53 protein-coding genes and 1 pseudogene (2 of these 54 running past the window's edge) are annotated in these 57347 nt (G+C 73.0%); 19 read left to right on the top strand and 35 right to left on the bottom strand.

Annotated features, from left to right (window positions below; genetic code table 11):
* Positions 1 to 967 carry the 3' portion of a phytoene desaturase family protein gene (locus ACIBJE_RS00560; RefSeq protein WP_396741262.1) on the top strand. The gene continues 632 nt to the left of window position 1, outside the view, so 967 of the gene's 1599 nt are visible here — the last part of the coding sequence; its start codon lies beyond the left edge, outside the window; its stop codon occupies positions 965 to 967.
* Positions 968 to 1139: 172 nt separating this feature from the next.
* Here ACIBJE_RS00560 and ACIBJE_RS00555 read toward each other — a convergent pair whose 3' ends face one another.
* Positions 1140 to 2702, bottom strand: a complete 1563-nt coding sequence (locus ACIBJE_RS00555; RefSeq protein ID WP_396741260.1) for a Rieske 2Fe-2S domain-containing protein — start codon at positions 2700 to 2702, stop codon at positions 1140 to 1142.
* A 270-nt stretch (positions 2703 to 2972) separates the two neighbouring features.
* On the opposite strand from ACIBJE_RS00555, the gene ACIBJE_RS00550 reads away from it, so the two are divergent.
* Positions 2973 to 3194: a DUF2631 domain-containing protein gene (locus ACIBJE_RS00550; RefSeq protein ID WP_285787273.1), complete on the top strand. Its 222-nt coding sequence runs from the start codon at positions 2973 to 2975 to the stop codon at positions 3192 to 3194.
* Between the two features lie 141 nt (positions 3195 to 3335).
* On the opposite strand, the gene ACIBJE_RS00545 is transcribed toward ACIBJE_RS00550, so the two are convergent.
* The 8 genes from ACIBJE_RS00545 to ACIBJE_RS00510 form a co-directional block, all read right to left on the bottom strand.
* On the bottom strand, positions 3336 to 4766 hold the full coding sequence (locus ACIBJE_RS00545) for a DivIVA domain-containing protein (RefSeq protein WP_396741257.1): 1431 nt from the start codon (positions 4764 to 4766) through the stop codon (positions 3336 to 3338).
* A 31-nt stretch (positions 4767 to 4797) separates the two neighbouring features.
* The gene (rlmN, locus tag ACIBJE_RS00540; protein WP_396741255.1) at positions 4798 to 5937 is read right to left on the bottom strand and encodes a 23S rRNA (adenine(2503)-C(2))-methyltransferase RlmN; all 1140 of its coding nucleotides are present in this window, start codon (positions 5935 to 5937) and stop codon (positions 4798 to 4800) included.
* Positions 5938 to 6041: 104 nt separating this feature from the next.
* Entirely contained in the window at positions 6042 to 7343 is a 1302-nt protein-coding gene (locus ACIBJE_RS00535; protein ID WP_396741253.1) for a phosphatidate cytidylyltransferase, read from the bottom strand.
* A 432-nt stretch (positions 7344 to 7775) separates the two neighbouring features.
* Entirely contained in the window at positions 7776 to 8333 is a 558-nt protein-coding gene (gene frr, locus ACIBJE_RS00530; protein WP_088980176.1) for a ribosome recycling factor, read from the bottom strand.
* Between the two features lie 55 nt (positions 8334 to 8388).
* Positions 8389 to 9156: a UMP kinase gene (pyrH, locus tag ACIBJE_RS00525; RefSeq protein WP_285787269.1), complete on the bottom strand. Its 768-nt coding sequence runs from the start codon at positions 9154 to 9156 to the stop codon at positions 8389 to 8391.
* A gap of 162 nt (positions 9157 to 9318) precedes the next feature.
* Positions 9319 to 10146, bottom strand: coding sequence for a translation elongation factor Ts (tsf, locus tag ACIBJE_RS00520; RefSeq protein WP_396741251.1), 828 nt, complete (start codon positions 10144 to 10146; stop codon positions 9319 to 9321).
* 145 nt (positions 10147 to 10291) lie between these two features.
* The gene (gene rpsB, locus ACIBJE_RS00515) at positions 10292 to 11197 is read right to left on the bottom strand and encodes a 30S ribosomal protein S2 (RefSeq protein ID WP_396741249.1); all 906 of its coding nucleotides are present in this window, start codon (positions 11195 to 11197) and stop codon (positions 10292 to 10294) included.
* Between the two features lie 393 nt (positions 11198 to 11590).
* The gene (locus tag ACIBJE_RS00510) at positions 11591 to 12913 is read right to left on the bottom strand and encodes a hypothetical protein (RefSeq protein ID WP_396741247.1); all 1323 of its coding nucleotides are present in this window, start codon (positions 12911 to 12913) and stop codon (positions 11591 to 11593) included.
* 236 nt (positions 12914 to 13149) lie between these two features.
* Here ACIBJE_RS00510 and ACIBJE_RS00505 point away from each other — a divergent pair, with 236 nt between their 5' ends.
* From ACIBJE_RS00505 to ACIBJE_RS00495, 3 genes are read left to right on the top strand one after another with little or no spacing between them, the layout of a single operon-like run.
* Positions 13150 to 13509 (top strand): YraN family protein, encoded by a 360-nt coding sequence (locus tag ACIBJE_RS00505; protein WP_396741245.1) that lies wholly within the window; start codon positions 13150 to 13152, stop codon positions 13507 to 13509.
* Positions 13510 to 13524: 15 nt separating this feature from the next.
* A complete protein-coding gene (locus tag ACIBJE_RS00500) occupies positions 13525 to 15045 on the top strand; it encodes a YifB family Mg chelatase-like AAA ATPase (RefSeq protein ID WP_396741243.1) in 1521 nt (506 codons plus the stop codon).
* Positions 15042 to 16265, top strand: coding sequence for a DNA-processing protein DprA (locus ACIBJE_RS00495; protein WP_396741241.1), 1224 nt, complete (start codon positions 15042 to 15044; stop codon positions 16263 to 16265). Before ACIBJE_RS00500 ends, ACIBJE_RS00495 begins: the two co-directional genes overlap by 4 nt.
* Here ACIBJE_RS00495 and ACIBJE_RS00490 read toward each other — a convergent pair.
* A complete protein-coding gene (locus tag ACIBJE_RS00490) occupies positions 16210 to 16551 on the bottom strand; it encodes a hypothetical protein (protein WP_396741239.1) in 342 nt (113 codons plus the stop codon). The two genes, ACIBJE_RS00495 and ACIBJE_RS00490, sit on opposite strands and share 56 nt — an antisense overlap.
* A gap of 205 nt (positions 16552 to 16756) precedes the next feature.
* Here ACIBJE_RS00490 and ACIBJE_RS00485 point away from each other — a divergent pair, with 205 nt between their 5' ends.
* The 3 genes from ACIBJE_RS00485 (at position 16757) to ACIBJE_RS00475 (ending at position 19390) form a co-directional block, all read left to right on the top strand.
* Positions 16757 to 16906, top strand: a complete 150-nt coding sequence (locus ACIBJE_RS00485; protein ID WP_396741237.1) for a hypothetical protein — start codon at positions 16757 to 16759, stop codon at positions 16904 to 16906.
* Positions 16903 to 18078: a tyrosine recombinase XerC gene (locus ACIBJE_RS00480; RefSeq protein ID WP_396741235.1), complete on the top strand. Its 1176-nt coding sequence runs from the start codon at positions 16903 to 16905 to the stop codon at positions 18076 to 18078. Before ACIBJE_RS00485 ends, ACIBJE_RS00480 begins: the two co-directional genes overlap by 4 nt.
* 130 nt (positions 18079 to 18208) lie before the next feature.
* Positions 18209 to 19390 (top strand): aminotransferase class V-fold PLP-dependent enzyme, encoded by a 1182-nt coding sequence (locus ACIBJE_RS00475; protein ID WP_396741233.1) that lies wholly within the window; start codon positions 18209 to 18211, stop codon positions 19388 to 19390.
* 102 nt (positions 19391 to 19492) lie between these two features.
* Here ACIBJE_RS00475 and ACIBJE_RS00470 read toward each other — a convergent pair.
* Positions 19493 to 20065: pseudogene (locus ACIBJE_RS00470) on the bottom strand (M23 family metallopeptidase); the annotation flags it as partial.
* 165 nt (positions 20066 to 20230) lie between these two features.
* On the opposite strand from ACIBJE_RS00470, the gene ACIBJE_RS00465 reads away from it, so the two are divergent.
* Positions 20231 to 20860 (top strand): class I SAM-dependent methyltransferase family protein, encoded by a 630-nt coding sequence (locus ACIBJE_RS00465; RefSeq protein WP_396741231.1) that lies wholly within the window; start codon positions 20231 to 20233, stop codon positions 20858 to 20860.
* 202 nt (positions 20861 to 21062) lie between these two features.
* Here ACIBJE_RS00465 and ACIBJE_RS00460 read toward each other — a convergent pair whose 3' ends face one another.
* The 12 genes from ACIBJE_RS00460 to proS all read right to left on the bottom strand — a co-directional run bounded on the left by ACIBJE_RS00460 (position 21063) and on the right by proS (position 29330).
* A complete protein-coding gene (locus ACIBJE_RS00460) occupies positions 21063 to 21386 on the bottom strand; it encodes a DUF2469 domain-containing protein (protein WP_007075222.1) in 324 nt (107 codons plus the stop codon).
* Complete coding sequence (locus tag ACIBJE_RS00455; protein ID WP_396741229.1) at positions 21383 to 22195, bottom strand: ribonuclease HII; 813 nt, start codon at positions 22193 to 22195, stop codon at positions 21383 to 21385. Before ACIBJE_RS00455 ends, ACIBJE_RS00460 begins: the two co-directional genes overlap by 4 nt.
* Positions 22189 to 22656, bottom strand: a complete 468-nt coding sequence (locus ACIBJE_RS00450; protein ID WP_396741227.1) for an NUDIX hydrolase — start codon at positions 22654 to 22656, stop codon at positions 22189 to 22191. Before ACIBJE_RS00450 ends, ACIBJE_RS00455 begins: the two co-directional genes overlap by 7 nt.
* A 73-nt stretch (positions 22657 to 22729) precedes the next feature.
* The gene (gene lepB, locus ACIBJE_RS00445) at positions 22730 to 23362 is read right to left on the bottom strand and encodes a signal peptidase I (RefSeq protein ID WP_396741225.1); all 633 of its coding nucleotides are present in this window, start codon (positions 23360 to 23362) and stop codon (positions 22730 to 22732) included.
* The gene (gene lepB, locus ACIBJE_RS00440; RefSeq protein ID WP_396741223.1) at positions 23359 to 24231 is read right to left on the bottom strand and encodes a signal peptidase I; all 873 of its coding nucleotides are present in this window, start codon (positions 24229 to 24231) and stop codon (positions 23359 to 23361) included. Before lepB (ACIBJE_RS00440) ends, lepB (ACIBJE_RS00445) begins: the two co-directional genes overlap by 4 nt.
* A gap of 157 nt (positions 24232 to 24388) precedes the next feature.
* Positions 24389 to 24745 (bottom strand): 50S ribosomal protein L19, encoded by a 357-nt coding sequence (rplS, locus tag ACIBJE_RS00435; protein ID WP_091458359.1) that lies wholly within the window; start codon positions 24743 to 24745, stop codon positions 24389 to 24391.
* 143 nt (positions 24746 to 24888) lie between these two features.
* The gene (gene trmD, locus ACIBJE_RS00430) at positions 24889 to 25659 is read right to left on the bottom strand and encodes a tRNA (guanosine(37)-N1)-methyltransferase TrmD (protein ID WP_396741221.1); all 771 of its coding nucleotides are present in this window, start codon (positions 25657 to 25659) and stop codon (positions 24889 to 24891) included.
* A gap of 41 nt (positions 25660 to 25700) precedes the next feature.
* Entirely contained in the window at positions 25701 to 26255 is a 555-nt protein-coding gene (rimM, locus tag ACIBJE_RS00425; protein WP_396741219.1) for a ribosome maturation factor RimM, read from the bottom strand.
* Positions 26255 to 26488: an RNA-binding protein gene (locus ACIBJE_RS00420; protein ID WP_088980193.1), complete on the bottom strand. Its 234-nt coding sequence runs from the start codon at positions 26486 to 26488 to the stop codon at positions 26255 to 26257. Before ACIBJE_RS00420 ends, rimM begins: the two co-directional genes overlap by 1 nt.
* Position 26489: 1 nt before the next feature.
* Positions 26490 to 26930 (bottom strand): 30S ribosomal protein S16, encoded by a 441-nt coding sequence (rpsP, locus tag ACIBJE_RS00415; RefSeq protein WP_396741216.1) that lies wholly within the window; start codon positions 26928 to 26930, stop codon positions 26490 to 26492.
* Between the two features lie 223 nt (positions 26931 to 27153).
* Complete coding sequence (locus ACIBJE_RS00410; protein ID WP_396741214.1) at positions 27154 to 27804, bottom strand: DUF402 domain-containing protein; 651 nt, start codon at positions 27802 to 27804, stop codon at positions 27154 to 27156.
* 119 nt (positions 27805 to 27923) lie between these two features.
* A complete protein-coding gene (proS, locus tag ACIBJE_RS00405; RefSeq protein WP_396741212.1) occupies positions 27924 to 29330 on the bottom strand; it encodes a proline--tRNA ligase in 1407 nt (468 codons plus the stop codon).
* Positions 29331 to 29530: 200 nt separating this feature from the next.
* On the opposite strand from proS, the gene ACIBJE_RS00400 reads away from it, so the two are divergent.
* The gene (locus ACIBJE_RS00400; RefSeq protein ID WP_396741211.1) at positions 29531 to 30706 is read left to right on the top strand and encodes a PP2C family protein-serine/threonine phosphatase; all 1176 of its coding nucleotides are present in this window, start codon (positions 29531 to 29533) and stop codon (positions 30704 to 30706) included.
* A gap of 89 nt (positions 30707 to 30795) precedes the next feature.
* Complete coding sequence (locus ACIBJE_RS00395; protein ID WP_396741209.1) at positions 30796 to 31476, top strand: TetR family transcriptional regulator; 681 nt, start codon at positions 30796 to 30798, stop codon at positions 31474 to 31476.
* A gap of 34 nt (positions 31477 to 31510) precedes the next feature.
* On the opposite strand, the gene ACIBJE_RS00390 is transcribed toward ACIBJE_RS00395, so the two are convergent.
* Positions 31511 to 32590, bottom strand: a complete 1080-nt coding sequence (locus ACIBJE_RS00390) for an amidohydrolase family protein (protein ID WP_396741207.1) — start codon at positions 32588 to 32590, stop codon at positions 31511 to 31513.
* Positions 32591 to 32862: 272 nt separating this feature from the next.
* Here ACIBJE_RS00390 and ACIBJE_RS00385 point away from each other — a divergent pair, with 272 nt between their 5' ends.
* Positions 32863 to 36408, top strand: a complete 3546-nt coding sequence (locus ACIBJE_RS00385; RefSeq protein ID WP_396741205.1) for a S8 family serine peptidase — start codon at positions 32863 to 32865, stop codon at positions 36406 to 36408.
* A gap of 60 nt (positions 36409 to 36468) precedes the next feature.
* Here ACIBJE_RS00385 and ACIBJE_RS00380 read toward each other — a convergent pair whose 3' ends face one another.
* From ACIBJE_RS00380 to ACIBJE_RS00360, 5 genes are all read right to left on the bottom strand, one after another.
* Positions 36469 to 36591 carry a hypothetical protein gene (locus tag ACIBJE_RS00380; RefSeq protein ID WP_396741203.1) on the bottom strand — a complete coding sequence of 41 codons (123 nt, stop codon included), beginning with the start codon at positions 36589 to 36591 and terminating at the stop codon, positions 36469 to 36471.
* A gap of 122 nt (positions 36592 to 36713) precedes the next feature.
* A complete protein-coding gene (gene ffh / locus ACIBJE_RS00375) occupies positions 36714 to 38270 on the bottom strand; it encodes a signal recognition particle protein (RefSeq protein ID WP_396741201.1) in 1557 nt (518 codons plus the stop codon).
* A 263-nt stretch (positions 38271 to 38533) separates the two neighbouring features.
* Positions 38534 to 40858: a [protein-PII] uridylyltransferase gene (locus ACIBJE_RS00370; RefSeq protein WP_396741199.1), complete on the bottom strand. Its 2325-nt coding sequence runs from the start codon at positions 40856 to 40858 to the stop codon at positions 38534 to 38536.
* A gap of 13 nt (positions 40859 to 40871) precedes the next feature.
* Entirely contained in the window at positions 40872 to 41210 is a 339-nt protein-coding gene (locus tag ACIBJE_RS00365) for a P-II family nitrogen regulator (protein WP_176738715.1), read from the bottom strand.
* A gap of 25 nt (positions 41211 to 41235) precedes the next feature.
* Positions 41236 to 42609, bottom strand: coding sequence for an ammonium transporter (locus ACIBJE_RS00360; protein ID WP_396741197.1), 1374 nt, complete (start codon positions 42607 to 42609; stop codon positions 41236 to 41238).
* A gap of 305 nt (positions 42610 to 42914) precedes the next feature.
* Here ACIBJE_RS00360 and ACIBJE_RS00355 point away from each other — a divergent pair, with 305 nt between their 5' ends.
* Positions 42915 to 43664 carry a hypothetical protein gene (locus ACIBJE_RS00355; RefSeq protein ID WP_396741195.1) on the top strand — a complete coding sequence of 250 codons (750 nt, stop codon included), beginning with the start codon at positions 42915 to 42917 and terminating at the stop codon, positions 43662 to 43664.
* On the opposite strand, the gene ACIBJE_RS00350 is transcribed toward ACIBJE_RS00355, so the two are convergent.
* Both ACIBJE_RS00350 and ftsY read right to left on the bottom strand, forming a co-directional pair.
* Positions 43661 to 44449 (bottom strand): aminoglycoside phosphotransferase family protein, encoded by a 789-nt coding sequence (locus tag ACIBJE_RS00350; protein WP_088980205.1) that lies wholly within the window; start codon positions 44447 to 44449, stop codon positions 43661 to 43663. The genes ACIBJE_RS00355 and ACIBJE_RS00350 overlap by 4 nt on opposite strands.
* An 81-nt stretch (positions 44450 to 44530) precedes the next feature.
* Positions 44531 to 45715 (bottom strand): signal recognition particle-docking protein FtsY, encoded by a 1185-nt coding sequence (gene ftsY, locus ACIBJE_RS00345; protein ID WP_396741193.1) that lies wholly within the window; start codon positions 45713 to 45715, stop codon positions 44531 to 44533.
* A 148-nt stretch (positions 45716 to 45863) separates the two neighbouring features.
* Between ftsY and ACIBJE_RS00340 the strand changes: the two genes are divergently transcribed.
* From ACIBJE_RS00340 to ACIBJE_RS00320, 5 genes are all read left to right on the top strand, one after another.
* Positions 45864 to 47573 (top strand): alkaline phosphatase D family protein, encoded by a 1710-nt coding sequence (locus ACIBJE_RS00340; protein WP_396741191.1) that lies wholly within the window; start codon positions 45864 to 45866, stop codon positions 47571 to 47573.
* A gap of 24 nt (positions 47574 to 47597) precedes the next feature.
* On the top strand, positions 47598 to 48050 hold the full coding sequence (locus tag ACIBJE_RS00335) for a MarR family winged helix-turn-helix transcriptional regulator (protein WP_396741189.1): 453 nt from the start codon (positions 47598 to 47600) through the stop codon (positions 48048 to 48050).
* Positions 48051 to 48156: 106 nt separating this feature from the next.
* Entirely contained in the window at positions 48157 to 49776 is a 1620-nt protein-coding gene (locus ACIBJE_RS00330) for an MDR family MFS transporter (protein ID WP_396741187.1), read from the top strand.
* 11 nt (positions 49777 to 49787) lie between these two features.
* Positions 49788 to 50282, top strand: coding sequence for a universal stress protein (locus ACIBJE_RS00325; protein WP_396741185.1), 495 nt, complete (start codon positions 49788 to 49790; stop codon positions 50280 to 50282).
* 52 nt (positions 50283 to 50334) lie between these two features.
* Entirely contained in the window at positions 50335 to 50850 is a 516-nt protein-coding gene (locus tag ACIBJE_RS00320; RefSeq protein ID WP_396741183.1) for a DinB family protein, read from the top strand.
* Positions 50851 to 51060: 210 nt separating this feature from the next.
* Here the strand turns inward: ACIBJE_RS00320 and ACIBJE_RS00315 are convergent, their stop codons facing one another.
* From ACIBJE_RS00315 to ACIBJE_RS00305, 3 genes are all read right to left on the bottom strand, one after another.
* Positions 51061 to 51681: an HAD family hydrolase gene (locus ACIBJE_RS00315; protein ID WP_396741181.1), complete on the bottom strand. Its 621-nt coding sequence runs from the start codon at positions 51679 to 51681 to the stop codon at positions 51061 to 51063.
* The gene (smc, locus tag ACIBJE_RS00310) at positions 51681 to 55346 is read right to left on the bottom strand and encodes a chromosome segregation protein SMC (protein ID WP_396741179.1); all 3666 of its coding nucleotides are present in this window, start codon (positions 55344 to 55346) and stop codon (positions 51681 to 51683) included. The genes ACIBJE_RS00315 and smc overlap by 1 nt, the downstream gene beginning before the upstream one ends.
* A 246-nt stretch (positions 55347 to 55592) precedes the next feature.
* Positions 55593 to 55787 (bottom strand): hypothetical protein, encoded by a 195-nt coding sequence (locus ACIBJE_RS00305; RefSeq protein WP_088980213.1) that lies wholly within the window; start codon positions 55785 to 55787, stop codon positions 55593 to 55595.
* Between the two features lie 371 nt (positions 55788 to 56158).
* Between ACIBJE_RS00305 and ACIBJE_RS00300 the strand changes: the two genes are divergently transcribed.
* Positions 56159 to 57202: a CAP domain-containing protein gene (locus tag ACIBJE_RS00300; protein WP_396741176.1), complete on the top strand. Its 1044-nt coding sequence runs from the start codon at positions 56159 to 56161 to the stop codon at positions 57200 to 57202.
* Between the two features lie 58 nt (positions 57203 to 57260).
* Here the strand turns inward: ACIBJE_RS00300 and mutM are convergent, their stop codons facing one another.
* Positions 57261 to 57347 carry the final stretch of a bifunctional DNA-formamidopyrimidine glycosylase/DNA-(apurinic or apyrimidinic site) lyase gene (gene mutM / locus ACIBJE_RS00295; RefSeq protein WP_396741174.1) on the bottom strand. 771 nt of this gene lie beyond the right edge of the window, so only the last 87 of its 858 coding nucleotides appear in the window; its start codon lies beyond the right edge, outside the window; it ends in the stop codon at positions 57261 to 57263.

Raw genomic sequence — 57347 nt, 5'->3', positions numbered from 1 at the left:
CGACCCGGGCACCGGGCACAACTTCCTCGTACACAACATGTGCCGGCTGCCCGGCGCGGACGGCACCTGGATGATCGCCGAGGGCGGGATGGGCACCGTCTCCCGGACCTTCGCCGAGGCCGCCCGCGCCGCCGGGGCGAGCATCCACACCGGTACGCCGGTCGCCTCCGTCCTCCTCGACGGCGGCGCGGTCTCCGGCGTGGCGCTCGCCGACGGCCGGACGGTCAGCGCGTCCGTGGTGCTCGGGGCCTGCGACCCGTACCGGCTGATGGAGCTGGTGCCCGACGGCGCGTTGCCGGCCCCGCTCACCGAGCGGATGACGGCGGTCCGCCGCACCGGCAGCACCCTGAAGGTGAACCTGGCGCTGACCGGGCTGCCCCGCTTCTCCTGCCTGCCGGCGGACGCGCCGAACCCGTTCGGCTCCACCATCCACCTGCTCCCCGGCTCGGCCTCCCTGGTCGGCGGGGACGCCACCTCCCCGATGACCGCGCTCCGGGAGATGTGGGCGGACGTGCGGGCCGGACGGCTGCCGGCCGAGCCGACCGTCGAGTGGTACCTGCACACCACGGTCGACCCGTCGTTGCGCGACGAGGCCGGGCACCACTCGTCGGCGCTCTTCGTCCAGTCGGTGCCGTACGAGCTGGCCGGCACCACCTGGGACGACGCCCTCCCCGGCTACGTGACGCAGCTGGTCGAGCTGTGCGAGCGGTACGCCCCGGGCACCGGTGACCTGATCGCCGACGCCGTGCCGCTCACCCCGCCCGGCATCGAGGCGCACTTCGGGATCACCGGCGGGCACATCCACCACGTCGACAACACGGTCTCGTTCACCGACCGGATGCCCTACGCCACCGGGGTCGACGGCCTGTACGCCGGCAGCGCCGGCTGCCACCCGGCGGGCAGCGTGATCGGCGCGGCCGGCCACAACGCCGCCCACCGCATCCTCACCGACCTCGCCCCCTCCTGACCCTCCCCCACCCCACCAGGCCCCGCCCCATTCCGGCACCGTTGATCAAGAAGTTCGCGTCAGGGAAATAGCCAATACTGACGCGAACTTCTTGATCGACGCCGGGCCGGATGCCGGGCGGAGACGTCGGGCGGAGACGTCGGGCGGAGACGTCGGGCGAGGGCTGTGGGGATCAGGCGGGGGTGGGTGGGGCGTCGGCGCGGTGGGCGCGGATCTTGTGGCCGACGCTGGTCAGGCAGCGACCGCTGGCGAGGTCGAACTTCCAGCCGTGCAGCTGGCAGGTGAGCTGGTCGCCCTCGACCACGCCGAACCGGGTCAGGTCCGCCTTCAGGTGCGGGCAACGCCGCTGCACCACCCAGTCGCCCAGGGTGATGTCCTCGGCGTCGCTGGTGCGCTCGTGCTCGTCGTACCAGCCCTCGGCGTACTGCTGGCGTTCGCGGGAGAGGCACTTGAAGAACGAGTAGACGAACTCGTTGTACTGGCCGATCCGGGCGGCCGAGAAGCGGCAGGAGAGGAAGAGCGAGTTGACCCAGTCCACCTCGCCGATGTGCAGCAGGTGCTCGACCAGGGCGCGCTCGGTACGGAACCGGTACCGGACCTTCTCGTCCGCGTACGGCCGCACCTCCTTGCCCGGGAAGTCCACCACGATCGACTCGACGGTTTCCCCGTCGTAGCCCACCAGGTCGAAGCGGACCGGGCCGCCGACGCCCTTGGCCAGGTAGACCGACTCCTCCAGCAGCGGCTCGATGCGCCGCTTCATCTCCTTGAGGACGTCGATCTCCGGGTGCCGCCAGGACGCCTTCTCCGCCTCGATGACCGGGCGCTTGCGCTCCCGCATCTCCTCCAGGTGGGCGACCTTGCCGGCGAAGAACTCGTCCACCGGCACCGGGTGGCTGGTCTCGCAGCTCTCCGTGGTGACCTCGGCGACGCTGCCCGGCAGCAGCACCACCCCGTTGGTGCCGCCGACCTTGGCGTACTCGGAGAGGAAGACCGACTGGTCGGGGAAGATGTTCCCCTCGTCGCCGTGGATGTCGTTGAACTGCCACAGCTCGTCATCGAGGAAGCAGGGCGGCCCGGCGATCGGGAAGACGTGGTCGGCCTTCAGGTCGTCGATGTAGCGCCAGGTGCGGTCGAACTGCCGGTCGCGCTTCTGCTTGCCGAAGGCGGTCTTGGCGGCCTGCGGCAGCTCGTAGACCATCGGGTACCAGATCGCCCCGGAGAACTGGAGCATGTGCGCGTGCACGTGCCCCAGCTCGGTGAAGAGGCTGAGGTCGGTGGGGCGGGCGTCGTTCTGGTTGAGCAGGCGGACGCCGTCGTACTCGACCCAGAGCGAGGAGTCGCCGATCGGGCCGTCGGTCGGGCTGGTCAGCGACTGAATCATGATCTTCAACCCGCCGTCGAGTTCGTGCACCTCCTCGTTACGGGTCCGCAGGAAGCTGGTGAAGCCCAGCTCGCGCAACTCGTCCTCCATCTCGGAGGTGGGGAACGCGGGCAGCAGCACGGTCGCCTTCTTCGACACGAACCGCTTGAGGTGTGCCGCGTCGAAGTGGTCCCGGTGCAGGTGCGAGACGTAGAGGTAGTCGACCTGGCCGAGGGTCTCCCAGTCGAGCTGGGAATTGTCCGGGAACGGGAACCACGACGCGAAGTAGGCCGGGTTGACCCAGGGGTCGCAGAGGATGCTGCCCGCAGCCGTGTCGATTCGCATGCTGGCATGCCCCGTACCGGTCACTCGCACCGTACAGTCCCCCTCAAAACGACAACCAAGGTGTACGACAGAACGCTACCGGAGTGACTGTGGCCCTCGAACCGCGACGCCGGTAGTGCCCTTCGGCCCGGTCGCCGGGGGCGATCGACCCCGGCCGGGCGGGTCGGATCGGCGGGGCGCCCCGGACGGGCCGACCGACCGGACCGGGCGGGCGGGGCACCACCGGCCGGACCCTGCGCCGGGCCCGGTGCGGGGCGTGCCAGACTAACCGGAGATCCGATCGCGAGGGAAGGACCGACAGTGGCAGGAAGCGAGCCGGTAACGTCGCCAGACCAGCACAAGCCGGGGTACCGCAAGGCCGGTCAGATCGGCGCGGTCCTCACTGCGCTGGCGATGCTGGCGATGATCTGCGGCAACCACGAGGGCAGGGTCGAGGACATCTTCCTGATCGTCGGTGCGGCGTTGCTGCTGCTGGTCGTCATCGGCGACGTGGTGTTGCGCCGCAACGGCCTGCGGTCCTGACCTGCGGCTGGGCAACCCACCGCCGGGCGACCCGGACGACGTGACGAGGGCCCGCTCCCCGTTCGGGGGCGGGCCCTCGGTCGTTCTTCCCGGGATATCACCGGTCCGGTGCCTCCGGGGTCACCGGGCACCGGCTCGACCTCAGCGGCCGAGCAGGATGTCCTGGACGTCCTTCAACGCCGCGTCGACCTCCGCCTCGAAGTAGCCGCCCGGAACGAGCGGGAAGCGCATGCTGTCGAGGTCCTTCGGGTTGACCGGCATCGGGCCCCGCCCTGACATGCCCCCGAGCAGGCTGTCGAAGAACCGGTCCACCTGGTCCGGGTCGTACCCGCTGCCGAACCGCCGCACCTGGAATCCGCGCCGGATCTGGTCCACCCGGTGGAGGTCGCTTCCGGGCGGGCCGGCCATCGGCGGCGGACCGGCCATCGGCGGGCCGCCCATCGGGGGACCACTGGACGGCTGGGCCGGCAGCGCCGGAGGCATCCCGGGCGGCGGGCCGGCCGGGCCACGTCGCAGGTCCCGGTCGGGCATGCGGATCTCGGCCGTCATGTCCGCCCGGCCGCGTCGGCCCGCCTCGAACCCGTCGAACCGGTCGTCCGGCCCGTACCCGCCGGGGCCGGCGGGGAGACCACGGGGCGGCGGACCGCCGTGCCCGGGCGGGGGGCCGGCGTGACCGCGAGGCGGCACGTCGTACTCCTCCCGGGGCGCGTCGAAGCCGCCCGGGAAGGCGCCGGTCTGTTCCTCGTACCGGCCGTACCGGTCGCCCGGGTTGGGCTGCGCGGGCATCGGACGAGGCGGTAGCGGCGGTGGAACGGGCCGGCCCCGCTCGTCCCGCATCGGCGGGCCCATCCGGTCCGGCGGACCCATGGGATCGGGAGGACCCATCCGGTCCGGCGGACCCATGGGATCGGGAGGACCCATCCGCTCCGGCGGACCCATCCGATCGGGAGGACCCATGCGATCCGGCGGACCCATCCGATCGGGAGGACCCATGCGATCCGGCGGACCCATCCGATCAGGAGGACCCATCCGATCAGGGGGACCCATGCGATCAGGGGGACCCATGCGATCCGGGGGACCCATCCGGTGTTCCGGCAGGCCCATCCGGTCCGGGGGGCCCATGCGGTCGGGGGGACCCATCCGATGCTCGGGCGGACCCATCCGGTCAGGAGGAGCCAGGCGGTGGTCGGGCGGACCCATGCGGTCGGGGGGGCCCATGCGGTGGTCGGGCGGACCCATGCGGTCAGGGGGGCCCATGCGGTGGTCGGGCGGACCCAACCGGTCAGGGGGGCCCATGCGGTCGCCGGGCCGGGTGGGGACGGCCCCGCCACGCTCCTCCAACTCGGCGAGCTGCCGCTCGACCCGGTCCAGGTGGAGGTCGACCTGCCACTCGTCGTACCCGTTGAAGCGGACCCGGAAGACGACGTCGTGCACCTCCTGGGAGGCCACGGGCGCGCCGACCGGCTCACCGGCGAGGGTCGCCTCGACCCGGTCCAGGAAGGCGTCCACCTCGTCGACCTTGTAGCCCCGGCGGAGCGCCTTTCGCCGGAAACGCTGACCCTGACTCGCCACTATGTCTCCTGGTTCAGTTCGCTACGCCCCGTCACGCCGTCGCCCCGTCCTGCTCCCCCTCGGCTGCGGCCAACTGCCCACACGCGCCGTCGATCTCCCGCCCCCGAGTGTCACGCACCGTGGTGGAGACCCCGGCCTCGCGCAGCCTCCGGACGAACTCCCGCTCGACCGGTTTGGGACTGGCGTCCCACCGGCTGCCAGGGGTCGGGTTGAGCGGGATGAGATTCACGTGCGCCAACCTGCCGGCCAGCAACCGGCCGAGCAGGTCCGCCCGCCAGGGTTGGTCGTTGACGTCCTTGATCATCGCGTACTCGATCGACACCCGACGCCCCGTCCGGGCCGCGTAGTCCCACACGGCGTCCAGCACCTCGGCGACCTTCCAGCGCTGGTTGACCGGCACGAGCTCGTCGCGAAGCTCATCATCGGGGGCGTGCAGGGAGAGCGCAAGGGTCACCGAGAGGTCTTCGCTGGCCAGACGGCGGATGGCGGGCACCAGACCGACCGTGGAGACGGTGATGTGCCGCTGCGACAGCCCCAGGCCCTCGGGCGCCGGCGCGGTCAACCGGCGGATCGCCGCGACCACCCGGGCGTAGTTGGCCAGCGGCTCGCCCATGCCCATGAACACCACGTGCGACAGCCGGGCCGGTGAGCCGGAGACCACCCCGGAGGCGGCCACCCCGGCGAGGTAGACGGCCTGGTCGACGATCTCGGCGGTGGAAAGGTTCCGGGTGAGACCGGCCTGGCCGGTCGCGCAGAACGGGCAGGCCATGCCGCAGCCGGCCTGGCTGGAGATGCAGACCGTCACCCGGTCCTGGTAACCCATCAGGACGCTCTCGACCAGGGAACCGTCGTGCAGCCGCCAGAGCGCCTTACGGGTGGCCCCGTCGTCGCAGGCCAGCTCGCGAACCGGGGTGAGCAGTTTCGGCAGCAGGTCGTCGGCCAGCCGCTCACGGGTGGCCGCAGGCAGGTCCGTCATCCGTGCCGGGTCCCGGACCAGCCGCCCGAAGTAGTGGGTGGAGACCTGTCGCGCCCGGAAGGCCGGCTCTCCCAGCTCGGTGACGAGGGCCTTCCGACCCTCGAGGTCGAGATCGGCGAGGTGACGTGGGGGCAGCGAGGCCCGTCGGGCAGCGGCGGCGTCCGGATCGACCGGGATCATGGGCAGGCTCGTCATGGCCTGTCCAGTCTCCCACGCCCGCGCCGCCCCCGACCCGTCCGCCGGTGTCCGGCCACCGTCGGAACCCCTGACCAGGACGGCAACCCGCCGTGATCCATGCCTCAGCTCACCACCGGCACGAAGACCGCGAGCAGCAGGTACGCGGTCGGCACGGCGAAGAGGATCGAGTCGAGCCGGTCCATCAGGCCACCGTGACCGGGAAGCAGGTTGCTCATGTCCTTGATGCCGAGATCGCGTTTGATCATCGACTCGGCGAGGTCACCGAGGACCGCCGCGACCGACACGGCCACCCCGAACAGGGCTCCCCACCAGGGCGCCACGTCGAACAGCAGCCAGATCAGCAGGGCGCTGCCGAGCGCCGCCGCGCCGACCGAGCCGTAGAAGCCCTCCCACGACTTGCTCGGGCTGATCGTGGGAGCCATCTTGCGCTTGCCGAAGTTGGCGCCGGCCGCGTACCCGCCGGTGTCGGAGAGGACCACCGCGACCAGGGTGACCAGGACCCGGAGGTGACCGTCGTCGGGTACGGCGGCGAGCAGCGCGGCGAACCCGGCGAGGAACGGCACGTAGACGGCGATCAGGGTGGCCGAGGTCATGTCGCGGCCCAGGCCGGCCTTGCCCTCGGCGAGCCGCCACACCAGGGTCGCCGCCAGCGTGACCAGCAGTCCCAGCACCAGCCCGTCCGGCCCGGACCACCAGGCCAGTCCGACGGTGAGCACGCCACCGGCGATCAGCGGAAGCATCGGCGGGCGGGCGTCGGCACGGCGCACCGCCCGGCCCATCTCCCACATGCCGACCGCCACCGCCGCCGCCAGCACGACGAGGAACGCCTCGATGACCGTGAACAGCGGCACCAGGATCAGCGCGCCGAGTGCGAGCCCCACCCCGATGGCGGCGGGGAGGTTACGTCCGGCCCGGCTGGAACGGCCGTGCCCGGCGGCGGAGCCACCGCCCCGGATCGGGCGTCGCCGGCCGCGCCAGCGGCCCGGGGGTCGCTCCGACGCGGGCTCCGGCTCCGTCGCCCCGGCGAACGGGTCGTGCGCCGACGGGTCCGGCACGGTCCCGGGCTCCGGTTCCGGGCCGGGATACGGGTCGTCCTCCGGCCCCGGGTACGGGTCGGGTTCGGTCGCTCCGGCCGGGTGGTACGGGTCGGGGCCACCGGTCGGCACCGGCCCGGTGGACCAGGCCCGCTCGAAGTCCGGGTGACCGGGAACGACGGTGGGCTGGTCGTCCGCCCGTGCCTTGTCGTACTCCTCGGGGGTCCAGGTCACGACGGGCTGGTCGGCGTACGCCTGCCGGACCCGGCTACCGGGCCCCAGGTCGTGCTCCGGCCACGGGAGGGCGGGACGGGCCACGCGGTCCCTGCCGCGGGGCTCGCTGCTGCCGTAGGAGTCGAGGTGGGACATCACGCACCGAACGGGTGCGACGCGAGTTCCACCACAAGACGCAAGACCAAGACCATCCCCTGCACGCGACTGTTGTCCGTCCGGTACTCCCGCCCGACGGCCGGGAGATCCCCACTGTTCACGCTCTGGCAGTGGCGAATCGAGCCGAGCCTACTGCACCTGCGGGCCGCGCACTCCCGCAGACGAGGCCCGCCGTACTCCGGGTGCGACCCGGCGGAGCGGAGCACTGCGGGTACGACACGGCGGGGCAAAGCACTCAGGGTACGACCCCGCAGGGCGGAGCACCCGGGGTGTCGACGTGGTCGGCCAGCCGTTCCGGGTGCGGTACGCCACCGGAGCCGGACAGCCGACGGCACCGGTGTCCCGCCGCCGGGGCGGACGACACACCGGTGCCGGACGGCGCGGACGGGCCAGTGGCCGTCCCGGCGCCGGTCAGACCTCGAGCAGCTCGGTTTCCTTGTGCTTCACCAGCTCGTCGACGGTGGCGACGTACCGCTGGGTGAGGTCGTCGAGCTCCTTCTCGGCGCGGCGACCGTCGTCCTCGCCGGCCTCACCGTCCTTGACGATGCGGTCCAGCTCCTCCTTGCCCCGGCGGCGCACGTTGCGGATCGCCACCTTGGCTTCCTCACCCTTCTGCCGGGCGACCTTGATCATGTCGCGCCGGCGCTCCTCGGTCATCTGCGGGAGCAGGATACGCAGCTGGTTGCCCTCGTTGTTGGGGTTGACGCCCAGGTCGGAGTCCCGGATCGCCTTCTCCATCGCGCCGAGCTGCGAGTTGTCGTACGGCTTGATGATCGCCATCCGTGGCTCTGGAACGGCGACCGAGGCCATCTGGGTCAGCGGCGTGGGGGTGCCGTAGTAGTCGATGATGACCTTGGAGAACATGTTCGGAGTGGCCCGCCCGGTGCGGATCGCGCCGAACTCCTCCTTGGCGTGCTCGACCGCACGCTCCATCTTCTCCTCGGCCTCGAGGAGGGTGTCGTCGATCACCTGTCCCCTCGCCTCCTTCTCTGCTTCGTCGTGGGCTGTCGTGTCGGCTGGCCGGTCAGGCGGTGATCAGCGTGCCGATCCGCTCGCCGGCCACCGCACGGATGATGGTGTCCTCACCCTGGGCGCCGAAGACCAGCATCGGCAGACCGTTCTCCATGCAGAGGCTGAACGCGGCGGCATCGGCCACCCGGAGGTTGCGGCGCAGCGCCTCGGAGAAGGTGATCGAGTCGATCTTGCTGGCGGTGGGGTCGAGGTTCGGGTCGGCGGTGTAGACGCCGTCCACGCCGTTCTTGCTCATCAGCACCACGTCGGCGCGGATCTCCAGGGCCCGCTGGGCGGCCACCGTGTCGGTGGAGAAGTACGGCATGCCCGCGCCGGCGCCGAAGATGACCACCCGGCCCTTCTCCAGGTGCCGGATCGCGCGCAGCGGAATGTACGGCTCGGCGACCTGGGCCATCGTGATCGCGGTCTGCACCCGCGTCTCGATGCCCTCCTTCTCCAGGAAGTCCTGCAACGCCAGGCAGTTCATCACGGTGCCCAGCATGCCCATGTAGTCGGCGCGGGCGCGGTCCATGCCCCGCTTCTGCAACTCCGCGCCCCGGAAGAAGTTGCCGCCGCCGATCACCACGGAGACCTGCACGCCGCGGCGGACCACGGTGGCGATCTGTCGGGCGATGGCCTGCACGACGTCCGGGTCGACGCCGATCGCGCCGCCGCCGAAGACCTCACCGGAGAGCTTGAGCACGACCCGCCGGGCCCGGCCGGGCGGTGGTGCCGTCGGATCGTCCGCCGCCCTGGTCCGATCACTCACAACCTGCGTCATCCGACCGCCCTTCCCCTCGCGCACGTTCCGCGCGCCGCGTCTCTGCGACTCTGCCCGATGTCGACCCTATGTGACGAGGAGGCCGCGGTGCCTGTGACGTACACCTGCGACCTCCTCCTCGACGTTCCTGCCCACCGGGCGCGGTCGCGCCCGGCGACCGGCTCAGGCCTGGCCGACCTCGAACCGCAGGAAGCGGGTCACCTCGATGCCGGCCTCGGCCAGCACCTGCTTGACCGTCTTCTTGTTGTCGGCGACCGACGCCTGCTCGACGAGGACGAAGTCCTTGAAGAAGGCGTTCACCCGGCCCTCGACGATCTTCGGCAGCGCGGCCTCGGGCTTGTTCTCCTCGCGGGCGGTCTGCTCGGCGATGCGCCGCTCCGAGTCGACGACCTCGGCGGGCACCTCGTCCCGGCTGAGGTACTTCGGCCGCATCGCGGCGACCTGCATGGCCACGGCGCGGGCGTCCGACTCGGCGGCCTCGTCGGTCTTGCCGGTGTACTCGACGAGGACACCGACGGCCGGCGGCAGGTCCTGGCTCTTGCGGTGCAGGTAGACGGCGGTGGTGCCGTCCAGCTTGGCGAAGCGGTTCAGCACCAGCTTCTCACCGATCTTGGCGGACTGCTCCTGGACCAGGTCGGCGACGCTCTTGCCGTCGATGGTGCTGGCCAGCAGTTCCTCGGCGGTGGCGGCGTCGCTGCGCTCGCCGTGCTCGACGAGCTGCTGGGCCAGGGCGATGAAGGCGTCGTTCTTGGCGACGAAGTCGGTCTCGCAGTTGAGCTCCAGCAGTGCCTTGCCGGAGTGCGCGACCAGGCCGTTGGCAGCGGTCCGGCCGGCCCGCTTGCCGACATCCTTGGCACCCTTGACACGCAGGATCTCGATGGCCTTGTCGAAGTCGCCCTCGGCCTCGGTCAGCGCCTTCTTGGAGTCCATCATGCCGGCGCCGGTGAGGTCGCGGAGCTTCTTGACGTCCGCGGCGGTGAAGTTGGACATGGCTCTCTCTTCGGTGTTGAGGCTCGGTGGGATGGTCTGGGTCGCCGGTCGTCCGGGAGCGGACCGGACACGGCGCAGGGCCGGCGCGGCCGGCGGATCCGCCGTTTCCGCCCGCCGGTGCCGGCGGGCGGAAACGGCGGCGCGGTCACTCTGCGGCGGCGGCCGCCGGCTGCTCCGCGGCGGTGGCCGAGGGCTGCTCCGCGGCGGTGGCCGAGGGCTGCTCCGCGGCGGCGGTGGCCGAGGGCTGCTCCTCGTCGGCCTTCTTCGGCTCCTCGAGCAGCTCGCGCTCCCACTCCGGCAGCGGCTCGTCGGCGCCGACGGTGCCCGCCTCGGGCTTCTCGTCGGCACCCCGGCGCCGGCCGGAGCGGGCGATCAGGCCATCGGCGACGGCGGCGGCCACGACCTTGGTCAGCAGCTCGGCCGAGCGGATCGCGTCGTCGTTGCCCGGGATCGGGAAGTCGACCTCGTCCGGGTCGCAGTTGGTGTCGAGGACCGCGATGACCGGGATGTTCAGCTTCCGCGCCTCGTCGACCGCGATGTGCTCCTTCTTGGTGTCGACCACCCAGATCGCGGCCGGAAGCTTCTGCATGTCCCGCAGGCCACCGAGGGTGCGGGTCAGCTTGATCTTCTCGCGGGAGAGCTGGAGGGTCTCCTTCTTGGTGTAGCCGGCGGCGGTGCCGCTGAGGTCACCGAGGGCCTCCAGCTCCTTCATCCGCTGGAGCCGCTTGTACACCGTCTGGAAGTTGGTCAGCATGCCACCCAGCCAGCGGTGGTTGACGTACGGCTGACCGACCCGGGTCGCCTGCTCGGCAATGGCCTCCTGGGCCTGCTTCTTGGTGCCGACGAAGAGAATGCTGCCGCCCTCGGCGACCGTGTTGCGCACGAAGTCGTACGCCTTCTCGATGTAGTCGAGGGTCTGGCGCAGGTCGATGATGTAGATGCCGTTGCGCTCGGTCATGATGAAGCGCTTCATCTTCGGGTTCCAGCGCCGGGTCTGGTGCCCGAAGTGGACACCGCTTTCCAGCAGCTGACGCATGGTCACGACGGCCATGGTGGGGTACTCCTCAAAAGGTCCCTGGTTGTCACGCCCGGCCGGCGGCCGGGCGTCCTGGCGTCTGGTCGCCGGTCATGGTGGGCCCGATCGGCATCGGGACCAGGGGACCGTCGCCCCACGGGACGACCGTGGAGAGGACGCGCGAAGTCGACCGCGCGAGGCGGTCGCCAGTCGACAAGTGTACGCCCCCACCCGGCCCCCTACCCCCGGGGTGTACGGGACGCGGCCCGTGGTCAGCCCCGGCCGGGCACGGACGACGCCGGCCGGGCGGGCACCAGCCGGCCGTGGCCGACGAACGGGCGCGCCCGGCCGGCACCGTGGAAGGTCCGGCGGGCGCGCACCGTGGGGAGATCCGGTGGGAACACACCGTGGGAGGTCCGCCGGACGCGCTCAGCTCGCGGCGAGCGCGGCGGCCACGAAGAGCACCAACCCGACGGTCAGGTACGCGGTGGGCGGGCGCAGCCAGCCACGGCTGCCCTCGGTCAGCGCCAACCCGCCGGTACGCAGCCCGTAGAGACCGGCACCGAAGATCGGCAGACCGCCGACCAGGAAGATCCCCACGACGACGTGGGCCACCGGCGCCGGATCGGCGGTCAGCCCGTGCAGCAACACCCGCACGGCGGGAACCTCGAAGACCAGCACCAGCAGGGCGATGAGGACCGCGAGCGCCGGGCGTCGGGTCCGGTAGACCCCGTCCCCGGCGACGGGACCGGGCCCGGGACGACCGAGCGCCCCCGCCCCGGGGTAGCCCAGCGGATCCGGGCCCGGCAGCGGCAGGTCCGCGCGCGGCACGACCGGCGGCATCGGGCCGGTCGGCATCTCCAGCGGGTGCGGTGGCTCGGTGACCGGGCCCACGTCGACACCACGGTCGAGGTCGGCGGCACGACCAATATCGCCACGACCCAGGTCGACGCCCCGAGCGGTATCGCCACGACCCAGGTCGACGCCCCGAGCGGTATCGCCACGACCCAGGTCGACGCCCCGAGCAGTGTCGCCACGGTCCAGGTCGACGCCTCGACCGGCGTCCACGCCACGGTCCAGGTCGACTCCGCGACGGTCCGGGTCGGGACCCCGGTCGAGGTCGGCACCCCGGCGGTCGAGGTCGATCCCGCGTCCGGCTTCGACGTTCCGATCCGAATCCACGCTCCGGCCGGCGTCGACCGGCCGGCCCGGCTCGGTGACCCGACCCACCTCACCGGTACGGGACGGTTCGACGACCGGGTAGCCGCCGAACGGGGACTGCCGCATGGGGTCCGGGATTCGTACCCGATCCGGTGTCTCGGGATCGTCTCGGAAGGAGTCGTCGCGGAAGGAGTCGACGTCCTCCCGGAAGGCCAGCTCGTCCCCGGCGGATCGCGCCTCGCGGGACCGGCGGGACGTGCGCTCGCCTCGTAGGTCACTCCCGGTGACTCCACCGGCGGTGGACTCGGCGCGCCGGGAACGGGACGCACGGTAACTCTCCGCATCCGGACGCTCCACCCCCAGTGGGTCGTCCTCGTGGTACCGGCCCGGCTCGGCGTACCGGCCGGTCGGGGGATCGGTCAGGTCGCCGTACCGTCGCTCACCGGTGTCACCGCGCTGCTCAGGCGTCCGCAAGTCGTCACCCCGGTAGCGATCGTCGCCACCGGCATGCCACTCGGACTCGCCGTAGCCACGGTCACCGGAGTACCAGCGCGACTCCTGATCTTCGGGAAAGCTCCGTCGTCCGTCCACGACCGGCACGGTATGTGACACGGGCCATCCCGCGCCATTCGCCGCTCCGAGATCACCTTTACCTACCCTGCTCGTCACTCGGAGTACAGATTGACGGGATAGACGCCCGGCCCGGCGACCGGCCAGCCATAGCATGGCAGGGGCATGATCGTCCGGCTGTCCACAACCACCTTCGTCGTCCACAGGTGGGGCGTCCGGAGCTGCGCGGACGGACCTGTCCGGGGCACCGTGCCGGCATGACGAGACGAAGCCAGGCGGTCGGCGCGTACGGCGAACGGTGCGCCGTCCGACACCTGATCGGGGCGGGGCTGCGCCCGGTCGCCCGCAACTGGCGGTGCCCGGAAGGCGAGATCGACATCATCGCCTGGGACGGCGACGTCCTCGCTTTCTGCGAGGTCAAGACCCGCCGCGACGGCAGCTTCGGCAGCCCCGCCGAGGCCGTCGTCCCGGCGAAGGCCCGCCGGTTGCGGGGGCTCGCCGTGCGGTGGCTGACCGAGACCGGGACGCACGCGGACGACCTGCGCTTCGACGTGCTGTCGGTGCACCTGTCCGTCGCCGGGGCCGCCCGCGTCGAGCATCTCAAGGGGGCGTTCTGAGATGGGTGGCCGCCGATGAGCTACGCCAGGGTGCTCTGCGTCGGCCTGGTCGGGATGACCGGGCACCTGGTGGAGGTGGAAGCCGACCTGGCGCCGGGACTGCCCGCCCTCGCGATCAGCGGACTGCCCGACACCGCCCTGCACGAGGCCCGGGACCGGGTCCGGGCGGCGATAGTCAACTCCGGCGAGAACTGGCCCAACCGCCGGATCACCCTCAACCTGCTGCCGGCCACCCTGCCGAAATACGGTTCGGCCTTCGATCTGGCCATCGCGGCGGCCCTGCTCGGCAGCGCCGGTCAACTTCCGCTGCTGCCCCTGGAGGGGGTGGTGCTCCTCGGCGAGTTGGGGCTCGACGGGGCGGTGCGGCCGGTCCGGGGCGTCCTGCCGATGGTCGCCGCGGCGGCCCGCGCCGGCGTGACCCGGGCGATCGTGCCGGTGCGGAACGCCGCCGAGGCGGCGGTGATTCCCGGGGTACGGGTCCGCGCGGCCGACAGCCTGCACCGGCTGGTGGCCTTCGTCCGGGACGGCACCCCGCTGATCGAACCGCCGTCCGCCGCCGCGACCGCGACCGTGGCCGGCCCGGACCTGGCCGACGTGGCCGGGCAGGGATACGCCCGTCGGGCGCTGGAGGTGACCGCTGCCGGTGGCCACCACCTGGCGTTGCTCGGGCCACCCGGTACGGGCAAGACCATGCTCGCCGAGCGGCTCCCGTCGATCCTGCCGCCGCTGGACGACGAGGCCGCCCTGGAGGTCACGGCGCTGCACTCGATCGCCGGTCTGCTGCCGCCCGGCGGCGAGCTGCTGCGCCGCCCGCCGTTCCAGGCCCCGCACCACACCGCGACCGTGCCGGCGCTGGTCGGGGGCGGTCCGGGACTGGCCCGGCCCGGCGCGGTCTCGCTGGCGCACCGAGGGGTCCTCTTCCTCGACGAGGCCCCGGAGTTCAGCCGCGGCGCGCTGGAGGCCCTGCGGCAGCCCTTGGAGGACGGACGCGTCCAGCTCGCCCGGGCCCGGGGCGCCGCCGAGTATCCGGCGCGGATCCAGTTGGTGCTGGCGGCCAACCCCTGCCCGTGCGCCCGGCCGGTGGGGGACACCGCCTGCGAGTGCAGCCCGCTGGCCCGCCGTCGCTACCTCGGCCGCCTCTCCGGCCCACTTCGGGACCGGATCGACGTCCAGGTGACGGTGCCGCCGCTGCGCGCCGCCCAACTGATGGGGACAGGCGAGGTGGGCGAGCCGTCGGCGGTGGTGGCGGCCCGGGTGGCGGCGGCCCGTTCGGCGGCGGCCGACCGGTGGGCGTCGATCGGTCACCGCCTCAACGCGGAGCTGCCCGGTCCGGTGTTGCGCCGCCCGCCGTTCCGGCTGCCCACCGGGGACACCGCCGAGCTGCGCCGACGGCTGGACAGCGGGTCGCTCTCGGCCCGGGGCTTCGACCGGATCATCCGGCTGGCCTGGAGCATCGCCGACCTGGACGGCCGGGCCCGTCCGGACCGGGACGACGTGTGGGAGGCGATCGGCCTCCGGACGGGAGAAGAGGCATGACCGACCACGACCACTCCGACCGGCTGGCCCGGATCGCGCTGACCTGGCTCGCCGAGCCGGGCACCTGGGCGGTGCACCGCCTGGTCGCCGAACTCGGTCCGGTCGCCACGCTCGACCTGCTGCTCGACGGGGGCGCACCGGAGGATCGACTGCGTCGCGCCGTGGCCGCGCGGGCCGGATCCGCCGATCCCCGGGCGGTGTCGGCGGAGGCCCTGGCACGCACCGAGCGGATGGGGGCGCGCCTGGTCACCCCGGCCGACGCCGAGTGGCCGGACCGGGTCGATGACCTGAACCGGCTGGTGCTGCCCGGTGCCACCCGGTGGGTGGACACCGAGACGGCCCCGCCGCTGTGTTTCTGGGTACGCGGCGGGTGGCCGCTCGACGAGGTGCTGGAGCGGGCGGTGGCGGTCGTGGGTGCGCGGGCCGCCACCTCGTACGGGGTCCACGTGGCCACCGAACTCGGCTACGGGCTCGCCGACCGGGAGTGGACGGTGGTCTCCGGTGGGGCGTTCGGCATCGACGCCGCCGCGCACCGGGGAGCGCTGAACGCCGGAGGCGTGACGGTGGCGGTGCTCGCCTGCGGGGTGGACCGGCCCTACCCGATGGGCAACAGCGCCCTCTTCGACCGGATCGCCGAGACCGGCCTGCTGGTCAGCGAGTGGATGCCGGGTGCCGAGCCGCTGCGTCCCCGGTTCCTGATCCGCAACCGGGTCATCGCCGGGGCCACCCGGGGCAGTGTGCTGGTGGAGGCGTCGGCCCGCAGCGGGGCCGCGCAGACCATGCGGCGGGCGTTCGCTCTCGGCCGTCCGGCGATGGTGGTGCCCGGCCCGGTCACCTCGGCCATGTCGGTGGGGGCGCACGAGGTGCTGCGCGAGTACGAGACGGCCCGGGTGGTCACCGGTGTGCCGCACGTGCTGGAGGAGGTCGGGCGGATCGGTGTCGACCTCGCTCCCCCGGCCCGGGGGCCGCACCGCCCCGGCGACCTGCTCGACGACGAGGCGACACTGCTGCGGGAGTCCCTGCCCCGGCGGGGTGTGGTGGGCCCGGACCTGCTCGCCGCCCGGGCCGGACTGGACGTCCGGACGGCGCTGCGCAAGCTCTCCCTGCTCGAGGAGCTGGGCCTGGTGGTGCGCCGGGACGGCGGTTACGCGATCCCGCCGCGGGTCAGTCCCCCTCCAACCGGATCTCCACGTCGTGGCCCCGCATGCACCGACGGGTGAGCGCCGCCAGGCTCCGGATCCGGGTCATCTCCGCCGGGGAGGCGGCCACCTCGGCGAGACAGCGCAGCTCGGCCATGAGCCGGGGCGCCTCGGGGGCGCTCACGACGAGTTCCCCGGCGGGGTCGAACCGGTCCAGCAGCGGCGTGCGTCCGCCACCACGTGCCCGGGTGAGCAGCCGCAGCAGCACGTCGTCGGAGTCGTCCACCACCTCGACCGGCACGTAGGAGCAACGGCGGGTCGGGCCGGCGGACCGGACCACCCGGTAGAGCACGACATCCAAACCCATCCGGCCGCCTCCGCCCGTCGACGTCTGCCTGCCCCGTACCGGACCGGCCCCACCTCGACGAGCGGACGTCGGGCACGACGACCACGCCACCGGCGAGCCGGGACGGCCCCACGACCGGGAACGCCGCTGTCGGCGACACCGGACGGTCGGGGCCGGCGGGTCCGCCGCGCTGCCACCCGCCTGCTGTCGACCGTAAGCTGAACCGGTGCAGGGGGACAACCACATCCCGGGGTGGCCGGCGCGTCGGCTCCCCGGTGGCCGGGTGGTCGAACCCGGCCGGGGCGGTGTCCACCCCGACCGGCTCACCATGGCCGCCGTCGCTGGCGTCCCGCACCGGTCGGCGGGCCGACGGTGAGCCGCGCCGACGACGGCACCCGTGCCCTGCACGAGGCGCTGCCCCCGCCGCTGCGCGACGCGGTGGACGAGTTCGCCCGACACCTGTCCCAGGTGCGCGACCGCTCGCCGCACACCGTGCGGGCGTACGTCGCCGACCTGGTCTCCCTGCTCGACCACACCGTCCGGATGGGCGGTCGTGTGCCCGCCGACGTGGATCTCACGGTGCTGCGCAGCTGGCTGGCGAAGCAGCGGACCATGGGGGCGGCGCGCAGCTCGTTGGCCCGCCGCGCGGCGTCGGCGCGGACGTTCAGCGCCTGGGCGCACCGGTCCGGACTGCTGCCGAGCGACGTGGCGGCCACGTTGGCCAGTCCCCGGGCCCGGCGGGAGCTGCCCACGGTGCTCCGGGTCGACCAGGCCGCCACGCTGCTCGACGCCGCCCGTCGCACCCGGACCGGCCGGACACCGACGGGCACCACCACCGCCGCCCCGGACGCACCCGTCCCCGCGCCGGAGCGGTCACGACCCGCCGCCCCGGCACCCGAGCCGGCGGAGACGCCAGCCGGAGCGGCCGGACAGCGGCCCGACGAGGACGCCCAGGCCGGACAGCAACCCGACCGAGACGACGGGGCCGGGGATCGGCCAGACGGCAACGGCGAAGCCGGACAGCGGCCCGACCGGGACGAGGAAGCCGTGCTGCTGCGAGACCGGGCCCTGCTGGAAGTCCTCTACGCCACCGGGGTACGGATCAGCGAGGCGTGCGGGCTGGACACCGGCGACGTCGACCACGGGCGCCGGCTGATCCGGGTCCTCGGCAAGGGGGGCCGGGAACGGTCCGTGCCGTACGGGCTCCCGGCGCAGCGCGCCGTCGACGAGTGGCTGCGGCGGGGGCGGCCGGTCCTGGCCCGTCCCGGCTGCGGGGACGCCCTGCTGCTCGGCGCACGGGGTGGACGGCTGCACCCCACCACCGCCCGCCGGATCGTCACCGGCCTCGCCGACGCCGCCGGGCTGCCCCACACCAGCCCGCACGATCTGCGTCACTCGGCTGCCACCCACCTGCTGGAGGGTGGTGCGGACTTGCGCGCGGTGCAGGAGATCCTGGGCCATTCCTCGCTGGCGAGCACGCAGATCTACACGCACGTGTCGGTGGAACGCCTGCGGGCGGCCTATCGGCAGGCCCACCCCCGCGCCTGACCGGCCGCCCCGGACACCGCCCACGCCGACCGGTGCGGCGCGACAGCGCGTCGTCGACGGATCGCACCGACCGGCCCCGCCCCTGTCACGAACCCCGAATCCCGGACCGGACGCGGGCTACGATCACCGGATGACCGTCCCGCAGCCTCCCGCCCCGCTGCCCGGTGCCCGGATGCTGTTCTCCCTCGACCCGGCGGTCAGTCACCTCAACCACGGCGCGTTCGGTGCCGTCCCGCTTCCGGTGCAACGGGCCCAGCAGCGGCTACGGGACGAGATGGAGACGAATCCGCACCGGTTCTTCTCCCGGGGGCTGGTCGAGCGGGTCGCCCACGCCCGGCGACACCTCGCGGGTTTCCTCGGTGCCGACCCGGAGGGCAGCGCGCTGGTCGGCAACACCACCACCGGGGTCGCCGTGGTGCTCCAGTCGCTCGGTCTGCGCCCCGGCGACGAGGTGCTGACGACCGACCACTGCTACGGGGCGGTCGTCCTCTCGGTGCACCGGGAGTGCGGGCGGACCGGGGCCTCGTCCCGGGTCCTTCCGGTGCCGCTCGACGCCACCGACGAGGAGATCGTGGAAACCGTCCGCGCGGGGCTGCGGCCGGGGCGGACCCGGTTGCTCGTGGTCGACCAGATCAGCTCGGCCACCGCCCGGCTGTTCCCGGTCGCGGCCGTCGTCGGTGTCGCCCGCGAGCAGGGGGTGCCGGTGCTGGTCGACGCCGCACACGTGCCCGGCATGCTGCCGGTCGGCGTGGAGAGCATCGGTGCCGACTTCTGGGTGGGCAACCTCCACAAGTGGGGGTACGCCCCGCGCGGCACCGCCCTGCTGGCGGTACGCCCACCGTGGCGGGAACGGATCGAGCCCCTGACGGTCTCCTGGGAGCAGGAGAGCGGCTACCCGGCGCGGGTCGAGTGGCAGGCGACCCTGGACTACACCAGTTGGCTCGCCGCGCCGGCGGGGCTCTACACGCTGCGCAACCTCGGCGTGGAGCAGGTGCGCGAGCACAACGCCGCCCTCGCGGCGTACGGCCAGCGGGTGGTCGGGGACGCCCTCGGCGTGGCACCGACCCACCTGCCGGACCCCGGCGGACCCGGGGTGGCGATGCGCCTCGTCCCGCTGCCGCCCGGGACGGCCACCACCTTCGAGACGGCGCAGGCGCTGCGGGACCGGATCGCCGACCGGCTCGCCACCGAGGTCGCGGTGGCGGCCTGGGGCGGCCGCGGCTGGTTGCGCCTCTGCGGGCAGGTCTACAACACTGCCGAGGAGTACGAACGCCTCGCGGTACGCCTGCCGCCCCTGCTCGCCCAGCGCTGACCCGGTCCGACCCGCCGGACGACCGGGACCACGGGCTGCCAGGACCACGCCGCCGGACGACCGGGCGACCGGGACCACGAAGCCGGGCACGGGCGGATCGACGAGGGGCAGCAGCCGCACCGGGACCGGCCCGAGCAGGGCGAGCGGATCGAGGTACTCCTCGCCCCGGCGCAGGCCCCAGTGCAGGCAGGCCGGTGCCGGACATCCGGCGTGCCCCGGCGACAGCTCTCCCAGCGGGGTGCCGGCGGCGACCCGGGTGCCGACCCGCACCGACGGCCGCACCGGCTCGTACGTGGTGCGCAGCCCCTCGGTGTGTCCCACGGTGACCACGGGTCGACCGGCGACCATGCCTGCGAAGAGCACCACCCCGGCGCCCGCCGAGCGGACCCGGGCGTCGGCCGGGGCGGCCAGGTCGACGCCCCGGTGACCGGGCAGCCAGGGCCGGGGCGGCGGGTCGAAGTCGCGAACCGGCGGGGACGGAGCGTCCAGCGGCCACCGGAAGACCGATCCGGCGGCCGGTCCCGCCGGATCGGGCAGCGGCACGGGCTTCACGGGAACCGGGGTCCGGACGACCGGATCGGCCACTGGTCCGGCCGCCGGGAGCACCGTCAACGCCAACGCCGCCATCGGGGCCACCAGCGTGGCCCGGGTCCGCACCGGCCTCCGTCGCGTCATGTCTGTCACGCCCCGCAGCGTGCCCGGCACGTCCGGTCGACGCCACGGGGCAGTGCTCACCTGTGGACGGTGCGACCTCCTGTGGACGAGCACCCACGCCTGCGGACGATCTGCTATGCCCGACCGCCCCGGCACCGGAGGTCCCGGGCTCTCTACGCTGGCTCGGTGGACAGCGACTGGTACGCCTGGCACGCCGACTACGACGACCCGGACTCCCCGCTCTCCCACCGGCTCACCGAGGTGCGGCGGCTGGCCCGCGTGGCGCTCGACCAGGCGCCCGCCGGACCGGTGCGGGCGGTCAGCCTCTGTGCCGGGCAGGGGCGGGACCTGATCCCCGTGCTGGCGGAGCACCCGCGGCGCGTCGACGTCACGGCCCGGCTGGTCGAGCTGGACCCGCGCAACGCCGAGCTGGCCGCCGGAGCCGTCCGGGCCGCCGGGCTCACCCGGGTCGAGGTGGTGCGGGACGACGCCGCGCGCACCGACGTCTGGGCGGATCTCGTGCCCGCCGAGATCGTCCTGGTCTGCGGGCTCTTCGGCAACATGACCGACGCCGACGTACGAGCGGTGGTCCGGCACTGCCGACAGCTCTGCGCGACCGGCGGCACCGTCGTCTGGACCCGGCACCGGGGCGCGCCGGACCTGGTCCCGACGATCTGCGACTGGTTCGCCGAGGAGGACTTCGCGCTGCTCTCCCTCACCGGTCCGACGATTCCCAGCGCGGTCGGGGCGCACCGCCTCACCGGGCGACCCCGCCCGCTGCCGTCCGGGGTGACCATGTTCGAGTTCGTCCGGTGACCTGACCGGCGGAATCCGGTGACCTGACCGGCAGCGGGATCCGTCAGCCCACCGGCGGTGCCGGGAACGGTCACGGCGACCACTGTGGACCGGGCGAACCGGATCGGCGCCGGCGGTGGCGACTGGTCGGCGCTGGCCGGACGGGCCGGCGGACGACAGTGGGCGGGTGGTCGGGGTCAGCCCGCGTGCCGGGTGGGTGGCGTCAGCCGCCGAAGCCGGAGTCGGCGGGGAGGGAGATGTCCGGCTTCTCCAACTCCTCGACGTTGACGTCCTTGAACGTCATCACCCGGACATTCTTGACGAACCGGGCAGGACGATACATGTCCCACACCCAGGCGTCGTGCATCTCGACCTCGAAGTAGACCTCGCCGTCCGAGTTGCGCACGTGCAGGTCGACCTGGTTGGCCAGGTAGAACCGGCGCTCGGTCTCCACCACGTAGGAGAACTGGCGGACAATGTCGCGGTACTCCCGGTAGAGCTGAAGCTCCATCTCGGTCTCGTACTTCTCGAGATCTTCCGCGCTCATCGCACTCCGCCCTCCATGACCACATCTTCCCCCACCGGTACCGGCGGTCGAGGCTGCTCGCCCAACGCCACGCCGACGGTACCCTCTGACCGCCCTGAACGCTCCATCGGCTCGTGGCCGTCGGCGACGACGGGGCGTCGGGAGCGGGGCGGACGCCCGTCCCGGCCCGACACGGCCGCCACGTTGACGTACGAGAACCGGTGCTCCGCGCAGGGCCCGTGCTCCCGCAGCGCGGCGGTGTGCTCGGTGGTGATGTACCCCTTGTGTTCGGCGAACCCGTACGCCGGGTACCGCGCGTCCAACTCCACCATCATCCGGTCCCGGGTGACCTTGGCGAGCACGCTCGCCGCCGCGACGCACGCCGCCACCCGGTCGCCCTTCCAGACCGCCAGCCCCGGCACGTCCAGGCCGTCGACGCGGAAGCCGTCGGTCAGGACGTACTCCGGCCGGGTGGTGAGCGAGGCGAGCGCCCTACGCATGGCGGCCAGGTTGCACACGTGCAGGCCACGGGCGTCGACCTCGTCGGCCGGGATCACCACCACCGCGTACGCCAGGGCCCGGGCGACCACCTCCGCGTACACCCGTTCCCGGCTGGCCGGGGTGAGCAGCTTGGAGTCGGCCAGCCCGTCGATCTCGCCCCGTCGGCCCTCCGGCAGCACCGCCGCGGCGGCCACCAGCGGTCCGGCACAGGCCCCCCGGCCGGCCTCGTCCGCGCCCGCGACGTGCCGGAAGCCCCGGCGTTGCAGTGCCCGTTCGAGGGCGTAGAGACCGCCGTCGCGGCGCACGACGGTACGCGGCGGCGTCAGCACCCCGCCTCACCTCCCAGCACCCGGGTCAGCAGCGCCGGCAGGTCCACCGGGTAGTACCGCTCGGTGGTGACCGCCAGCTCGTCGCGCGACCACCAGTGGTGCCCGGTGACACTGGCCCGCTCGACCTCGTCGAAGCCCGTGGTGTCCACCTCCCAGGCGGGCACCCGGACCAGGAAGAAGTCCTGCTCCTGCCGGTACCACACCCCGTCGAACGGGAACTCGACCGTCTCCCGCCACACCGCTGGTCCCAGCTCGGCGGGGGCCAGCCGGAGGCCGGTCTCCTCGGCCAGCTCCCGGGCCGCGCCGACGGCGGGTTCCTCACCGGCGTCCAAACCGCCACCCGGGGTGAACCAGTATCCGAAGTCGGGACGGGCCGGGTCGATCCCCCGGAAGAGCAGAACCCGCCCGGCCGCGTCGAGCAGCAGGACGCGCGCCGCGCGCCGGGGGGTGGGGGCAGTCACCTCTCCAGCCTGCCAGACCGGCCCCGCACCGCCTGCGGCCACCCTGGGCCCCGTCCCGGCGACCCGGCCGGCGTCAGGGGTTCGGGATGCCCTCGAAGCCGCTCGGCACCGAGAGCCAGGTGGCCCGGCTCACCGGCCAGAAGACGGTGAAGGCCCGCCCCACCACGTCGTCGACGGGGATGGTGGACTGGTCGATGTCCTGGAGCCGCTCCCAGTGCTCCAGCGAGTCGCCGGAGGCCGCCCGGTGGTCGCCCATCACCCAGAGCCGCCCCTTCGGGATGGTGACGTCGAACTCCTGGTCCGCTGGCTTGTCCCGCCGGCCGTCGACGGAGTAGACGTACGGCTCGTCCAGCGACCTGCCGTTGATCATGAGCCGGTCCTGCTCGTCACAGCAGACCACCCGGTCGCCCCCGACGCCGATCACGCGCTTGATGTAGTCCTCGCCGTCCGGGTTGCCGCTCCACTCGGTCGGCGCCTTGAAGACGATCACCTCGCCCCGTTCCGGGGAGCGGAAGTCGTAGACCAGCTTGTTGACCAGCACCCGGTCGTCGATCTGGAGAGTGTTCTCCATCGACGGCGAGGGGATGAAGAAGGTCTGCAACACGAAGGCGCGGACCAGCACCGCGACCAGGATCGCCACACCCAGGAGGACCGGCAGCTCCTTCCAGAAGGAACTGCGGGGCTTGTCGGTCTGCTCGTCTATCACGAGTGGAGCCTACGTCGCCCGACGCGCATCGATCGACCGGAACGCGCGACAACCCCGCCCACGCCGACCAGCGGCGCGAGCGGCAGCACCTGGCCGACCGGATGCGGTACGGCCGGCGCGGGCGCGGCCACCACGGCGTCGACCTCGGCGAACGTCTCCGGCACCGGCAGCGACGACCAGCGGGAGGACGGCCAGACGACCAGGAACGCCCGGCCCACCACGTTGTCGATCGGCACCGGCCCCTGGCAGCGGGCGTCCTGCGAGACCAGCCGGTGGTCGCCCAGCACGAAGATCTGCCCGGGTGGGACGACCACCTCGTCGAACCGGCGGGACCGGCACTCGCGGGGATTGGGGGGCAGGTCCAGTGGCGAGTCGCGCAGCACGTACGGCTCGTCGAGCGCGACGCCGTTCACGGTCACCCGGCCCTGCGCGTCGCAGCAGGCGACCCGGTCCCCGGGGGTCCCGATCACCCGCTTGATGAAGTCCTTCTCGCCGGGACGGCTCACTCCGACCAGGTCGCCGAGGGTCTGCCCGAGCTTGCCCAGGAACCCCGGCTCCGGCACCCCGTCCACCTGCGGTGCCCACCGGTCGGTGCCCCGGAACACCACCACCTCACCCCGGACCGGGTCGCGGACGTCGTAGACGACCTTGTTGACCAGCACCCGGTCCCCGACCAGCAGGGTGTCCTCCATCGAGCCGGACGGGATGAAGAACGCCTGGAGCAGGAACGTCCGGATCAGCACGGCGAGGCAGAAGGCGACGACCAGCAGCAGCGGCAGCTCCTGCCAGAGCGGCATCTGCCGGCGGGGCCGCCGGGGCCGGCGCCGCCACGGGTCGACCGCGCCGTCCTCGTTCACCGACTGCACCACGCCCACTCCCCGCATCAGCACAAACGACGACCGCCCGCCGAGCCTCGTCGAGGCTCCACGGGCGGTGAGAATCCGTCAGCACTGCTGCGCCCGCCCGACCAGCGTAGTGTGCCCGGGTCGGGGGGCCTCCGGCGTGTCGGCCGGTGTGGCGGCGAGATCAGCTGGGCTGCTTCTCGCGCTTCTCCTTGATCTTGGCCTTCTTGCCCCGCAGCTCACGCAGGTAGTAGAGCTTGGCCCGACGGACGTCACCACGGGTCACGATCTCGATGCGGTCGATCGCCGGGCTGTTGATCGGGTACGTCCGCTCGACGCCGACACCGAAGCTGATCTTGCGTACGGAGAAGGTCTCCCGCAGGCCGTCACCCTGACGGCGGATGACCACGCCCTGGAAGATCTGCACACGGGACCGGTTACCCTCGACGACCCGCGCGTGCACCTTGACGGTGTCACCGGCGCGGAAGTCGGGGAGGTCGGTCCGCTTGGACTGGGCGTCAAGGGCGTCCAGGATGTTCATCGCTGCAACCTCGTGAGGCTCACGGCGCGCCGGTGCTCGGCACGCGAACGGGTGATTCTGATCCTCGGGTGGTGGCCGGTGGAGACGACCCCGGTCGGGGATCCTCGTAGCCGCTCACGGCGCAAGCGGATACGGCAACCCCTCTACTCTGCCACATGCTCCCGGATGGCAGGGAACCCGGCCCGGTCGAGCGCGGCCCGGTCCTTCTTGTCCAACTGGTCCACGACGGAGGTGAGCATGTCCGGGCGGCGTTGGGCGGTCCGGCGCAGTGCCTCGTCCCGCCGCCAGCGGGCGATCCGCCCGTGGTCGCCGGAGCGGAGGACCTCCGGCACCTCGAGGTCGCGCCAGCTCGGCGGCTTGGTGTAGACCGGCGCCTCCAGCAGCCCGTGCGCGTGCGACTCCTCGTCCAGTGAGCCGGCGTTGCCGAGCACCCCGGGCAGCAGCCGGGTGACCGCCTCCAGGATCACCAGCACCGCCACCTCGCCGCCGAACAGGACGTAGTCGCCGAGGGAGACCTCGGTCACCGGCATCCGGGTGGCGGCGTGCTCCAGCACCCGCTGGTCGATGCCCTCGTACCGGCCGCAGGCGAAGAGGAGGTGCTCCTCGGCGGCCAACTCGTGCGCCATGGCCTGGGTGAACCGGGCCCCGGCCGGGGAGGGGACCAGCAGCCGGGGCGGCGGGGCCTGCGCCGGGGCGAGCGCGTCGAGCGCCTCGCCCCACGGCTCCGGCCGCATCACCATGCCCGGTCCGCCGCCGTACGGCGTGTCGTCGACCGTGCGATGCACGTCGTGGGTCCAGGTCCGCAGGTCGTGTACGGCCAACCGGAGCACCCCCCGCGCCCGGGCCCTGCCGATCAGCGACAGGTCGAGCGGGGTGAGGTACTCCGGGAAGATCGACACGACGTCGACGCGCATGGCGGGGGTCGCTCCTGCGGATGTCACGGTTGAAGCCGGCGTCACAGGTCGAGCAGCCCGCCCGGCGGGTCGACGACGACGCGACCGCCGGCCAGGTCGACCTCCGGCACGATCGCCCGGACGAACGGGATGAGCGCGGTACGCCCCTCGGGGCGCCGCACGACCAGCAGCTCGGAGGCGGGCGCGTGGTCGATGCGGGCCACCTCGCCCAGGTGTTCGCCGTCCGGGGTGACCACGGCCAGCCCGACGAGCTGGTGGTCGTGGAACTCCTCCGGGTCCTCCGGAGGCGCGATGCCGGCACTGTCCACCACGAGCAGCGTGCCCCGGAGCGCCTCGGCGACGTCCCGGTCGAGCACGCCCTCGAAGACGACCAGCAGGCGCCCCTGGTGCCAACGGGCGGACTCGATGGTCAGCCGGTCGGGCACCTGGTAGGGCACGCCCGGACCGGGTGCCGGGTTCGCGGGCCTCGCCCCCGGCTCGGTGGTCAACACCGATCCGGGGGCGAATCGCGCTTCAGGCTCGTCGGTCCGCACTTCCACGGTGACCTCACCACGGACACCGTGCGGCTTACCGATCCTGCCGATGACGAGGAGCATCAGTACGAGTCGACGATGTCGACGCGTACTCCGCGCCCGCCGATGGAGCCGATCACCTGGCGCAGCGCCTTGGCGGTCCGGCCGGACCGCCCGATCACCGTGCCGAGGTCCTCCGGGTGCACGCGGACTTCGAGCCGCTTCCCCCGACGGGAGTCCACCAGCCGGACGCGCACGTCGTCCGGGTGGTCGACGATCCCCTTGACCAGGTGCTCCAGGGCCGGACGAATGGCCACGTCAGGCCTGCTCGCCGGAGTCCGTACCGGCCTGCGCCTCGGCCTTCGGCGCCTCGGCCTTCTCGGCCTTCTTCGCCGGCTTGGCCGGGGCGTCGGTCAGACCGGCCGCGGCCTTCGCCTCGGCCTCGTACGCCTCCTGGCGGTTGACCCGCTCCGCGGCGACCTTCAGCGGCGGCGGGGCCGGCAGGCCCTTGAACTTCTGCCAGTCGCCGGTCAGCTCCAGCAGACGCTGCACCGCCTCGCTCGGCTGGGCGCCGACGGACAGCCAGTACTGGACCCGGTCCGACTTGACCTCGATCACCGAAGGGTCTTCCTTCGGCTGGTAGATCCCGACGAACTCGATCGCGCGACCGTCCCGCTTGGTGCGGGAGTCGGCGACGACGATGCGGTACTGCGGGTTGCGGATCTTGCCCATCCGCAGGAGCCGGATCTTTACGGCCACAGTGTTTTCGCTCCTGTTGCGATTCTCACCGGCCCGAACGGGCGGTGCGGCGGGGTGAGAGCCGACCGGCACAGTGGGGATGGGCCGGGGACTGCTCGGGTGGACTGGCGGCATGCCCGGGTTAGAGGGCGCCGGACACGCGCCGGATACCAGCCAGCCATTCTGCCAGATTCCAGGCCGATCCCTCGCACCGGGTCGGCCGACACCCGCCGGACGGCCGGGGTCAACGGACGGGCGGGCGGTCCCAGCCCGGCGGCAGGGCCGACGGCGCGACCCAGTCCGACGGTGGGGTGAAGTCACACCAGGTGCCGTCGAAGGGGAACTTCCCCGCCTCGGCGAGCGCGATCACCCGCCGCCCCTCGGCACGGACCGCGGCCTCGTCGGCCACCCAGTAGTGCTCGGGCAGGGCGAGCCGCTCGGCGAACTCCTCCTCGTCCTTCCACTGCCAGCTCAGGTCCGATCGCACGACCACGTCGAGGTCCTGGTCGACCATGTCGACACCGGCGAGGTGACCGTCGTCCCAGCGGACGCCCGGTTCCTCCAGGTTCACGTACCAGTTGGCGAAACATCCCTCGTCGTCGGAGAACCACCAGACCGAGTGGGCGGCCCCGGCGGGCAGGAACTTCAGCAACGGCGGGCCGTTCCAGCGGCTCACCGCCAGCCCGTACGACGGGGAGGTCACCCACTCGGCGAACGGCATCGTCCGCATGCCCCGGCCGTCGGCGCTGACCTCGCTGGCCACCGGGGAGTCCCGGGCGATCCACAGCAGCAGGCCGCGCTCGTCGTCACTGACCACCCGGGCCGGGCGGACCCAGCCGATCCGGCCCCGCCGCACGTTCCGGTGCACGATCAGTCGTCCCGGCTCGAACCGCACCCGCGCCTCCCCCGTTCGCTGTCCCGCCGTCCCGCCGACTCGCCGGTCCGCCTGCCCGTCTGTAGGGGACCCCTGCTCCGCACCAGGCGGTAACCGGGGTCCCCTGCTACCACCTCAGGTCAGTACGCCCGGGCGAGGATGGCGACCAGGTCGGGCTCGTCCTCCGAGTCGGGCACGGAACCGTCGGCCCGCAGCAGGCAGCGCACGGTCACGCCCTGGGCGTTCGCCTCGGCCTCGCCCGCGACACCCACCGCCGACCACGGCACCCGGGCCCAGCCGGTGCCGGCGGCCTCGATCGCCTCGGCCAGGGTGGCCACCTCGCGGGTACGGGACTCGCGGTGGGCCAGCGCCTGGTCGTACAGGGCCTGCTGGTCGGCGGTGAGCGCGGCGAGCACCGCGTCGAGCACGTCGGTCACCGGCACCGGGGTCTTCGAGCCGTCCGTCCGGCGGACCACCACCGCGTTGCCGGCCGCCAGGTCACGGGGGCCGACCTCGACGCGTACCGGGTAGCCGCGCAGCTCGGCGTCGACGGCCCGGCGGCCGAACGGGGTGTCGGTGCGGTCGTCGAGCGCGACCCGGACCCCGGCGTCGCGCAGCGCGTCACGGAGCTTGCCGGCCGCCTCACCGACGCCCTCGCCGTCCTTGACCACCATCACGTACACCTGGATCGGCGCCAGCTTCGGCGGCACCCGCAGGCCGTTGTCGTCGCCGTGGCACATGATCAGGCCGCCGAGCATCCGGGTCGAGGTGCCCCAGGAGGTCGTCCAGGCGTGCTCCCGGCCGCCCTCGGCCGAGGAGTAGGTGATGTCGAACGCCTTGGCGAAGTTCTGCCCCAGCTCGTGGCTGGTGCCGAGCTGGAGGGCCTTGCCGTCGCCCATCATGCCTTCGAGGGTGTAGGTCGCGGTCGCCCCGGCGAACCGCTCCCGGGCGGTCTTCAGACCCACCTGCACCGGGATGGCCAGGACGTTCACCATCAGGTCCTCGTACGCCTCGTGCAGGATCCGGCGGGCGTAGGCGCGGGCGTCCTCGCGGGTGGCGTGCGCGGTGTGCCCCTCCTGCCAGAGGAACTCGCTGGTCCGCAGGAAGACCCGGGGGCGCAGCTCCCAGCGGACCACGTTGGCCCACTGGTTGAGCAGGAGCGGGAGGTCCCGGTAGGAGTCCACCCACTTGGCCATGAACTCACCGATGACCGTCTCGCTGGTCGGCCGCACGACCACCGGCTCGGCGAGCTGCTTGCCGCCGCCGTGGGTGACCACCGCCAGCTCGGGCGAGAAGCCCTCGACGTGCTCGGCCTCCCGCTTGAGGTAGCTCTCCGGGATGAAGAGCGGGAAGTATGCGTTCTCCGCGCCGGCGTCCTTGATCCGGGCGTCCATCTCGGACTGCATCCGTTCCCAGATGGCGTAGCCGGCCGGTCGGATGACCATGGTGCCCCGCACCGGCCCGTTGTCGGCGAGCTTCGCCTTGGCGATCAGGTCCTGGTACCAGCGGGGGAAGTCCTCCGCGCGGGGAGTGAGCACGCGTGCCATGACCGGACATCCTATGCGCCCGGCCGGCGACGGCCGCGACCGGACGCGGCTGGTCCCGTCGGTCCGGGGCGAACGGCGGACGGCTCTGCCATCATGAGAGAGCCCGTTCCGGGCTGCCGAGCCGAGCCCGCCGGCCTCCCGGCCATCCGAAAACCGGACGAACGACCCGGGCCGGCGACGCGGAGAACGGAAGGCGGACGGTGGACCTTGCCGAGGCGATGCGCCAGATGCTGCGCGCGTCGCACCGTACCCGCCCGGAGGACCTGCCGGAGCTGGTGATGCGGGTCGCGCCGCTGCTGGACGCGAACGCGGTGCTGCTCCACCTCGTCGACCACCAGCAGCGGTGGCTGGTGCCGCTCACCGGCACGCTCCCCCCGGCCCGCCAACCGGTGCCGATCTCGGGCACGGTCGCCGGACGGACGTTCAGCACGCTGGCCGACCACGAGGTCCCCGGCCCGGACGGGATGTCGCTCTGGATTCCCCTGCTGGACGGCGCCGAGCGACTCGGGGTGCTGGAGGTGGTCAGTGCCGGCGGCTACGACGAGGCGCGCCACGACGATCTGCGGATCTTCGCCACCCTGATGGCCGAGCTGCTGATCACCCGGGGCCTCTACGGTGACACCCTGGAGCTGGTCCGGCGACGCGCGCCGATGCAGCTGCCCGCCGAGCTGCTGCGCGCCCAGCTCCCGCCGCTGACCTTCGCCACCGAACGGCTGGTGATCAGCGGACTGCTGGAGCCCTGCTACGAGGTGGGCGGGGACGCCTTCGACTACGCGGTCAACGGTGACCTGGCCCACCTGGCGCTCCTCGACGCGGTCGGCCACGGCTCGCAGGGCGGCCTGCGGGCCGCCGTGCTCGCCTCGATCGCGCTGGCCGCGTACCGCAACGCCCGGCGCGCCGCGCTGCCGCTGATCGAGACGTACCACCACATCGACCGGGCGGTCCGGGCCCACGACCGGGCCGGGATGATCACGGCGGTCCTGGCCGAGCTGGACCAGGGCACCGGGCGGCTACGGGTGATCTCGGCCGGGCATCCGAGCGGGCTGGTGCTGCGCGGCGGCAGGGTGGTGCGGGTCCTGCCGACACCGACCGCGCTGCCGATGACCCTGGGCGATCTGCAAGCTCCACGGGTGGTCGAGGAGGACCTGCAGCCCGGCGACGACGTGCTGCTCTACACCGACGGGATCGTCGAGGCACGCTCGGCCGACGGTGAGCCGTTCGGCGTGGACCGGCTGGTCGACTTCGCCGTCCGGGCCCTGGCCGACGGCCTGCCCGCCCCGGAGACCACCCGCCGGCTCGTGCACGCCATCCTCGACTACCAGAACGACGAGCTGACCGACGACGCCACCGTGTTGATGGCCCGTTGGCTGGGCTGACGCGTCCCCACGCGCCCGCTGCGACCACGTGCCCCCGTACCGCACGAGCGCGGCGACCCGGCCGGTGCGCGACCGTAGACTTCGGCCGGATGGACGGAATCCGGGACACCGCGCGACAGCGGCTGCGCGACACGATCGTCGACGCCGCCCGCGCGCAGACCGTCGCCGTCGGCTGGGACGGCGTCCGCATGGGCAGCGTGGCGAACGCGGCGGGGGTGAGCCGGCAGACCGTCTACAACGAGTTCGGCAGCAAGGCGGGGCTGGCCGAGGCGCTCGCCCGCCGCGAGGTCGACCGGTTCGTCGCGGACGTCCGGGCGGCGCTGCGCCGGCACGGCGACGACGTGCGGGCCGGGGCGTACGCGGCGATCGCGCACACCCTCACCGAGGCGGCCGGGAACCCGTTGATCAAGGCGATCCTGACCAGTGCTCGCGGCGGCTCGGACGCGCTGCTGCCCTACCTGACCACCCGCGCGGAGCTGGTGCTCGACGAGGCGACGGACGCGTTGCTGGAATGGGCCGGCCACCGGCTGCCGGAGGCCGACCCGGCGGCCCTGGCCTTCGCCGCCGACGCGGTCGTCCGCCTGGTGGTCAGCCACATCGTGCTGCCGCAGGCACCTCCCGACCGGACCGCGCGGCACCTGACGAACCTGGCCCTCCACCTTCTCTCCGCCACCACCCCGACCGCCGTTCCCATTCCGGCCGCCGTGCCCACCCCGGCGGTCGGCCACGAGGTCACGGGCGCCCGGCGGGTCGCCCCGCCGGCTTCCTGAGCGCCGGCCGGGAGGACTCCGTGTCTCCGCAGGTTCAGCGGAGCGGGCGGCCCCGGAGGACGACGCGGGTGGGGGCGCGCACGACACGCAGGTCGCGGCGCGGGTCCTCGGGGTAGACGACCAGATCGGCGGGGCCACCCTCGGTGAGTCCGCCGAAGCCGAGCCAGGCCCGCCCGCCCCAGGAGGCGGCGGCGAGCACGTCCGCCGGGGACATCCCGGCCCGCTCGTGCAACAGCAGCATCTCGTCGGCGGCCAGCCCGTGGTCGATGCCGCCGCCCGCGTCGGTGCCGACGTAGATCGGCACACCGGCCTCGTACGCGGCCCGGACCACGTCGGGGAAGCCGTCCCGCAGGGCGAGCATGTGGTCGGCGTATCCGGGGAACTTCTCCCGCGCCTGGTCGGCGATCCGGCCGAAGGTCTGAATGTTGATCATGGTGGGCACCAGGGCGGTCCCGCGCCGGGCCATCTCGTCGACCAGGTCGACGCCGAGGCCGGTGCCGTGCTCCACCGAGTCCACCCCGGCCCGCACCATGATCGCCACGGCCTCCTCGGAGAAGGTGTGCACTGCGGCACGCACCCCGGCGGCGTGCGCGGCCTCGACCGCTGCGGTCATGGTCGCCGCGTCCCAGGCCGGCGCGAGATCCCCGACGCCCCGGTCGATCCAGTCGCCGACCAGCTTGACCCAACCGTTGCCGGCGCGGGCCTGCGCGGCCACGGTCGCGGCCACCTCGGCCGCGGGCACCTCCACCCCGATGTCCCGCAGGTAGCGCCGGGGCGGGGCGATGTGCCGGCCGGCGCGCGCCAGTCGCGGCAGGTCGGGGTCGTCGTCGAGTTCCGGGTACGGATACGGCGAACCGGCGTCGCGGATGGCCAGCACCCCGGCGTCCCGGTCGACGATGGCCAGTTCCCGCGCCTGCTCCAGCGAGCCGACCGGCGCGCCGCCCCGGACGATGCCGATGTGACAGTGCGCGTCGACCAGGCCGGGCAGGATCCACCCGCCGTCGGCGATCGTCTCCGCGCCGGCGACCGGCTCGAAGGTCACCCGGTCCCCCACCAGCCACAGGTCGCGCTCCTCGTCGTCGGGGAGCACCACGCCGCGTACGTGCCAGGCCATTCGTCCTCCGTCTTACCGGTAGCGGGCGGTCGGAGCCATTCTTCCCCGCCGCGCCGGGGGTCGCGGACCACCCTCCCGCCACCTGTCACATCCGTAACGAATCAAACACGCAGCGCAACACGAACGGTCGATTGACAGATTTATTTATTTAAGCCTGCCTTGATGTAGAGGACACGCGGGATCAAGATGCACCGATGGATCCCGGGGCACCCGGGCCTCTTCTCCTCGCCTCACAAAGGAGTGTCACAACCGTGTCACCACGAAGATGGCGTGTGGCAGTGCTCGGTCTCGCGGTCGGCCTGACCATCCCCGTCGGTGCCGTCGGGCACCCCGCCTCGGCCGCGCCGGACCAGGCCGGAACCGCGCGGGCGGTGGCCGCCAAGGTCGACAAGAAGGTCACCAAGCGGATCGCCGACACCGGCAAGTCGGCCTTCTGGGTCTTCCTCGACAGCCAGGCCGACCTGACCACCACGGCGAAGCTGCGCACCAAGGCGGAGAAGGGCGCCGCCGTGCTGCGGGCCAAGACCGCCCACGCCGAGCGCAGCCAGGCCGGACTCCGTAGCCTGCTGACCAAGCGGGGGGCCGAGTTCACGCCCTTCTGGCTGGTCAACACCATCAAGGTCACCGGCGACGCCAAGCTCCTCGAGGAGCTGGCCACGCACGGCGACGTACGGGAGATCGTCGCCGACGACCCGGTGAGCATCCCCGAGCCGCTCCCGGGCCAGACCCTCGCGACGGTGAACGGCATCGAGTGGAACATCGACCGGATCAACGCCCCGCAGGTCTGGAACGAGCTGGGCGTCCGGGGCGAGGGCGTCGTCATCGGCGGGATCGACACCGGTGTCAACTACCTGCACCCCGCCCTCAACGCCAGTTACCGGGGCCGCAGCGCCGACGGCAGCTACGACCACAACTACAACTGGTTCGACCCGTCCGGCTCGTGCAGCGCCGACGAGCCCTGCGACAACAACGACCACGGCAGCCACACCATGGGGAGCATGGTCGGGCTGGACGGCGAGAACGTCGTCGGCGTCGCCCCGAACGCGAAGTGGATCGCCGCCAAGGGCTGCGAGTCCAGCTCCTGCTCGCGGACCTCGCTGCTGGCCTCCGGGCAGTGGATGCTCGCCCCGACCGACATCAACGGCGCGAACCCCCGCCCGGACCTCGCGCCGGACGTGATCAACAACTCGTGGGGCAACACCACCTACGACCCGTGGTACGCCGAGACCGTCTCGGCCTGGGTGGCCGCCGGCATCTTCCCGGCGTTCTCCAACGGCAACAGCGGGCCCGGCTGCAACACCTCGGGCAGCCCCGGCATGTACTCGATCAGCTACAGCTCCGGCGCGTTCGACGTGAACAACGCGATCGCCAGCTTCTCCAGCCGGGGCACCGGCGAGAACGGCGAGATCAAGCCGAACATCGCCGCTCCGGGTGCGAACGTCCGCTCGTCCACCCGCACCGGCTACGGCTCGTTCAGCGGCACCTCGATGGCCTCGCCGCACACCGCCGCCACGGTGGCGCTGATGTGGTCGGCCTCCCCCGCCATCCACGGGGACATCGCCGCCACCCGGGCCATCCTGGACCAGACCGCCATCGACGTGGACGCCCTCACCTGCGGCGGCACCGTCGCGAAGAACAACGTCTTCGGTGAGGGCCGGCTCGACGCGTACGCGGCGGTCGACGCGACCCCGCGCGGCGCGCTCGGCACCGTGGACGGCCACGTCACCTCCGGTGGCGCGCCGCTCGCCGGGGCCACCGTGGCCGTGACCGGCCCGATGACCCGCACCGGTGCCACCGCCGCCGACGGGTCGTACGGGTTCGACCGGCTCATGGTCGGCGACTACACCGTGACGGTCAGCAAGTTCGGCTACGTCACCGCCACCGGGCAGGTGACGGTCACCGAGAACCAGACGGTCAGCAAGGACGTCGTCGTCGAGCAGGCCCCCTCGGCCACGCTCAGCGGCACGGTGAGCACCTCGGCCGGACCGGCGACGGGCGCTACCGTCAGCGTGCTGAACACCCCGCTCACCGCCACCGCCGACGAGCAGGGCAACTACTCGGTGACCGTCCCGCAGGGCAGCTACGAGGTGCGCTTCACGCACGCCTACCGGTGCGCGGACGCGGTCACCCGGTCGACGACGGTCGACGCCGACACGGACCTGGACGTCGCCCTGCCCGACCGGGTGGACAGCTTCGGGTACGCCTGCGGCGCGGCCGGCGGCACCTTCACCCCCGGCACCGAGCTGGTGAACGTCACCGGCGACGACCGGGCCACGCCGATCTCCCTGCCCTTCCGGGTGCCGCTGTACGGAAAGTCGTACAAGGACGCCTGGGTCAGCACCAACGGTGTGCTGGGCTTCGGCACCTCCTCCACCAACCGGGTCAACACCACGATTCCCAGCACGGTCGCCCCGAACCTCGCCCTCTTCCCGTTCTGGGACGACCTCTACGTCGAGACCGACTCGGCGATCTACACCACGGTCGGCGGCAGCGCCCCGCGCCGGACCTTCACCGTGGAGTGGCGCAACGTGGCGATCTACGCCAACCGCAGCCAGCGGCTGACGTTCAGCGCCACGATCGGCGAGGACGGCTCGGTCGTCTACCGGTACAAGGACATCGCCGGCACCGGCGACGAGACCGGCACCGGGGCCACCATCGGCCTGGAGAACGCCGACGGCACCGCCGGCTTCCTCTACTCCTTCAACACCGGCGCGGTCGCCGACGGCACCGCCATCGCGTTCCGCACCACCCGCACCGGCGTCCTCTCCGGCGTGCTCACCGACGCCAACGACGGGCTGCCGCTGACCGGGGCGACGGTCACCGCCACGGTCGGCGACGCCACGGTCAGCGACACCTCGGACGCCAGCGGCCGGTACCTGATCCAGGCCCCGGCCGGCGCGGTCGAGCTGAGCCTGGCCCAGCCGAACTACGAGACCTCCAACGCCACGACCACCCTGGCCGCCGGCGCGCTGGAGACCCGGTCGGCGGCGCTGCGCACCGCCCGGATCGGCGCCAACGCCAGCAGCCTCACGGCCACCGCTCCGGCCGGGCAGACCCGCAGCCGGTCGATCGCCCTGAGCAACACCGGGGCGCTCGGCACCGACGTCACGGTCACCGAACTGGACGCCGACGGGTTCCCGGCGGACCTCGGCTGGCTGGAGTTGTCCGGCACCACCGCCACCGTGGCGGCCGGCGGCCGGCACACCGTCGGGGTGACGATCCGCACCGCCGGGCTGGCCCCCGGCAGCCACCACCAGGCGAAGGTGCAGATCAGCTCGGCCAGCGGCCGGAAGCCGGTGATCGTCCTGCCGGTCACCCTGGTCGTGCCGAGCTACACGCTGGCCATCGACGCCGGGGGCACCGCCGGCCGGACCGACGTCGAGGGGCAGACCTGGTCGCCCGACCAGGCGTACTCCGCCGGCAAGGCGGGTTACCTCGGCACCTCGAGCCGCCGGACCACCAGCACGAAGATCACCGGCACCAACGACCCGGCCCGCTTCGCCACCCAGCGCGAGGGGATGTACGAGTACCGGGTCGACGGGCTCGCCGACGGCTGGTACACCGTCGAGCTGGACTTCGCCGAGGTCAAGCAGCAGCGGCCGGACAAGCGCGTCTTCGACGTGCTGCTGGAGGGCCAGGAGGTGCTGCCCTCGCTGGACGTGGCCGGTGAGGTCGGCAGCTACGCCGCGTTGAACCGCACGTACACCGTCCAGGTGACCGACGGGCAGCTCAACGTCCGGTTCGTCACGCACGCCGGCTACGGCCAGCCGATCGTCAACGCCCTCCGGGTGACCAACCGCCCGGACCTCGGCGTCTGACCTGAGATGAGGCAAGTGGGGCCCGGCCGGAAGGCCGGGCCCCACGTCGTCGTACGCGGATCAGGCCCCCCGCTCCAACACCGCCCGCCGCCGGGCGGTCAGCGCCGGCAGGTCGACCGAGACCTTCCACGGGCGTTCGGTGACGAAGACGTCGTCGGTGTGGGTGACCGCCTCGTTGACCAACTCGCACGGAAGGTCCTTCGGCAGGTCGTCGAGGTCGTCGACCGTCCACTCCGACCGCTCGGGCAGGATGGGCGCCGCAGTCTACGCGTCCATCGGATCACCCTAAGCTGTCGACACGCTGGTCAGCCCTGCTTGCCGTCGCCCTTGCCGAACTTGTTGAAGTCGATCTTCGGGAGCTTGAAGCCCGGCGGCAGCCCACCCGGCCCACCCAGGTCGTTCGGGTTCATCCCCGGCGGGAGCTGGGGCATGCCACCCGGGAAGCCACCGGGCATCCCGGCGCCGGCACCGGTACGCGGCCGGTTGCCGCCCTTGGTGCCCTTGCGCTTGTTCTTCGGGCTCTTGGTGGCCTTGCGCCGGCCCGCGCCGGGCAGCCCCATCATGCCGCCCATCTGCTTCATCATCTTCTGCGCGTCGGCGAAGCGGTTGAGCAGCTGGTTGACGTCCATCACGGTGACCCCGGAACCGTTGGCGATCCGGGCCCGCCGGGAACCGTTGATGATCTTCGGGGTGGTGCGCTCGGCCGGGGTCATCGACCGGATGATCGCGGTGACCCGGTCGAAGTGCTTGTCGTCCAGCTCGGCGAGCTGGTCCTTCATCTGCCCCATGCCGGGCATCATGGCCAGCACGTTGGCGATCGGGCCCATCCGGCGGACCGCGATGAGCTGGTCGAGGAAGTCCTCCAGGGTGAACTGCTCGCCGCCCATCAGCTTGGCGGTCATCTTCTCCTTCTGATCGGTGTCGAAGGCCTGCTCGGCCTGCTCGATCAGAGTGAGGACGTCGCCCATGCCGAGGATGCGGCTGGCCATCCGGTCCGGGTGGAAGACGTCGAAGTCCTCCAGCTTCTCGCCGGTGGAGGCGAACAGGATCGGCTGCCCGGTGACCTCCCGGACGGACAGCGCGGCACCGCCCCGGGCGTCGCCGTCGAGCTTCGACAGCACGACACCGGTGATACCGACGCCGTCCCGGAATGCCTCGGCGGTGCGGACGGCGTCCTGACCGACCATCGCGTCGATGACGAAGATGACCTCGTCGGGGTCGACCGCGTCCCGGATGTCGGCGGCCTGCTGCATCATCTCGGCGTCGATACCGAGCCGGCCGGCGGTGTCGACGATGACGACGTCCCGGGCGGCCCGCTTCGCGTGCTCGATCGAGGCCCGCGCCACCTGCACCGGGTCACCGGTGCCGTTGCCGGGCTCCGGAGCGTACACCTCGACACCGGCCCGACCGCCGAGAACCTGGAGCTGCCCGACGGCGTTGGGGCGCTGGAGGTCGGCGGCGACCAGCAGCGGCTGGTGCCCCTGGGCCTTGAGCCAGCGGGCCAGCTTGCCGGCGAGGGTGGTCTTGCCGGAGCCCTGGAGACCGGCCAGCATGATCACGGTCGGCGGCTGCTTGGCGAACTGGAGCCGCCGCCCCTCGCCGCCGAGGACGGCGATCAGCTCCTCGTTGACGATCTTGATGATCTGCTGGGCCGGGTTGAGCGCCTGGGAGACCTCGACGCTGCGCGCCCGCTCCTTGACGTTCGCGATGAAGCCCTTGACCACCGGCAGCGCGACGTCGGCCTCCAGCAGCGCCAGCCGGATCTCGCGCGCGGTGGCGTCGATGTCGGCGTCGGTGAGCCGACCCTTGCCGCGGAGCTTGGTGAAGATCCCGGAGAGGCGGTCACTCAAGGTGTCAAACACGCGAACATCCCGTTTGTCAGTGTTACGGCGGGCACGACCCGGCCGGGCAACAGGGTCCGACCAACGTTTAGCGTAGCCCGCCGCCGACAGCCACGCCTCCGGCCGGGCACGTGCGCACCGCGTCGAGGTGGTTGCAGGGGGCCCTTCCTCATCAAAATGCGGTAACAAGGTGCCCCTGCAACCACCCGCCACCGCAACCACCCACCACCCACCACCGCACGGCGCAGCCAGCCGCACCGCAACCAACCTCCGGCGTAGTCGCCTCACACGGCGGCGAGGACGGTGGCCTCCAGGTGGGCGCGGGTGTCGTCGTCCGGGCCGGTGCCGACCAGGTAGAAGGCGTCCACCACGTCCCCGCCGAGGGTGGAGATGCGGGCCGCCCGCACCTCGACGCCGGCCGCGTCCAGCGCGCTGGTCACCCGGTAGAGCAGTCCCGCCGCGTCGGCCGCCCGTAGCTCCAGCACCACGGCGTCGGTCGCGGCGTCCCGGTGCCAGACCACCCGGGGGGCGGCGCCACCGGCGCGGGCGGCCAGGGCCCGGCCCCGCAGCCGCTGGATGACCGAGACGTCGCCGGCCACGGCGCGGCGCAGGTCGGCGGCGAGCGCAACCGGATCCGGCGGCAGCCCGTAGCGAGGCTGGACCCGGCAGGTGACCAGGGCCCGGCCGTCGACCGTGGCGGCGTCGGCGGCGACCACCTCCAGCCGGTGCAGGGCCAGGCAGCCGGCCACGGTCGCGAGCAGGCCCCGCCGGTCCGCCGCGGCCACCGCCACCGTGTCGGCGGTCAGGTGGACGACCGGCAGCGGCTCCGCCAGCAGCGCCGGATCCGGGGCGGGTGGTGCGGGCAGGGCACCGGTGTCCAGCGCGGTACGAACCCGGCCGACGAGGCCGGCGACGAGGCGTCCCTTCCAGTCCGACCAGGCGCCCGGTCCGGTGGCCGCCGCGTCCGCCCGGACCAGGGCGTGCAGCAGGTCGAGGGTGGCCACGTCGCCGACCGCCTCGGCGACCTGGGTGATGGTCACCGGGTCGTCCAGGTCCCGCCGGGTGGCCACGTCCGGCAGGAGCAGGTGCAGCCGGACCAGCGTGCCGATCAGCACCACCTCGGCCGGGGGCAGCCCGACCCGGGTCGCCACCGCCTCGGCCAACGGTGCGCCGAGCACGCTGTGGTCGGCGACGACGGGGCCGTCGGCACCGTCGCCCGGCAGCCCCTTGCCGATGTCGTGCAGGAACGCGCCGAGCAGCAGCAGGTCGGGGCGGTCCACCTCGCGGGCGAACCGGCTCGCCTCGGCGGCGGCCTGGACCAGGTGCCGGTCGACGGTGTACCGGTGCACCGGGTTGTGCTGCGGCAGGCTGCGCAGCCGGGGCCACTCGGGCAGCCAGGCGTCGACCAGTCCGTACCGGTCGCAGGTCTCCCAGGCGGCGACCAGGCCCGGACCGGCCCCGAGCAGGGTGACCAGCGCGGCGCGGGCCTCCGCCGGCCAGGGCGACGGCAGCGGCGGGCAGTACGCCGCGAGCCACTCGCAGGTGGCGCGGGCGATCGGCAGCCGGGTGGTCGCCGCGGCGGCGGCGACCCGGAGGGAGAGAACCGGGTCGGGGCGGGCCCCGATGGCGGTACGGGCGAGCACCAGCTCACCGTCGTGCTCGACCACGTCCCGGGCGACCGGACGGCGCACCGGCCGTCCGTCGGCGCCCCGTCGTCGCCGGACGCGCAGCCGGTCGGCGGCCCGCCAGGCGTCGTCGAGCGCGTGGCTGACCGTGCGGGCGTCCCCGGCGACCCGGCGCAGCAGGGCGTCCCCGTCGCCGACGGCGGCCCCCGGGGGCGGGGCGGGTGCGGGCTGACGCAGACCGAGCAGCGCGGCGACTCCGGCGCGTGCCTGCGCGAGCAGCCGGTCGACCCGCCGGCCGACCTGCTGGTGCAGGGCGTCCCGGGTGTCCAGCAGCCGCAGGTGGGCGGCCCGGACCGCCGGGCGCAGCGCGTCGGTGAGCCCGGCGGTGGCGATGGCCCGCAGGATGCCCACGTCGCGCAGCCCGCCGGCCGCCTCCTTGAGGTCCCCCTCCAGCAGGAAGGCCAGCTCGCCGTGGGTCTGCCAGCGGCTTTCGGTGACCTCCCGCAGCGCGGGGAGCTGACGGACGGCGGTACGCCGCCACTGGTCGGCGGCGGTGCGCACCAGCTCGTCGGCGACGGCCCGGTCCCCGGCGACGTACCGGGCGTCGAGCAGGCCCAGGGAGACCTTGACGTCGTCCAGGGCCACCGAGAGCGCCTCGCCGACGGTGCGTACCGAGTGGTCCAGCCGCACCCCGGCGTCCCAGACCGGATACCAGATCGAGGCGGCCAGGTCGTCGATGCCGGGCACGCCGGTGTGCACCAGCACCAGGTCGAGGTCGCCGTGGGGTGCGCACTGCCGGCGACCGAGACCGCCGACGGCGACCAGCGCGACGCCCGCCCGCTCGGGCAGCAGGGTGCGCAGCCACCGGTCGTGCTGCTCGGCCCGGTCACGCCGGGCGGCCTCGCCGACGCCGACGACCCCGCCGACCGCGGGAACCGGGCCGCCGGGGGCGGCGGTCGGATCCGGTGCGTTCGGCGGGGTCATCGTGGCTCGGCGATCAGAGGGCGTCGAGGCCGCGCTCGCCGGTACGGACGCGGACGACCTCCTCGACGGCGGTCACCCAGACCTTGCCGTCGCCGATCTTGCCGGTCCGGGCGGCGCCGACGATGGCGTCCACGACCTTCTCGACGTCGATCTCGTCGGTGAGCACCTCGACCCGGATCTTGGGCAGGAACTCGACGGTGTACTCGGCACCCCGGTAGACCTCGGTGTGCCCCTTCTGCCGGCCGTAACCCTGGACCTCGCTGACGGTCAGGCCGGCCACGCCGAGGGCGTGCAGGGCCTCCTTCACCGCGTCCAGCTGATACGGCTTGATGACCGCGGTCACCAGCTTCATGTCCAACCCTTCCATCGCAGAAACGTTAGCCCGCGACCTTCTCGCCGACTCCGGTGGTGGGTGCGGGCTCGGCTGCCTTCGACGGCGTCGTCGCCGCCGGGGTGCCGATGCCGGCCATCGCGAAAGCGCCACCGGCGCTGCCGCCCGAGGGCGAGAGGTCGTAGCCGCTCTCCGCGTGCTCGGTGATGTCGATGCCGTTGACCTCGGCCTCGGCGGAGACCCGGAAGCCGATGGTCTTCTGGATGACGAAGCCGAGGGCGAAGGCCACCACGAAGGAGTAGACCGTGACGATCAGGGCGCTGAGGGCCTGCACGCCGAGCTGGGTGACCCCGCCGCCGTAGAAGAGGCCCTCGTCGGCGACGAGCGAGCTGACCGAGCTGGTGCCGAAGAGGCCGATCCAGAGGCAGCCGATCCAGCCACCGACGAAGTGCACGCCGACCACGTCGAGGGAGTCGTCGTAGCCGAGCTTGTACTTGAGGCCGACGGCGAGGGCGCAGACCGCACCGGCGACGACGCCGAGCAGGACCGCCGCCCACGGGGCGACGAAGGCACAGGCCGGGGTGATGGCGACCAGGCCGGCGATGGCGCCGGAGGACGCGCCGACCAGGGTCGGCCGGCCGTCGCGGATCTTCTCCACCACCAGCCAGCCGAGGACGGCGGCGGCGGTGCAGACCTGGGTGTTGAGGAAGGCGATCGCGGTGGTCGCGTCGGCGGTCAGCTCGGAACCGGCGTTGAAGCCGAACCAGCCGAACCAGAGCAGACCGGTGCCGAGCGCCACCATCGGGACGTTGTGCGGCTTCATGGCCTCCTTGGGCCAGCCGAGCCGCCGGCCGAGCACCAGCACCAGGGCGAGCGCGGCGGCGCCGGCGTTGATGTGCACCGCCGTGCCACCGGCGAAGTCCAGCGCGCCGAGCTTGGCCCCGATGAAGCCGCCGCCCCAGACCCAGTGCGCGACCGGGAAGTAGACCAGGGTGGCCCAGCCGAAGGCGAAGAGCAGCCAGCCGGAGAACTTGGCGCGGTCGGAGATGGCCCCGCTGATCAGGGCGACCGTGATGATGGCGAACATCATCTGGAAGGCCATGAAGACGTAGAGCGGGATGCCGGTCTCGCCCCAGAGGTCGGTCTCGGCCATGAACGTCTTGGTGCCGAGGTACTGACCGACGTCACCGATGACGCCGCCCTGGTCGGTACCGAAGGCCATGCTGAAGCCGTAGAAAAGCCAGAGGACACTGACGAGCCCCATGGCCGAGAAGCTCATCATGATCATGTTGAGCACGCCCTTGGACCGGTTCAGACCGCCGTAGAACAGCGCCAGACCCGGCGTCATGAGCAGCACGAGCGCGGTCGACACCAGCAACCATGCGGTGTTGCCGGTATCGATCGTCGGTGCTTCAGGCACGCTGGCCTCCTAAAGGTGAGGTTCCCTCCTTCACGGCTTCCGGGGCAGCGTCGCCCGTACGCCGGATGCGCGAAAGAATCCGCCCCGGCTGTTTCACCTTCGGTCCCGACCCGGTTTCCGGTCGGTCACGGGTTGTTTCGGACGTGTGAAGAAACCCGCGTCCAGGCGGGTGTGGTGGACCGATGCGCCTGACGGTGGAGGGCCCGCCACAGGCCGCGCCCTAAACTACATAGATGGGAATGAGGTCCTGGGTGCGACGTCGACGGGTGCTACGGGCGTTCAGGTCCTGGACACGGCCGAGGTCGATGGCCGGGGACGAGGCCGAACGGGGCATCGAGTTGCTGACCCGCACCCTCGGCCCCTGGCACCTCGGCACCGTGGACGCCCGGCAGAAGCTGCGGTTCTGGCTGCTGGAGGAGGGCGACCACGCCGGCGCGGTCCGCCTCGCCCGGACCGAGGTCGACGACCGGACGGCGGCCCTCGGCGCGGACCACCCGGACACCCTGGCCGCCCGCTGGGAAATGATCTCCATCGCGTCGAGGACCCCCGACTGGCCCACGGTGATCGCCGAGACACGGCGTCTCGCCGACGACCGGGCCCGGGTGCTCGGCCCGTACCATCGCGACACGCTCAGCACCCGGCACTTCGTCGGCTACTACCTGAGGGACAGCGGGGCGACCGCCGAGGCGGTTCAGGTGTTCACCGACATCCTCGCCGACCTGAAGGCCCTGGAGCGCCCCGCGGAGCAGGAAGTGCGGGGAGCCTGGGTGGGCCTGGCCTACGCGCTGGAGCGGCACGGCGACGTCGAGGGTGCCCTCTGCTACGTGGAGAAGGAGCTCGCCGCCGAGCGGGTCACCTTCTACCCCCAGGACGAGAACATCGGACAGCACCACCTGACGATGCTGCTCGAATGGCGCGACCGGCTCCGCGGCAGGCGTGCCGTGCGCCAGGGTCCCGCGTCCCGCGGTCCGGCGGGTGGCGTCGTCGCCCAGGGTGAGGTGGGCGAGCGGCCTGGGTACCCGACCGGGGAGGGAACCACGGCCGCAGGACACTAGCGCAGCGCCCACTCCAGGGCGTGCCGTTCGTAGTCGAGCAGCCGCAGGTCGCGCATCGGGCGACGGAGGTGACCCTTGTGCACGATCCGGACGAACGCCGGGTCCCCGGCGGCGGCCATCCGGCGGATGCCCTCGACGTGGTCGACGATCCGCTTGCGGATGGTACGGATCAGCCGGTGCCGGTCCCGGGGGATCAGCCCGTACGCGTCGGCGAAGAGACGTAGCCGGCGCGGTCGGTCCGGACGTTTCCAGCCGAGGGTGTAGGAGTCCCGGTCGGAGAAGATCGGCACCCAGGTCCAGGCCGCGTACGCCACGTCGTAGATCCGCGCGCCGGGCGAGGCGAGGTCGAAGTCGATCAGCCCGAGGGTGCCGTCCGGCCGCCAGATCACGTTGTGCGGGGCGGCGTCGTGGTGACAGATGACCTCGGTGTCCGGCGGGGGCGGCCCGAAGGAGCGCCAGACCGCCCCGGGCGGCGGGACGAAGCCGTACTGGGCGTCGTGGAACATCCGCAGCATGGTCGCCACCGTCACCAGCGCCTCGTCGGTGACCCAGTGCGGGGCGAGCGGGTACTCCCCGCACTCCCCCTCCAGGTACGACAGGACCTCGCGGTTGCGCTCGTCCATGCCGTATGCCCGGGGCGCGCCGGTGAAGCCGACGTACTCCAGGTGGCGCAGGAGGGCGTGCACCGCCGGGGTCCACGGTCCGGCGTTGCGCCGGACGGTGTCGCCCACCCGGACGACGGTGCTGACGTTCCCGCCGTGCAGCGGGATCTCCTGTGCGGTCACGTACGGTCTCCCGAGGCCCGGTGCCGGCTGGTGGCGCTCACTCCTCCCGGTGGGAGGGTGTTCGTCGGTGGTCACCCGAGGTTACGCGTCCCGGGCGAGCGGCTCGGTGCCGAGCAGCGCGTCGACGAACTGCGTCGGCTCGAAGGGGGCCAGGTCGTCCTTGCCCTCACCCAACCCCACCAGCTTGACCGGAATGCCGAGTTTGCGCTGGACGGCGATGACGATACCGCCCTTGGCGGTGCCGTCCAGCTTGGTGAGCACCACGCCGGTGACGTTGACCACCTCGGTGAAGACCCGGGCCTGCTCCAGCCCGTTCTGGCCGGTGGTGGCGTCCAGGATGAGCAGCGTCTCGTCGATCGGGCCGTGCTTCTCCACCACCCGCTTGACCTTGCCCAGCTCGTCCATCAGGCCGATCTTGTTCTGGAGCCGGCCGGCGGTGTCGATCAGGACGGTGTCCACCCCGGTGGCGATGCCCCGCTTCACCGCGTCGAAGGCGACGCTGGCCGGGTCGGCCGCCTCCGGCCCGCGCACGGTCTCCGCGCCGACCCGGCCGCCCCAGGTCTCCAACTGGTCGGCGGCGGCGGCCCGGAACGTGTCGGCCGCGCCGAGCAGCACGCTGCGACCGTCCGCGACCAGCACCCGGGCGATCTTGCCGCAGGTGGTGGTCTTGCCCGCGCCGTTGACCCCGACCACCAGCACCACCGCCGGGGTGCCCTCCTTCGGCGCGGTGCGCAGCGAGCGGTCCAGCGTCGGGTCGAGCGCGTTGACCAGCTCGGCGGCGAGCAGGGCGCGCAGTTCGGTGGCGGAGCGGGTGCCGAGCACCCGGGTCCGCTCCCGGAGCCGGTCGACGATCTCCCGGGTGGGGTCGATCCCGACGTCGGCGGTGATCAGGCTGTCCTCGATCTCCTCCCAGGCGTCCTCGTCCAGGTGGTCCCGGCTGAGCAGGCCGAGCAGGCCCTTGCCGAAGACGTTCTGCGAGCGGGACAGGCGGGAGCGCAGCCGGACCAGTCGCCCGGCGGTCGGCTCGGGCACCTCCAGCGGCGGCACCTCCACCACCGGCGGGACCTCCACCAGGGGCGGCTCGACCACGACCCCGGTGGGCGCCTCGACCGGTGGGGCGACGGGCCGATCCTCGACCCGGGTGGGTGCCTGCGCCTCCGGCAGCCGGGGCTCCGGCCGCCGCCGCAGCTTCGGCACGACCAGGCCGGCGACCGACAGGAGCAGCACACCGAGCAGGACCAGTGCGACTACGAGGTAATCCGCCATGCGGAAATCCTGTCAGATGCCGCCACCGTCGGCTCAGCCACCGCGCCCGATCCCCGGTCGAGCTGCGGGACCTCCCGGCGTGAGGCGTGGGTGTCCGAGCCGGCGACAGGGTAGAAATGGTGAGCTGATCTCGCCCCGGAGGTTTCCCATGCCCAGTCCCCGCCTGCTCATCGGCCCGTTGCTGCGACGGGTCGTCGGCACGCGGGCCACCGTCTGGGTGGAGACCAGCGCGCCCGCCGTGGTCCGGGTCCGCACCGCCGACGGGGCCGAGGGCCGTGCGCCCACCTTCACCGCGTACGACCACCACTACGCGCTGGTCGTGGTGGAGGGGCTCACCCCGGACCGCACGTCGACGTACGAGGTGCTGGTCGACGACGAGGTGGCCTGGCCGGAGCCGCGCAGCCCGTTCCCGCCGAGCGTGATCCGCACCCGCGCCGCCGACGACCGCGACCAGCCGGTCCGCCTGGTCTTCGGCTCGTGCCGGGAGACCACCCAGCACTCCACCGCGCGGAAACTCCCGCCGGACGCGCTGGACGCGTACGCCCGGCGGCTGATGGCCGACGCGGACGGCCCGGACCGGCCCGACCTGCTGGTGCTCCTCGGCGACCAGGTCTACGCCGACGAGACCTCGCCCACGGTGCGCCGGCTGCTGCGCCGACGGCGGCGACGGCCGGCGGGCGCGCCGACCGACCAGGTGGTCAGCTTCGACGAGTACACCAAGCTCTACCTGGAGTCGTGGCGGGACCCGGAGATCCGCTGGCTGCTCTCCACCGTGCCCAGCGTGATGATCTTCGACGACCACGAGATCATCGACGACTGGAACACCTCGGCCGCATGGCGGGCCGAGATGCGCGAGCAGCCCTGGTGGGCCGAGCGGATCGGCAGCGGTCTCGCCTCGTACTGGGTCTATCAGCACCTGGGCAACCTGTCCCCGGACGAGATCGCCACCGACCCGGTCTACGCGAAGGTCGTCACCGCCGGGGACGCCACCGAGGTGCTGCGCGAGTTCGGCCACCGGGTCGACGCCGAGTCCGACCTGGCGCACGACACCGAGCGCTGGCGTGCCGTGCAGTACCAGTGGAGCTACGCGCTGGACGTGGGCCGGACCCGGCTGGTGATGCTGGACAACCGGTGCAGCCGGGTGCTCGATCCGGCGCAGCGGGCGATGCTCCCGCCGGGCGAGTGGGCCTGGTTCGTCGACCGGGCGCACGGCGTCTACGACCACCTGGTGGTCGGCTCGTCACTGCCGTGGCTGCTGCCGCCGGGCATCCACCACGTGGAGGCGTGGAACGAGAAGCTGGCCTCCTCCCGCCGACCCTGGGTCGCCAACGCCTCCGAGAAGCTGCGCCGGGCGCTGGACCTGGAACACTGGGCCGCCTTCCAGCGTTCCTTCGACGCGCTCGGGGCGCTCTTCGCCCGGATCGGCACCGGCTCCCCCGGCACGCCCAGGGACCGGGTCGGGGCCGGGCCGGCGTACGCCCCACCGGCCTCGATCAGCGTGCTCGGCGGGGACGTGCACCACTCGTACGTGGCGCGGGCGCGCTTCGGCGACGGCATGGTGACCCCGGTGCACCAGCTCACCTGCTCGCCGATCCACAACCAGGTGCCGGCCGGGATGCGCCCGTTGATGCGGCTGGGCTGGTCGGCGGGGCCCTCGGCGGTGGTCCGCGCGCTGGCCCGCTCGGCCGGGGTACGCCGCTCGTCGGTGCGCTGGCGCAAGCTCAGCGGCCCGTACTTCGGCAACGCGGTCGGCACCCTGCTGCACCGGGAGCGGGAGGCCGAGGTCACCATCGAGGGCACCACCAGCGACGGCAAGCTGCACCCGGTGGCGTACCGACGGCTGACGCGGGAGCGCTGAGCGGCGCGCCGTACCCTCGTGGGCGTGGACGATCAGCTGCCGGAGCCGCTACGGACGGTGGAGCACGAGTTGACCACCCTGCTGCGCCGGGGGCGGACGGTCTCCTGGGGGCTGGTCAAGGAGGTGCACCCGCACCTTGAGCCGAACAGCTACAGCCTCCTGCTCTGGCTGCGGCGCAGCGGGTCGACCCGGCTGACCGACCTCTCCACCCGGCTCGGCGTCGGCAAGGGGACGCTCAGCCGGCAGATCCGGGGGCTGGAGGCGCTCGGGCTGGTCCGTCGGGAGCCGGATCCGCTGGACCGGCGGGCCGCCCAGCTCAGCCTGACCGAGGAGGGGCAGCGTCGCTTCGACGCGGCACGCGGGACCCGGATCGACGAGCTGGAGCACGCCCTGGACGACTGGCCGGCTGAGGACCTGGCGGAGTTCGCCCGGCTGCTGCGGCGGTTCAACGAGAGCTGGACTCCCGAGCGGGGCTGAGGCCCGGCTCACACCGGGAACACGGCTCCGCCTCCGAAAGTTGTTGCTTGAGGCAACCAAAGCTACGGTTGCCCCGAACAACTTCTCGATCCCGGAGGTAGTCAGCATGTCCCAGGCCGCCGCGCCACCACGGACGAGCCCGGTCGAGATGACCCACCGGCAGGTCCTGGAGGCCCTCTCCGGCCTGCTGCTGGGCCTGTTCGTCGCGATCCTCTCGTCCACCGTCGTCTCGAACGCGCTGCCCCGGATCATCACCGAGCTGCGGGGCGGGCAGTCCGCGTACACCTGGGTGGTCACCTCGACGTTGCTCGCCACCACCGCGACCACCCCGCTCTGGGGCAAGCTCGCCGACCTGATGAGCAAGAAGGCGCTGGTCCAGCTCTCGCTGGTGATCTACGTCCTCGGCTCGGTGCTGGCCGGGCTCTCCCAGTCCACCGGGCAGCTGATCGCCTGCCGGGTGGTCCAGGGCATCGGGGCCGGCGGCCTCACCGCGCTGGCGCAGGTGATCATGGCAACGATGATCTCGCCCCGGGAACGGGGCCGGTACAGCGGCTACCTCGGCGCGGTGATGGCGGTCGGCACCATCGGCGGTCCGCTCATCGGCGGCGTGATCGTGGACACCTCCTGGCTCGGCTGGCGCTGGTGCTTCTACGTCGGGGTGCCGTTCGCGATCGCCGCCCTCGTGGTGCTCCAGAAGACGCTGAAGCTGCCCGTGGTCCGGCGCAAGGCGAAGATCGACTGGTGGGGCGCGACCCTGATCACCGCCGCCGTCTCGTTGCTGCTGGTCTGGGTCTCCCTCGCCGGTGACCGGTACGCCTGGGCCTCCTGGCAGACCGCCGCGATGGTGGGCGGGGCGCTGCTGCTCGGCGCGCTGGCGATCCGGGTCGAGACCCGGGCGGCCGAGCCGGTCATCCCGCCGAAGCTGTTCCGCAACCGCACCATCACCCTGGCGACGGTGGCCAGCGTCGCGGTCGGCGTCGGCATGTTCGGCGCGTCGGTCTTCCTCGGCCAGTACTTCCAGATCAGCCGGGGCCAGAGCCCGACCATGTCCGGCCTGATGACCATGCCGATGATCCTCGGCCTGCTGGTCTCCTCCACCCTGACCGGCCGGATCATCACCAAGACCGGCCGGTGGAAGCGGTACCTGGTCGCCGGCTCGGCCCTGCTCACCCTCGGCTTCGCCCTGATGGGCACGGTTCGCTACGACACGAACTTCTGGCTGCTCAGCGTCTACATGGCAATCATCGGCATCGGCGTGGGCATGACCATGCAGAACCTGGTGCTGGCCGTGCAGAACACCGTGGGCACGCACGAGCTGGGCGTGGCCAGCTCGGTGGTGGCCTTCTTCCGCAGCCTCGGCGGCGCGGTCGGCGTCTCCGCGCTCGGCGCGGTGCTCGGCCACCGGGTGCAGGACTACCTCGCCGACGGCCTGGCCCGGCTCGGCATCCCGACCGGCGGCGCGGTCGGCGGCGGGATCCTGCCGGACGTGCACACCCTGCCCGGCCCGGTGCGCACCGTGGTGGAGAGCGCCTACGGCCACGGCGCCGGGGACATCTTCCTGGTCGCCGCCCCGTTCGCCCTGATCGCGCTGATCGCGGTCTGCTTCATCCGGGAGGTGCCGCTGCGGCGGCACAACGAGCCGCTGGCCGACGAGGTCGAGCGGGAGTCGACGGTGGCCGCCGGGGCCGGCGCGGTGGTGGTCCGCGTCCCCGGTGCGCGGAACTGAGAGGCCGGGACATGGGCGTCGGAGCGCCGGACCGGGAGGAGTACGGGCCCCGGTCCCGGCCCCTGCCCTTCGAACGCGGCACGGACGGGCCCCGGGTGGTGCTCGTCGGCGTGGACGGCACCCGGACGTCGCTGCGGGCCGCGTCGTACGCCGCGGGTCTCGCCCGGCGGCAGGGTGCCGCCCTCGTCGTGGTCTTCGTCCACTCCCCCGCCCTCTACACCGCGCTGGCCGACGGCGTGGTGGCCGGGGTGGTGCAGCGCACCCACGACGACCTCGCCGCCGACCTGCGCGCGGAGTGCCGCCGCGAGGCGGAGAGCCTGGGTCTGCCGGTCACCTTCCTGTCCCGGCGCGGCGACGCGTACACCGAACTCTCCGCCGCCGCCGACGAGACCCTCGCCGACCTGGTCGTGGTCGGTGCCTCCGAGCAGGCCGGGCACCGCCTGGTCGGCTCCGTCGCCACCCGCCTGGTCCGCGCCGGCCGCTGGCCGGTCGTGGTGGTGCCCTGACCGCCGGCAAATCCGGTCGCCCGTTGTCACCCCGGCCGACCAGGATGACCGGATGACCTGGAGAGCACCGCAGATCACCCGTACCCCCGAGCCCCTCGTCGGTGACGAGCGCACCATGCTGGAGGGCTGGCTCGACTACCACCGGCAGACCTTGCCGCTCAAGTGCGCCGGCCTGACCGCCGAGCAGCTCCGCACGCCCAGCGTGGAGCCGTCCGGGTTGACCCTGATCGGCCTGGTGCGGCACATGGCCGAGGTGGAGGCCTGGTGGTTCCGGGAGAACGCCGCCGGCGAGACGGTCGACTACCCGTACTTCACCGAGGCGAACCCGGACGCCGACTTCGACGTGTCCGACGCCGACGCCGAGGCCGACCTGGCCGTCTTCCACCGGCAGGTCGAGCTGGCCCGGGCCGCCGCCGTGGGACGTTCCCTCGACGAGACCTTCACCGACCGGCGCGGTCGGGAGCGGAACCTGCGCTGGGTGTACGTGCACATGATCGAGGAGTACGCCCGGCACAACGGCCACGCCGACCTGATCCGGGAGCGCCTCGACGGGGTCACCGGCGACTGACCTACCAGGGTCCGCCGGGCGGCACGGCGGCCGGTGCCCGCAGTGGCACCGGCCGGACCCGCATGCCAGGAGCGTCGTCTTCCGGCTGATCCGGGGGCGCTCGACCGGGTCATCACGGTGGTGACGTTGTGCGGCAGCCATCCTTCCCAGCGGCGACACGCCCCGAGCCGCCGGGAAACGACTCGGGCCCGGTGCCCCACTCGGACTGCGTCAGTACGCCAGCGCCGCCCGGACGTACCGCAGCCCCTCCAGCCCGCTCCACCGGTACGCCGACAGCCCGGCCACCCGGGCACCGCTGATCATGCGGTCGTCGTCGTCGACGAAGAGCACCCGGTCCGGCGGGGTGCGCAGCGCCTGGCAGGCGGCCCGGAAGTACTCCTTCGCCGGCTTGTGCACCCCGAGCGCCGAGGAGTTGACCACCGCGTCCAGCTCGTCGGTCAGGCCGAGCGCCGCGAGGTCGGCGTCGAGCAGGTCGGTGGCGTTGGTGGCCAAACCGACCGGGATCCCGGCGGCCCGCACCTCACGGACGAAGGCGAGCACGTCCGGGTCCACCTCACCCCGGTACGCCTGCCACTCCGCCACCGCCGCCCGGGCCTGCTCGGCGTCCACCGCCCGGCCGGCCAGCGCGTCGGCCACGCTGGTCATCCAGTCGGCGTGGCTGACCTGCCCCACCAGCACCGGCTGGAGCCGCCCCCACTGCATGGCGATGTCGCCGAGCACACCGGGGGTCAGCCCGTACCGTTGTTCCACCCCGGCCGCCACGGCCGGATCCCAGCGCCGCAGGACGCCGTCGAAGTCCACCAGGAGCGCCGTCGCGCGTTCCCGAGCCACTACTGATTCTCCTCGCTGCGGCCGAGCCGCTGATTCTCCGGACTGCCGCCGAGCGGCCGATCCGTGCTGCGGCCGGGCCGCTCGTCCTCGCTGTCGTTCCGGTTGAGCCGTTGGCTGATCACCTGGGTCACGCCGTTGCGCATGGTCACCCCGTACAGGGCGTCGGCGACCTCCATCGTCCGCTTCTGGTGCGTGATGACGATCAGCTGGCTCTTCTCCCGCAACTGTGCCATCAGGGTGATCAGCCGGCCCAGGTTGACGTCGTCGAGGGCCGCCTCGACCTCGTCCATGATGTAGAAGGGGCTGGGCCGGGCCCGGAAGATCGCCACCAGCATCGCCACCGCGGTCAGCGAGCGTTCCCCACCGGAGAGCAGCGAGAGCCGCTTGATCTTCTTGCCGGGCGGCCGGGCCTCGACCTCCACGCCGGTGGTGAGCAGGTCGTCCGGCTCGGTGAGCACCAGCCGCCCCTCGCCGCCGGGAAAGAGCACCGTGAAGACCTGCTGGAACTCCCGGGCGGTGTCCTCGAACGCGCTGGCGAAGACCTCCAGGATCCGGTCGTCGACGTCCTTGACCACGGTGAGCAGGTCGCGGCGGGTGGCCTTGAGGTCCTCCAACTGCTCGGAGAGGAACTTGTACCGCTCCTCCAGCGCGGCGAACTCCTCCAGGGCGAGCGGGTTGACCTTGCCGAGCAGGGCCAGTTCGCGTTCCGCCTTGGCGGCCCGTTTCTCCTGCACCGGGCGCTCGTAGCGGACCGGTTCGGGCACCGGCGTGCCGTCCCGCTCGGCGGCGGCGACGTCCGCCTGGGTAGGCGGCACCGGCTGGTCCGGGCCGTACTCGCCGATCAGGGCGGCCACGTCCAGCCCGAAGTCCTCGGCGGCCTTCGCCTCCAACTGCTCGATGCGCAGCCGCTGTTCGGCGCGGGCCACCTCGTCCCGGTGCACCTGGCTGGTCAGCCGCTCCAGCTCCGCGCCGAGGCGCTTGGCCGCGCCGCGTACCTCGGAGAGCTCGGCCTCCCGCGCGGCGCGTTCGCGCGCCACGGCGTCGCGGTGCTCCTCGGCCGCCGCGATCGAGGTGGTCAGCCGGGTCAGCGCCTCCCGCGCACCGCCGGCCACCGCGCGGGCGATGGCCGCCCCCCGGGTACGCGCCGCCCGGCGGGCCGCCGCGCGTTCCCGCGCGGCCCGTTCGGCACCGGCCTGCCGGCGCAGGGAGTCGGCCCGGCCGGCGATCGACGAGACCCGCTCCTCGGCGGTACGCACCGCGAGCCGGACCTCCATCTCGTTCTGCCGGGCCTGGGGCACCATCGCGGCGAGCTGGTCGCGTTCGTCCGTCGACGGTTCGGCGTCGATCGGGGTAACCTCGGCCAACCGCAGCCGCTCCTCCAGTTCGGCGAGGGTCGCCAGGTCCCGTTCGCGGGCCGCCTGCGCCCGGGCCAGGGACTCACCGAGCCGGTCGGTCTCCCCCCTGGCGCTACGGGCGGCGGCCCCGAGTTCGGCCAGTCGCCGGGCGGCGGCGTTACGGTGGCTCTCCGCCTCCCGCTTGGCGGCGGCGGCGTGCTGCACCGCCTCCTTCGCGGCGGCCACCTCGGCCCGCGCGTCCACCAGCTGGTCGCGCAAGTCGGCACTGGTCCGCTCGGCGGCGAGCCGGTTCGCGCGGGCCTCCTCGACGGCCGCGGTCACCTCGATGAAGCTGGGCGCCTTCGCCGACCCGCCGGCCGCCGCGTACGCCCCGACCACGTCGCCGTCCGGGGTGACCGCCCGCAGCTCCGGGTTGGTGGCGACCGCCTCGGCGGCGGCGGTGAGGTCGTCGACGAGCACCACGTCCCGCAGCGCCCGGTGCACCGCCGGGCGGAGCTGGGCCGCGCACTCGACCAGATCGGGGGCCCAGCGCGCACCGTCGGGCAGCTTCGGACGCAGCGCGTCGGCGGAGGCGTCCATGCCGGGGCCGGCGGGGCTGCCGACCAGCAGTCCGGCCCGGCCCGCGTCGGAGATCTTGAGCAGCCGCATCGCCTCGACCGCCTCGTCGACCCCGGTGACCGCGACCGCGTCGGCCAGCCCGCCGAGCGCGGCGGCGAGGGCCGCCTCGTGACCGGGGGCGACGGTGAGCAGCCCGGCCAGGCTGCCGAGGAGGCCGGGCACGTCGCCGGCCCGGGCGAGCAGCGCGCCCGCGCCGTCCTTGCGGCGCAGGCCGAGGGCGAGCGCCTCCTCCCGGGCCTTCCAGGTGGCCGCGTCCTTCTCCGCCGCTCGTTCGGCGTCGGTCAGCGCCCGGACACCGACCTGCGCCTTCTCGTGGGCGGCGACCGCCTCGGCGTGCCGGGCGTCCAGCTCAGCGTTGTCCCGGTCCGCCTCGGTGGACTGCTCGGCCACCGCGTCCAGCTCGCCCTGCGCCTGCTCGGCGCGTGTCATCGCGTCGGTGTGGGCGGCGGCGAGCCGCTCGATCTCCTCCCCGGCGCTGGTGGTCCGGGCCCGGGCGGAGTTGACCTGGCCGGTGAGCCGGGCCAGCCCCTCCCGCCGGTCCGCGATGGCCTTCGCCGCGGCGACCAGTTCCCGTTCGGCGGCGGCGAGCTGCCGTTCCAGCTCCTGGCGGTGCTCCACCGCCTCGGCCAGGCGGACCTGGTCCTCGGTGAGCGCCGCGCGCAGGTCCTCCTCCTGCTCGCGGACCCGCTCCGCCTCCGCCTCCAACTGGTCCGGGTCGCGGCCGGGACGCTCGTCGTCGGGGGTGGCGCTGAGGTGGCGCAGCCGTTCCCGGGCGAGCTGCTCGATCGAGCGGAACCGCTCGGAGAGCGCGGAGAGCTTGTACCAGGTGTCCTGGGCGGCGGCGAGCAGCGGCGCGTCCTCGGCCAGGGCGCTCTCCAGCTCACCGAGGCGCTGCTGCACCTGGGTGTGTTCCTCCTCGACCTGCTCGCGGCGCTCGCGCAGGGCGGCCTCGTCGGCGATCTCCCGGTCGAGCGTGGCGCGCAGGGTGGCCAGGTCGTCGGCGAGCAGCCGCAGCCGGGCGTCGCGCAGGTTGGCCTGGATGGCGGCGGCCCGGCGGGCCACCTCGGCCTGCCGGCCCAGCGGTTTGAGCTGGCGACGCAGTTCGGCGGTGAGGTCGGTGAGCCGGTTGAGGTTGGTCTGCATCGCGTCGAGCTTCCGCAGCGCCTTCTCCTTGCGCTTGCGGTGCTTCAGGACGCCGGCCGCCTCCTCGATGAAGGCCCGCCGGTCCTCCGGCTTGGCGTGCAGCATGCCGTCGAGCCGGCCCTGGCCGACGATGATGTGCATCTCCCGGCCGATGCCGGAGTCGGAGAGCAGTTCCTGGATGTCGAGCAGGCGGCAGGAGTCGCCGTTGATCTCGTACTCGCTCTCGCCGGAGCGGAACATCCGGCGGGTGATGGAGACCTCGGTGTACTCGATCGGCAGCGCACCGTCGGTGTTGTCGATGGTGAGGGTCACCTCGGCCCGGCCGAGCGGGGCCCGGCCGGCGGTGCCGGCGAAGATGACGTCCTCCATCTTGCCGCCGCGCAGCGCCTTGGCGCCCTGTTCGCCCAGCACCCAGGCGATGGCGTCGACGACGTTGGACTTACCGGAGCCGTTCGGCCCCACCACGCAGGTGATGCCCGGTTCCAGCTTGAGCGTCGTGGTGGAGGCGAAGGACTTGAAGCCCTTCACCGTCAGGCTCTTGAGATGCACCTTCTCGATCCTCGTCCGGTGGCCGCCGTGCCGTCGCGGGCTGCCGCGCCGGGCTCGGTTGCCGTGCCGTTGTGGGCCGCGCGGACCTGGTCAACCCGCAGAGTAACCCGCTGCCGGGCGGGCCCCGGCATGCGACCCACCTCGCGGCGGGACGGAGGACGGACGGTGAACAGAGCTGCGCGCCGGCACATACGTGTCGGCGCGCGGTTTCTTTCTGCTGCGATTCAGTTTTCCGGTGACCGGAGATCAGGTCAGCGCGGGCTCGGCCAGCCGGAGCAGGTCGTCCGCCTCCGACGCCGCCGCCACGAGCCGATCGTTCTCGGCCCGCAGACGCGTGATCTCGAACTCCAGTGCCTGAACCCTGGCACGCAGCCGGGTGACCTCGTCGAGCAGGCGCCGGTCGGACGCCGCACCAACGTGGCCGTACAGGGCCTTCGCCATTTTGACTCCTCGATATGCGCTGCCGGAAAGGCCGGCCAACGCGCGCCCACTGGTTCGCGGCTACCATGCCGAGGAAAATTCGGGCATGGCCGGGCGCGACTGGCGACACCTACATATTGGGCCGCCAACCCCTCGTTCGTCAAGTTCCCGCAGGCCGTGGATCATCGCCACGTCAACCCGAGCGTTACTCGGATCGCTGCCAGGCACGGACGGACAATGTCCGGACCGCATCACTGTAACTCCGTAGCGTTCCGAATCGGTTACCTCGCGAACACGTTTCGCCTTAACTCTTCCTTAGCGGCATTGCCGCTGCTCAAGCCCGCCCCGTAGCGTCACCCCGGCTCGTGAACCCGACCCGTGGAGGCACAGGAGTGTACGGCTGGACCGACCCGATGGACCCGGACCGCGCCGAACCGCCGACGGAGGAGTCACCGCACTGGGACAACGGTCGTCCGATGCCCCGGTCGTCGTACCTGTTCGGAGACGAACCGGAGGAACCGACCGCCGGCTGGCACGACGGACCACACGGCGGCCACCGGCACGGTGAGCGACCGGACGGCTACGCGTGGACCGGCGAGAGGCCCCACGTCCCGCCGACCGACCCGGACCGGACCGGACCCGGTCTGGACGCCACGGTCCAGCGTCGGGCGGTCGGCGCGCCGGCCGGTGACGGCCGTCACCGGTCACGTCGCCGGGTCCCCCGCCCCTTCCTGGTCGTGGGAGCCGCCGCGGCGGCCACGCTCGTGGTGGCCGTCGGGATCGGCGCGGTACTCATGCCCGACGAGGCACCGCCCGCCACCGTGACCGCCGAGGACGTACCGGTGGCCCCGCCCCTGCCCGGCGCCGACCTGGTCCCCTCGGCGTCGGCCAGCGCCACCCCGTCCCCCCGGACGGTCAGCCCGACCCCCTCGCCGAGTCGGAGCGTCAAGCCGACGCCGGCCCCGAGCCGCACCACCGCCCCGTCGCGGCGCACCGTCGAGCGGAGCAAGGCCCCGACCGCCCGGGCCACGACCGCTGCGGCACCGGCCACCGGGGGCACCGAGCAGGCCCAGGTCGTCGCGCTGGTCAACGCCGAGCGGGCCAAGGCCGGCTGCGGCGCGGTGAGCGTCGACGCCAAGCTCACCACCGCCGCGCAGCGGCACAGCGACGACCAGGCCGCCAACCGGAAGATGTCGCACACCGGCAGCGACGGCAGCAACGTCGGCGACCGCCTCGACCGGGTCGGCTACGACTGGCGCGGCTACGGCGAGAACGTCGCCTGGAACCAACAGACCCCGGCCGCGGTCATGTCCGCCTGGATGAACAGCTCCGGGCACCGCGCCAACATCCTGAACTGCGCGTTCACCGAGATCGGCGTCGGCGTGGCGCGCAGCAACGGCCCGTACTGGACGCAGGTCTTCGGCACCCCGGGCTGACCTGCCGCCTCCGGGGGCGTCGCGCGGCACTCCCGTACGGCGTCGCGCGGCGGTCCGGTCAGCCGCGCGCCGCCGTACGGGGACGGGGCTGGCAGCGGGGGCAGCTGTACGACGACCGGTTCATGAACGGCTCCCGCCGGATCGG

The sequence above is a fragment of the Micromonospora sp. NPDC050187 genome, assembly GCF_044459745.1.
Classification (GTDB): domain Bacteria; phylum Actinomycetota; class Actinomycetes; order Mycobacteriales; family Micromonosporaceae; genus Micromonospora.
This window is presented reverse-complemented; position numbering and strand designations above follow the sequence as displayed.

Bases quoted from the DNA above. Each gene is read 5' to 3' on its own strand.
- proS (WP_396741212.1), bottom strand. From the start codon at position 29,330: ATGGCACGCGTGCTCACTCCCCGCGCGGAGGACTTCCCCCGCTGGTAC.
- ACIBJE_RS00325 (WP_396741185.1), top strand. From the start codon at position 49,788: ATGGGCGTCGGAGCGCCGGACCGGGAGGAGTACGGGCCCCGGTCCCGG.
- ACIBJE_RS00390 (WP_396741207.1), bottom strand. From the start codon at position 32,590: ATGGCCTGGCACGTACGCGGCGTGGTGCTCCCCGACGACGAGGAGCGC.
- pyrH (WP_285787269.1), bottom strand. From the start codon at position 9,156: ATGACGCAGGTTGTGAGTGATCGGACCAGGGCGGCGGACGATCCGACG.
- ftsY (WP_396741193.1), bottom strand. From the start codon at position 45,715: ATGGCGGATTACCTCGTAGTCGCACTGGTCCTGCTCGGTGTGCTGCTC.
- rpsB (WP_396741249.1), bottom strand. From the start codon at position 11,197: ATGGCCGTCGTGACCATGCGTCAGCTGCTGGAAAGCGGTGTCCACTTC.
- rlmN (WP_396741255.1), bottom strand. From the start codon at position 5,937: ATGACGAGCCTGCCCATGATCCCGGTCGATCCGGACGCCGCCGCTGCC.
- ACIBJE_RS00330 (WP_396741187.1), top strand. From the start codon at position 48,157: ATGTCCCAGGCCGCCGCGCCACCACGGACGAGCCCGGTCGAGATGACC.
- ACIBJE_RS00500 (WP_396741243.1), top strand. From the start codon at position 13,525: ATGAGCTACGCCAGGGTGCTCTGCGTCGGCCTGGTCGGGATGACCGGG.
- trmD (WP_396741221.1), bottom strand. From the start codon at position 25,659: ATGCGCGTCGACGTCGTGTCGATCTTCCCGGAGTACCTCACCCCGCTC.
- ACIBJE_RS00370 (WP_396741199.1), bottom strand. From the start codon at position 40,858: ATGACCCCGCCGAACGCACCGGATCCGACCGCCGCCCCCGGCGGCCCG.
- ACIBJE_RS00535 (WP_396741253.1), bottom strand. From the start codon at position 7,343: ATGTCCCACCTCGACTCCTACGGCAGCAGCGAGCCCCGCGGCAGGGAC.
- ACIBJE_RS00490 (WP_396741239.1), bottom strand. From the start codon at position 16,551: ATGGGTTTGGATGTCGTGCTCTACCGGGTGGTCCGGTCCGCCGGCCCG.
- ACIBJE_RS00355 (WP_396741195.1), top strand. From the start codon at position 42,915: ATGGCCGGGGACGAGGCCGAACGGGGCATCGAGTTGCTGACCCGCACC.
- rplS (WP_091458359.1), bottom strand. From the start codon at position 24,745: ATGAACATCCTGGACGCCCTTGACGCCCAGTCCAAGCGGACCGACCTC.
- ACIBJE_RS00320 (WP_396741183.1), top strand. From the start codon at position 50,335: ATGACCTGGAGAGCACCGCAGATCACCCGTACCCCCGAGCCCCTCGTC.
- ACIBJE_RS00475 (WP_396741233.1), top strand. From the start codon at position 18,209: ATGACCGTCCCGCAGCCTCCCGCCCCGCTGCCCGGTGCCCGGATGCTG.
- tsf (WP_396741251.1), bottom strand. From the start codon at position 10,146: ATGTCCAACTTCACCGCCGCGGACGTCAAGAAGCTCCGCGACCTCACC.
- ACIBJE_RS00305 (WP_088980213.1), bottom strand. From the start codon at position 55,787: ATGGCGAAGGCCCTGTACGGCCACGTTGGTGCGGCGTCCGACCGGCGC.
- rimM (WP_396741219.1), bottom strand. From the start codon at position 26,255: ATGCTCCTCGTCATCGGCAGGATCGGTAAGCCGCACGGTGTCCGTGGT.
- ACIBJE_RS00395 (WP_396741209.1), top strand. From the start codon at position 30,796: ATGGACGGAATCCGGGACACCGCGCGACAGCGGCTGCGCGACACGATC.
- ACIBJE_RS00505 (WP_396741245.1), top strand. From the start codon at position 13,150: ATGACGAGACGAAGCCAGGCGGTCGGCGCGTACGGCGAACGGTGCGCC.
- ACIBJE_RS00365 (WP_176738715.1), bottom strand. From the start codon at position 41,210: ATGAAGCTGGTGACCGCGGTCATCAAGCCGTATCAGCTGGACGCGGTG.
- ACIBJE_RS00340 (WP_396741191.1), top strand. From the start codon at position 45,864: ATGCCCAGTCCCCGCCTGCTCATCGGCCCGTTGCTGCGACGGGTCGTC.
- ACIBJE_RS00460 (WP_007075222.1), bottom strand. From the start codon at position 21,386: ATGAGCGCGGAAGATCTCGAGAAGTACGAGACCGAGATGGAGCTTCAG.
- ACIBJE_RS00495 (WP_396741241.1), top strand. From the start codon at position 15,042: ATGACCGACCACGACCACTCCGACCGGCTGGCCCGGATCGCGCTGACC.